Source organism: Amycolatopsis dongchuanensis (assembly GCF_039542405.1).
In the GTDB taxonomy this organism is placed as follows: Bacteria; Actinomycetota; Actinomycetes; order Mycobacteriales; family Pseudonocardiaceae; genus Amycolatopsis_E; species Amycolatopsis_E sacchari.
On record NZ_BAABIB010000117.1, the window covers coordinates 1 to 46,261 of the forward strand.

A 46,261-nucleotide genomic window follows, 5' to 3' on the forward strand; every position below is an offset into this window, starting at 1 on the left:
ACCAGCCGCCAGCCTCCCGGCTCCACACCGGCGTCACCAACGTCAACGCCTCATACACCTAGTGCGCGCTGACCGGGATTGGTCGGAGCGCGCGTTGGCCGGGGTCGGTCCTGGTGCGTGCTGATCGGGATTGGTCGGAGCGCGCGTTGGCCGGGGTCGGTCCTGGTGCGTGCTGACCGGGATAGATCCTGGTGTGCACTGACGGGCATCGGTCCTGGTGTGCGTTGGCCGGGACTGGTGCCTAGTGCGTGAGGCCCGGCTCGCGGGGTGTTGCCCCGCGAGCCGGGCTTTTGCGGTGTGGGGCGGCGTTGTCACGGTGCGGGCGGGGCATTCGCGATGCGGCCGGGCTCGGCGGCGTGGTCGGGCAGCCCTGCCCCGTGGGGCTTGATCGCGTCGGCAGGGCGTGGCGCCCGAGCCCGCCGCGAGGCGCCACCCGAGCCGCCGCACCCGACAGGCCCCGGCATGGCTGTGTTGGTCGCGGATGTTCCCGCTGCGCAGGGCCGAGTCGTGTTCAATGGCGGCTATGGGCGCACACACCCACGACCACATCGACTGGGCAGCAAGGATTCCCGACCTCCGCCGCGGGGACGAGCTGCACGCCGCAGCATTCGCCGAGATCGCCCGCAGGCTGACGGCGAACCTCCCGCAGGGAGCGACGGTCGTCGACGCGGGCTCCGGCACGGGCGGCATGAGCGCAGCACTGGCCGCCGAACTGGCGGTGCGCGGCGGCGGCACTCTCATCCTGGTGGACGCGGTCCCCGAATTGCTCGCGGTAGCAACCGAAACGGCTGCGGCCGCAGTCGAGGCCGTGGGTGGGCAGCCGTCCGTCATCGCCACGACGGCTACTCATCGCGTGTCCGCGCATCCGGCACACGTGCACTGGCCGTCACAGGCACAGGCTGTTCGCGCAGAAACTGCTTCCTCCGCCACCGGGCATACCGCACCCGCACATGCCGACACCGCGCACGGATCCGAGCGAGCCGCCGGTGCCCGCTCCGAGGCGGCCGACACCGCGCTCTCGGGCGGCGGGCCCGAGCGAGCCGCAGCCCGCGCCCAGTCTGAAACTGCCGCCACTGCGCCCCTGGGCGGACCCGAGCGACCTGCGGCCGGTGCCCAGCCTGGGACGGCCACCACCAACGCCGAGCCCTCGGGCGGATCCGAGCGAGCCGCCGGTGCCCAATCTGGGACCGCCGCCGCCACCGACACCGCGCCCCCGGGCGGACCCGAGCGGCCTGCGGCTGGTGCCCAGCCCGGGACGGCCACCACCGACGCCCCGCACACGGGCGAAGCCGGGTCGCCTGCGGGCGCTGCCCAGCCCGAAACGCTCACCGACCCGTCCCGGGGTGTGGGGCCGGTGCGGATCGAGGCCGTGCGTGCCGACGTCGCCGGGCGGGCGCTTGGCGAGATCGTGCCGCCAGCGGACCTGGTCTGGGCGGCGGCGATGGTGCACCACCTGCCAGACCAGCAGGCCGGTATCTCGGCGCTGGCCTCCGCCCTGGCACCCGGCGGCTTGCTGACGGTCGCCGAGGGCGGCTTGCAGACCCAGACCCTGCCGTGGGACGTGGGCGTCGGAGCACCAGGCCTCGAGCGCCGCCTGCTGGCCATCGGCGACGAGTGGTTCGGCGAGATGCGTTCCGGCATGGACGGCAGCGTCCGCATGCCCTACGGCTGGACGACCGCGCTCACCCGCGCGGGCCTGCGCTCCGTTGGGTCGTTCACCGCACTGGTCGACCACCCCGCTCCCACGACCGATCTGGTCCGCCGTTTCGTGCTGGGACACCTGACGAGGCTTGCCGAGACGGTCGACGACCGCATGAGCGAGGACGATCGAAACGCCGTGCGCCTGTTGCTGGATCCCGAAGGCCCGGACTACCTCGGCAACCGGGACGACCTGTACGTGCTCGGTACCCGAACAGTCCACATCGGACGCAAATGACGGCCGCGATCTGCTCACGCTGCGGCGCCGACCGCGGAGCGGAGGAGAACCCGGCGATGGTGCTCGCATGGGTGTCCGAACGGGAAGGCGGCATGTCACGGTGGTTGTGCCCACGCTGTGCCCGCGACCACGTGCGGGACATCGAGGGCAAGCTACCGCCGGAGTTCTGGGTACCGGACCGCGACTGAGCACAGCAGGCCGCCGGGCCTTGCCCCGGAGCCGAGCCGAGGTTCGGGAGGAGGTGCGTGCGCATACGCCCTACACCTCCGCCGGTACCGAGCCGAGGGCCCTCACCTTCGGCCGCCGTCTTCGTGCGGCGTTGGCGAACGCGCTCGTGAGTTCCTGGGCGATGCGCCGGATCTGGTCGCGGAGCTGCTCCGGCGCGGTGCGCACGAGCACCACCCCCGCGGCGACAAGCGCGAGGTGGTTCATCTTCGGCCCGCCGTCCTCCTGCGCCGCGCCGCCGAACTGCCAGCCGAGGGCGACCTCGTCCCACCAGGCGTCGACCACACCGATCGGCCTGCCCAGCGAGTCACAGACCGTCACGTTCCACACCGGTGGCGGCAGTGGAACCGCCTCGAGCAGTTCGCGTGCGGCGCCCTGCAGGTACGTCTCGCCCATCGAGCCGAGGTTGCGCAGCATCTCCCGCACCGACGCACTGCCGCGCTGGTTGCCCGCGTCCAGCTCGGCTCGCAGGTCGTCCGCGGTGCACAACCCGTAGTAGACCGGCAGTGACAGCAGCCGCCGCAGGCGCTCCGGGTCACGCACCCGGCGCGCCACGTCGAGCGTCGCGCGGGCCGGTGGGGCGAACGCGATGCCGTCGATCACGTCCGGCCGCGGCAGCCGGGAAGTCCGCTCCAGGCGCACGAACTCCTGCGAGTGCAGCCGGCGCTGCACCGGCACCAGCAGGTGCACCGGGTCCCGCGGCGTCACCCGGATGCCGTACGCCCGCAACGCGTCGATCCCGCTCACCACCGAGTCCGCACCCGCGTAGAACTGCGCGGCGCGCAGCTTCTGCCGCCGTGTCGGGTCGCCCGCCTCGAGCATCACGATTCCGGGCAGCAGACGCCGCCACGGGCCGCCGGGGCGGCAGCGCGAGGCGATGGCGTGCGGGGTCACGCCCATGGCACGTAGCCGGGCGGTGGTCGTGACCTCGTCAGTCTCGGCCGCGCTCAGAGCCATCAGCTCCGCGGATGTCATTCGGGACATGGCTCCAGAGTGGCGGGGGAAGGAGCGTCAGGGAACCCGAAACCAAAATTGTGGACAACTCAGCGGAGCGAATGGCGGCTTCCGCGCAAAAAGCCGCGTCCTGTGGACAACTTACTCGTCGGCGAACCCCGGTTGCCAGCGCTCGACAATCGCCCGTACCGGGATCTCGGCGTCCAGCTGGCACAGAATGCCGGTCGAACCCGCGGTCACCCGGTGGATCATGAGGTATTCCGGTGGCAGGTTCAGCGACCGGCCGACGCGGAAATCCTGACCTCGGGAATCGCCGACGCGCAGGGCCTGCTGCTGCATCCACTTCCGGGTGAAATGGAACCGCTCTTTCGCCAGCGGTTCCGTGAACGGGGCCAAATAGGCGAGCACGTCCTCGGGGTGCAAATCCGTCCCGGGGCGCACGAAACCCGCCTCGCGCAGGAGTTCCATCAGCTTTTCGGAACGACGTTCCAGCGCGAGCCGCGTCATTTCGCCGAGGTGGCGGGGAATACCGTGCGGTAAGCGCGCGACGGCACCGAAATCGATCACCCCGAGCCTGCCGTCCTCGAGCAGGAGGAAATTGCCGGGGTGTGGATCGGAGTGCAGCAGGCCGGCCTTGGCGGGCGAGGAGTAGTGGAACTCGGCGAGCATGGCGCCCACCGCGTTGCGGGTCGCGGTGTCGCCGCCCGAGATGATCTTCGCCAGGGGGGTGCCGGTCAGCCACTCGGTGACCAGGACCTTCGGCGCGCTCGCCACCACGCGCGGGATGCGCACGCGCTCGTCGTCCGCGAACGCCTTCGCGAAAGCGCGCTGGTTGTCGGCCTCGCCGCGGTAGTCGAGTTCCTCGTCCATCCGCGCGGCCAGTTCGGCCAGCAGTGGCTTGACGTCCGTGCCCGGCACGAACGCCTGGAAGAGCCTGCTGAGCCGCTGCAACTGCCTCAGGTCGCTGCGCAGCGCCTCGTCCGCGCCCGGGTACTGCACCTTGACCGCGACCTCGCGCCCGTCGTGCCAGACGGCCCGGTGCACCTGGCCGATGCTGGCCGAGGCCGTGGGCTCGTCGTCGAACTCGGCGAACCGGTTCCGCCATGACCGGCCCAGCTGCTCGGCGAGCACGCGGTGCGTCTGCCTGCTGGACATCGGCGGCGCGGCGGCCTGCAGCCTGGTCAGGGCGTCCCGGTACGGCGCGGCCATCTCGTCGGGCACGGCGGCTTCGAACACGCTCAGCGCCTGGCCGAACTTCATCGCGCCGCCCTTGAGCGCGCCCAGTACCTCGAACACCTGCTCGGCGGCCTTGGCGGACAGGGTCGCGTTGACCTCTTCCGCGCTCTGACCGGTCAGCCTGCGCCCCCAGCCGCCCACCGCGCGCCCGGCGACGCCGAGCGGCAGACTGGCCAGTTTCGCTGTCCTCGCGGCGGTACGGCGGGGGATGCCGGTGCCGTCCCGGTCGTCACGATCGCGGTAGTCCGTCACCGCACGATTGTGCCTTGTGCTTGATCCTCCTCGCAGCCGTCGGCGTCACCACTCCTGTTGGCGGGCACCGCACCCGCAGTCCGGATTCGGCGGCCACGGGCGGTGTTCGACGGTGCCTTCGTAGGTGTCGATCTCGACCGTCGTGTTCCACACCGGTGGCGGATCCTGGCCCTCGATCCGGCCGAGGACGCGGAGCACCTGGCTCACCGCCAGACCCGCCGTGGCCTGCACGCTGCACAGGTCCGCCACCTGGCTGCGGCCCGCCAGCTGGCCCGCGACCATCGGCCAGCGCGGGTCCATCGCCTTGCGGTGCAGGTCCGCGCAGCTCAGGCACGTACTTCGCCCCGGGTAGACCAGCGGGCCCACGATGCCGAGGCCTTCACGGACGCGGACCGGGAGGTGCGGCACGCCCTCGAGGACGAGCAGCTGCACGAGCTCCGGCGCCGGCACGATCGAGTCCGCGAGGACGACCAGCTCCGGCTGGCGGTCACCACGTAGCCGTGTGTGCTTGGCCGACGGGTTGGCGCGGTGGATGGCGTCCGCCGCCGCGGCACGGCGCTGCCGCCCGATGTCGGTGTCGAGGTAACCGGTGCCGGTGTCCTGCTCCGTCACCACGCCGTCGGCCTCGACCTGCACGTGCCCTACGCCGGACGCGGCGAGCAAGGTGGCCATCGCGATTGTCAGCCTGCCGGTGCCGTGCAGCACCACGGCGCTGTGCGCGCGCCGGGTGAAGGCGTCCTGACCGGCCTGGCGGGCGCGCAGTGACCACAGGCCCACCTCACCGGCCGTGCGGCTCTTGCCCGCCGGGTTCCAGGCCTCCTCCACGAGGCCGAGCTTGGTCAGCGAGGCCAGCAGGTCGCGAACGTCGTCCCCGTGCTCGCTGTCGGCGAGCGCGACCAGCTCGTCGATGCGGTGCCGTCCGTCGAGGCGGTGCATGATCCGCACCAGGTCGGGCGTGAGGCCGCTGGCGACCATGGCGTGGCGCGGGTCCAGGCCGATCTGGACCTCGCCGGGCTTGCGGTCGAAGACCTGCAGCCCAGGCCTGAGGCGGGGCCGCCGGGGGAGCCGCGTCGCCTGGCTGCGGGTTCGCTCTGTCATGCCACACACAGTGACAACACGGCTACCGCTTCGCCACCTGAACACAGGAGTTGTCCACAGGGAGAATTGGATGTGGATAACTCGGCCTGATCCCGCTTCGACCCTCCCGAGTTGTCGGTGCCTGCCTCTACCTTGGTGTCGTGGCGAACGCACGGGTGCCCTCGTTGAGGGGACGGGACAACACCGAGCAGGTGAGAAACCCGCAGCAGAAGGTCGAAGTCAGGCGCAGCGCGCGGCGGCGGAGCACGGTCTCGGCCTACCGCGACGGGGACACGTTGGTCGTGCTCATCCCGGCCAGGATGAGCCAGGCGGAGGAGAAGCACTGGGTCGCGGAGATGGAGCGCAAACTGCAGCGCGCGGAGTCGAGGCGGGCGTCACCGGCGCGCCAGTCCGACTCGGCGCTGATGGCCCGGTGCGCGCAGTTGTCGGCGCGGTACCTGGACAACGCGCTGCCGAAGAGCGTGCGGTGGGTGCCGCCGATGCGGACGCGCTGGGCGTCCTGCACACCGGCCGACGCGACGATCCGGGTGAGCGAGCGGCTGCGTGACGTGCCGTCGTGGGTGCTGGACTACGTGCTGGTGCACGAGCTGGCACACCTGCGGGTGCCCGGGCACGACGCGGAGTTCTGGTCGCTGGTCCGGCGGTACCCGAAGACGGAGCGGGCCATGGGGTACCTGGAGGGGCTGTCGGCCGCGGCGGGCTGGGGGATCAGCGAACTGGACGGGGAGGAGTGAGGGCTATCGGGGTTGAGTGAGGGGGTGCGGTCGGTGGGGGTGGGGGCGGCCTGGGTGCGGTGAGCGGAGCGTGGGGTGCGTCGGGTGATGGCCTGGGCGCAGGTGGGCGGCGTGCGTGAGGCGTGAGGCGGGCGCGGGCGGCTCGGGAGGCCGGAGATGCGCGGGGTGTGAGGACGCGGTGTGTCGGGTTGCCGCGCGGCGCCGGGTTTGTGGGGCACGGTCGCGGATGCGGAGCGCGGCCGCCGGTGCACGAGGGCGGTGGCTGCGGGGCGGCGGTCGCGGGTGCACGGAAGCGGCGAGCGTGCGGGCGCCAGCAGAGGGCTGCGGTGATGTGGTGGGTCGCTGAGGGGCGCGCTTCTGCGGTGGGGTGGGCCCGGTAAGGCGGAGCGCGCTCACCGGATCGCGCGCGGAGAGGGCCGCCCTGACCGTCCTCGGCGCTGCGCGCCGACGTGACGCGGCGAGTCAGTCGGCGCGGCCAACTACCAGGTGAGGCCCGGGCGCCCAGCGGTTTACCGCGGGACGACAGGCCTGGGGTACGCGGCGAGACGGTGGGGTCGTCCCGCCGCGTGGACACTCCGGTCAGCGGGAGGTCGGCTACGCCTTGTCCTCGTCGGTGCCGTCGGTGCCGTCGGCGTCGTCCTTGGGCGCGTCCTTCGCGGACTTCTCGTCCTGCTCGGTGCGCTCCAGCTCCGCGATCGGGTCGAGGTCGTCGATCTGGGACTGCTCGCCGAGGCGCTCGCTGAACTCCAGCGGGTCGTCCAGGTCCTCGGCCGTCGGCATGAGGTCCGGGTGCGACCACAGGCTGTCACGCTTCTCGGTGCCGTGCTGATCGCCCACGAGCTTCCACAGCGACGCTGCCGCACGCATCCGGCGGGGCCGCAGCTCCAGGCCGACCAGCGTCGCGAACGTCTGCTCCGCCGGGCCGCCCGTCGCGCGGCGGCGGCGCAGCGTCTCGCGCAGCGCGCCCGCACCCGGCAGCCGGTCGCCGATCGCGTCGGACACCACGACGTCCACCCAGCCCTCGACCAGGGCGAGCAGCGTCTCGAGCCGGTTCAGCGCGGCCTGCTGCTCCGGCGTCGTCTTCGGCTCGAGCAGACCGGAGGACATCGCCTCCTCGATGCTCGCCGGGTTGCTCGGGTCCACCTGCCCGGCCAGCTGCTCCAGCGCCGAGGTGTCCACCTTGATGCCGTGCGCGAACTCCTCGACGGTCGCGAGCAGCCGCTGCCGCAGCCACGGCACGTGCGTGAACAGGCGCTGGTGCGCGGCCTCCCTGGCGGCGAGGAACACGAGCACCTCGCTGTTCGGCAGCTCCAGCCCCTCGGTGAACTTCTCGATGTTCGCGGGGAGCAGAGCGGACGTCGCGTCCGGACCGAGCGGCAACCCCACCTCGGTCGACGTCAGCACCTCCGACGCCAGCTGCGCGAGCGCGTTGCCCAGCTGCGAGCCGAACGCCATCCCGCCCATCTGGCCGACCATGGACAGCAGCGGCCCCGCCGCCTGCTTGGCCTCCGCGGGCAGCGCCTCGACCCACGCGCCGGACACCTGCTGGGCTACCGGGTCGCACAGCCGCTGCCACGTCGGCAGCGTCTTCTGCACCCAGTCCCGCGGCGACCAGGCCACCGTGGTGTTCGCGCCGGCGGGCAGGATCGTCACCGCGTCGAGCCACAGCTCCGCCAGGCGCGCGGCGTCACGCACCGCGCTGTCGGAGTCCCCGCTCTTCGCGAACCCGATCTGGCCGCCCGCGGAGCTGCCCAGCTTCTGCAGCGCGATCTGCTTGGCCAGGTCGTAGTTCACGGGCCCGCTCGAACTCCCCGCCTGGCTGAGCATCTGGCCCAGCTGGCTGAGCATCTGGCCCAACTGGTTGAAAGCGTCGCCCCCGGACTGGCCGCCGCCTTCGTTTTCGCCACGCTTGTCGGGGTCGGGGAGCCCGAACCCGAACGGGAGGTTGCTCATAACACCACCGTACGCGGCCGAGGGCGGGTACACGTCGCCAGCCGGACGCCTCCCGCACACGCCCGGCGAGGCCTGGTGATCCGGAGCTCGTGCCGGTCACCGTACGCTGTCCCGCGTGAGCGAGCCCCGCGAGGAAACCCAAGGTCGAGGCGCGACCCCGGTGAGCGCGGCCGACCCGGCCGCAGGCGAGGTCAAAGCGGCGAAGCACGCCAGGAGCGCCCCTGCGGGCGACGGGCGGAAGAGCTTCACCAGGAGGGGCTGGACCGTCGTGCTCAGCGCCCTCCTCGTCGTCGTCTTCGGGCTCGTCGGAGCCCTCGTGCGTGTCCCGTACGTCGCGATCGGCCCCGGGCCCACCTACGACACGCTCGGTAACGTCAACGGCGCTCCCGTCATCCAGATCAGTGGCCAGCAGACGTACCCCACGGACGGCGAGCTGCGCATGACGACGGTCTCGCTCAACGACCAGATCACGCTGTTCGGTGCGCTCGGGCTGTGGGCCAGCGGCCGGTACGCGCTCGCGCCCCGCGAGGAGTACTTCAAGCCGGGGGAGAGCGACGAGCAGGTCCAGCAGGAGAACGTCAAGGAGTTCCAGGACTCGCAGAGCAACGCCGAGGTCGCCGCGCTGCGCCACCTCGGCTACCCGATCAAGGTGCTCGCCCAGGACATCGTCGCGGGCAGTCCCGCCGACAAGGTCCTGACCGCCGGTGACCGGCTGCTCAGCGTCAACGGCAAGCAGGTCACCCAGGAGGACGACGTCCGCGGCGCGCTCGCGAACACCGCTCCGGGGCAGACGGTGCCGATCACCTTCCAGCACGGCACCGACGCGCCCCGGAACACCACGATCACGCTCGCCGCGAACCCCGACCCGAAGGTGACCCAGGGCTTCCTGGGGCTGCTGCCGATCGACCGGGCGGACGTGCCCTTCGACGTGAAGGTTTCGCTGCAGGACGTGGGCGGCCCCTCGGCCGGGCTGATGTTCGCCCTCGCGATCGTCGACCGGCTCACGCCGGGGGACCTCGCGAACGGGCAGCACATCGCCGGTACCGGGGAGATCGACGAGAAGGGCAACGTCGGCCCGATCGGCGGGATCTCGTTCAAGGTCGTCGGCGCGCGCGAGGCCGGGGCGACCGTGTTCCTGACGCCCGAGCAGAACTGCGCGGAGGCGGCGGCAGCGGTGCCCGACGGGCTCAAGCTCGTGAAGGTGACCAACCTCGACTCGGCGCTCACCGCGCTGGAGGACATCAAGGCCGGGCGCCCGACGCCTTCCTGCTGACGGCGCCGACGACGTCAGCAGACCGAGGTGCGGCGTCTGCGAGCGGAAACCGGGCTCGCAGGCGGAAACCGCATGCGGACGCGAACCGGCCCGCGGACGCCGGGCGCAAGCCGCCGCCGTGTGCGGGGCGGAGCCGCCGCTACGGGACCAGCGTTGCGCGCAAGGCTTCCAGCAGGTTCGGCGCCAGGTCGGGGTGCTCGATGACCTCGTCGACCGCCTCGCCCTCCGCGTCCGGCGCTGGGGAGTAGCCGCGCAGGCGCATCACGCACGCACCCGGGCCGTCGCGGACCACGGCTGCCACCAGGCGTGCCTCGGTGCGGTCGGGGTGGTCCGCGGCGGCCTGGCGCAGGCGCGCGACGTCCGAATCCTCCGGCAGCTCGGCCTCGGCGCTCGGCGGCAGCACGATGATCTCCTGCGCCACGGCGCACCCGACGACGACCTCGGGCCACGCGATGCGCCCCAGTGCCTCCGCCAGATCCCCTTCGGGCAGTTCCTCCTGCGCGACCGGCGTCAACGGGCTCGCCGCCGCGTCCAGCTGGCCCGCCAGGTCCGGCTCCTGCCGCAGCAGCTCCTCGGTGCGCACCAGCGCGAACAGCTGCGTCGGCTGGTCCCAGCCCGCCGCGGCCACGAACTCCTCGACCTCACGGGCCACGGCCGCCACGCCCGACTGCTTCTCCGGTGTCGCCATTCCGCCATCGTGTCAGGCGCGGGGTGTCCGATTTGGGGCGGGTGGGGAACCGCGGGACCCGTCCGTAGAGTTAGGTGACCAGGGGCGGTGTCGCGAGAGCCGTCGTCCCCGGACCGACCTGCCGACAACAGGAGCGTGTGCAGTGGCCAACCGGCCCCCTGTGAGCTTGCCGAAGCTGTCCCGCCGCAGCCGGATCCTGCTCATCCTCGCCGCCGTCATCATCCTGGCGCTGCTCCTCGGGGCAAGACTCCTGGACACCTACGTCAACTGGCTGTGGTTCGGCGAGGTGGGCGCCCGCGAGGTGTTCACCACCCAGGTGCTGACCCGCATCGTGCTGTTCTTCGCGATCGGGCTGCTCGTCGGCGGCACCCTCGCGCTGACGCTGTGGGCCGCGTACCGCTCGCGCCCGGTGTTCGTGCCGGTCTCGGGCACCGACGACCCGCTCTCGCGCTACCGCTCGGCGGTCGTCGGCCGCATCCGGCTGTTCGGCATCGGCATCCCCGTCATCGCGGGCCTCATCGCCGGTGCCACGGGCGAGGGCGACTGGCAGCGCGTGCAGCTGTTCCTGCACGGCACCAGCTTCGGCCAGACCGACCCCGAGTTCGGCAACGACATCGGCTTCTACGCCTTCAGCCTGCCCTTCTACCAGTGGTTGCTCGGCTGGCTGTTCGTCGCGACCACGATCTCCTTCATCGCCGCGCTCATCGCGCACTACCTGTTCGGCGGCATCCGGCTCGCCGGGCGCGGCGGGCAGCTCGCGGGCCCCGCGCGCGTCCAGCTGGCCCTCACCGCGGGCATCTTCGTGCTGCTCAAGGCCGTCGAGTACTTCTTCGACCGGTACAACCTGCTGTTCTCCGACCGCAACCCGTTGTTCGACGGCGCCACCTACACCGACCTCAACGCGGTGCTGCCCGCCAAGCTGATCCTGCTGTGCATCTCGGCGATCTGCGCCATCGCGTTCTTCGCCGGCGCCTTCCTGCGCAACATCCAGCTGCCCGCGATCGCGCTCGTGCTGCTGATCCTGTCCGGTGTGCTGGTCGGCGCGGCGTGGCCCGCGATCCTCGAGCAGTTCTCCGTCAAGCCCAACGCCAACCAGAAGGAAGCGCTTTCCATCAGCCGCAACATGGCGGCCACGAAGGACGCGTTCGGGCTCAACAACGTCCAGTACATCGACTACACGGGCACCGGCCAGGCCACCGCGGCGCAGGTCAGCGCCGACACCACGACCGTGCCGAACATCCGCCTGCTCGACCCCAACGTGCTGGCCCCGACGTTCACCCAGCGCGTCGGCCGCGAGAACTTCTACGGCTTCCCCGCGAAGCTCGACATCGACCGGTACGACGTCAACGGCAAGACGCAGGACTACATCGTCGCCGCGCGCGAGATCAACACCGCGAACCTGACCGGGAACCAGACGAACTGGATCAACCGGCACATGGTCTACACCCACGGCAACGGGTTCGTCGCCGCGCCGGCCAACACGATCGACCGCGCCGTGTCCGGGGCCAACAGCGACGGCGGTTACCCGATCGCGGCCACCAGTGACACGCAGAACCCGACCGGCGCCGGGATCGACCCGTCGAACCCCACCGCGCCGGGGATCCAGGTGCAGCAGCCGCGCATCTACTACGGCGAGCTGACCAACGACTACGCCATCGTCGGTGGCCAGGAGGGCAAGGCACCCGGCGAGTACGACAGCGCCTCCAACAACGACTACCGCTACGACGGCACCGGCGGCGTCCCGATCGACAACTGGTTCAACCGCCTCGCCTTCGCCGCCAAGTACGGCGAGCGCAACATCCTCTTCTCCGACGCCATCAGCGACGGCTCGAAGATCATGTACAACCGGGAGCCGCGGGAACGCGTCGAGAAGATCGCCCCGTGGCTGACCGTCGACGGCGACCCGTACCCCGCCGTCGTGGGCGGCCGCATCGTGTGGATCCTCGACGGCTACACGACCTTGAACAACTACCCGTACGCGCAGCAGACCCAGCTCGGTGAGGCCACACAGGACACCCTGAACGGCGTCGCGCGGCTGGCCAACAACAACATCAACTACATCCGCAACTCGGTGAAGGCCACGGTGGACGCGTTCAGCGGCACCGTGACCCTGTACTCGGTGGACGACAAGGACCCGGTGCTCAAGGCCTGGGAAAGCGTGTTCCCCGGCATCGTCAAGTCCGGCTCCGAGATCTCGGCCGACCTGCGCGCGCACTTCCGCTACCCCGAGGACCTGTTCAAGGTGCAGCGGGAACTGCTGACGAAGTACCACGTGGGCGACCCGCAGGAGTTCTACACCACGAACACCTTCTGGAACGTGCCGCAGGACCCGACGCAGGAGGGCGGCACCAACCTCGACGCGGCAGGCCTTGCCAACCAGCCCGGCTACTACGTCCTCGCGGAAACCCCGGGGGAGAACACGCCGACGTTCCAGCTGACCAGCTCGCTCACGGCGCTGCAACGGCAGTACCTCGCGGCGTGGATGTCCGTGTCCTCCGATCCCAGCGACTACGGCCGGATCAGAGTGCTCCGGCTACCCACGACCGCGGCCGGCAACAGCCAGGTCGACGGTCCCGTGCAGGTGCAGAACAGGTTCCAGAGCGACTCCCGGTTCGTCCAGGAGCGGACCCTGTTCAGCAACCCCAACGTGACCCCGATCTTCGGCAACCTCATCACGCTGCCGCTCGAAGGCGGGTTCCTCTACGTGGAACCGGTCTACATCCAGCAACGCAACCAGAACAGCTACCCGCAGCTGGCCAGGGTGCTGGTGTCGTACGGGGCGAAGGTCGGCTTCGCCGCGACGCTCGGCGACGCGCTGAAACAGGTTTTCGGCGACGGGGCCAACCAGGCCGCCACGTCGCCGACCCAGCCGAACCAGCCGACTACCACCCCATCGACACCGAGCAGCAACCCGTCGTCGACGGCGCCGCCACCGGCGGGCGGCGGCGGCAACACGGCACTCGACAAGGCGGTCGCCGACATCCAGGCCGCGCTCACCCAGCTCCGCACGGCCCAGCAGAACGGCGACTTCACCGCGCAGGGCCAGGCGCTCGCCGCGCTCGACGCCGCCACCAAGGAGTACGAGGCCGCGCAGAGCAGCAGCGCCCCCACCAGCAGTTCCGCGCCCGCGCAACCCGGCGGGTGAGGCCGGAGGCACCCCGGGCACACCTAGCCGGAACCAGGGCGTAAACTAGGTGCCACGACGCGGGGTGGAGCAGCTCGGTAGCTCGCTGGGCTCATAACCCAGAGGTCGCAGGTTCAAATCCTGTCCCCGCTACGGAGCTTGGGAGCCCTGTGTCCGCGGAAAGCGCGGATGTAGGGCTCCTTCGCATTTGTCCTGGGGGTCGGACCCCCAGACCCCCGGCAGGAGGGCTCCGCCCCCTGCACCCCCTTGGGGGCTTCGCCCCCTTGCCCCCCATCGCGGTGCCGGTCGTGTGGGCGGGTGCCGGTGGGTGGGTGGTGGGTGGGGGCGGGTCTGGTGTGGACGGTGGGTGGGGGTGGTGGGTGTGGGGGTGGGGTGGGTGTGTATAGTGGTTTTTACAGCGCGGGGTGGAGCAGCTCGGTAGCTCGCTGGGCTCATAACCCAGAGGTCGCAGGTTCAAATCCTGTCCCCGCTACTGCACGGAGACCCGGTCCGGATGGGCCGGGTCTCCTTTTTCGTGCGGGTGGGGGAGCGCTGGTTGGGCCGGATGGCGGATTTCAGTGGCCATTGTGGACGGAGCGCGAGGCCACTGTGGACAGATCCGGCGAAAAGTGGGACTGTGGTGTCGTGTCTGAACTGAATGCGACAGCAGCGGCATTGCTTGGTCTGCTCCAGGACGGTCCGGCGACCGGTGGACAGCTGGTCGCGAGCGCGGAGGAGCGTTTCGGCGCCTTCTTCAGCGTGACGCGCAGTCAGGTGTACCGGGAACTGCCCGCGCTCGCCAAGGAAGGGCTCGTCCGGCTCGGCAAGCAGGGTCCCCGCTCCAGCCAGCAGTACGCCATCACCGCGGCGGGCAAGAAGGCCTTCAAGGCCTGGCTCAGCTCCGAGGCCGCCCCCGACCACCTGCGCAGCCCGCTCATCCTGCGGCTCGTGCACGCCGGTTCGCTGACCGCCAAGCAGCGCACCGCGCTCATCGAGAAGGCCAGGGCGACCTACAGCCAGGAACTTGACGAAGCCAAGGCCGCCGTCAAGGCCGCCGACGACCCCTACGTCAAGGCGGTCGCCGAGTTCGGCCAGGCGCACGCCAGGGCCGCGCTCAAGCTGGTCGACGCCATCCCGCAGGCCTGAGGTGAGGCTACGGCCGCCACGGCCGGTTCGGCGTAACCGGCCGTGGCGCTTGCCGTAACCTTGAGGGTTGTGAGTGGTGACTTCGAAACCGACCTGAAAGACCTCGCCGGCAAGCTGGGGCAGGTCGAGGCCGTAATGGACCTGGACGCCCTGCGTGCCCAGGTCGCCGACCTGGAGCAGCAGGCCTCCGCGCCCGACCTCTGGGACGACCCCGAGGCGGCCCAGAAGGTCACCAGCCAGCTCTCCCACCGCCAGGCCGAGCTGCGCCGCGTCACCGACCTGCGCCAGCGCCTCGACGACCTGAGCGTCCTGTGGGAGCTCGCCGAAGCCGAGGGCGACGCCGCGAGCCGCACCGAGGCCGAGTCCGAGCTGGGACAGCTCGCGAAGGACGTCGACGCGCTCGAAGTCCGCACGCTCCTGTCCGGTGAGTACGACGACCGCAACGCCGTCGTCACCATCCGCTCCGAGGCGGGCGGCGTCGACGCGGCCGACTGGGCCGAGATGCTCATGCGCATGTACCTGCGCTGGGCCGAGCGGCACGGCTACCCGACCGAGGTCTACGACATCTCCTACGCCGAAGAGGCGGGCATCAAGTCGGCGACGTTCAAGGTCAGCGCGCCCTACGTCTACGGCACCCTGTCCGTCGAGCAGGGCACCCACCGGCTCGTGCGCATCTCGCCGTTCGACAACCAGAGCCGCAGGCAGACGTCCTTCGCGCACGTCGAGGTCCTGCCGGAAGTGGAAGAGGTCGACCACGTCGACATCCCGGAGAAGGACATCCGCGTCGACGTGTTCCGTTCCTCCGGCCCCGGCGGGCAGAGCGTCAACACCACCGACTCGGCCGTGCGCATCACGCACCTGCCGACCGGCATCGTGGTCTCCTGCCAGAACGAGAAGTCGCAGCTGCAGAACAAGGCGGCCGCCCTCAAGGTGCTGCAGGCCAAGCTGCTGCAGCGCAAGAAGGAAGAGGAGCGGGCCGAGCTCGACGCGCTCAAGGACAGCGGGTCCAGCTGGGGCAACCAGATGCGCTCCTACGTCCTGCACCCGTACCAGATGGTCAAGGACCTGCGCACCGAGTACGAGGTCGGCAACCCGAGCGCGGTGCTCGACGGCGACATCGACGGCTTCCTCGAGGCGGGTATCCGCTGGCGCAAGCAAGCGGCGGTGGCGTAAGCGGCGCGAGGACGTCACTGCGCGTGATTTCCTCTGCTCCGAACCGGGGACAGATGCCTACCCGGGCTTAACGGTGCCTCCCAGTAGGATGGCCCACCGTGATCCGGCTCGACAGTGTCTCCAAGGTTTACAAGACGTCGACACGTCCCGCACTCGAGAACGTGTCCGTCGACGTGGACAAAGGCGAGTTCGTCTTCCTGATCGGGCCCTCCGGGTCCGGTAAGTCGACGTTCCTGCGGCTCCTGCTGCGGGAGGAGGTGCCCACCAAGGGCCGGGTCTTCGTGTCGAACTTCGACGTCGCCAAGATGGCCCGCCGCAGGATCCCCCGGCTGCGGCAGACCATCGGCTGCGTCTTCCAGGACTTCCGGCTGCTGGGCAACAAGACCGTCGCGGGCAACGTCGCGTTCGCGCTCGAGGTCATCGGCAAGCCGAAGCACACCATCCGCAAGGTGGTGCCCGAGGTGCTGGAGCTGGTCGGTCTCGACGGCAAGGCCGACCGGATGCCCAACGAGCTCTCCGGCGGTGAGCAGCAGCGCGTCGCGATCGCGCGGGCCTTCGTGAACCGGCCGCTCGTGCTGCTGGCCGACGAGCCGACCGGGAACCTCGACCCCGACACCAGCCAGGACATCATGCTGCTGCTCGAGCGCATCAACCGCACCGGAACCACCGTCCTCATGGCGACGCACGACCACTCCATCGTGGACTCGATGCGCCGGAGGGTGGTCGAGCTGCAGTACGGCCGGGTGATCCGCGACGACGCCCGCGGCGTGTACGGCGTCGGCAGGTAGTTCCCCCGCTACCGTCCCCGCTCCGCTCGGCCCGCCCGTCGCCCGACCACCACCCCCGATCGAGGCGCTTCGCGCCGCAGCCGCCCCCGACCCAAGGACCCAATCCCCGATGCGCGCAAGTTTCGTCTTCAGCGAGGTCTTCACCGGTCTGCGCCGGAACATCACGATGACCATCGCGATGATCATCACCACCGCGGTCTCGCTCGGCATGCTCGGCGGCGGTCTGCTGGTCGTGCGCACGATCGACAAGATGCAGGTCGACTACATGGCCGACGTCGAGGTGTCGATCTACCTGACGCAGGACGTCAGCGCGAACGACAAGGACTGCTCGGCCGACCCGTGCCGGAGCCTGCGGCAGGACGTCCAGAACAACCCGGCCGTCGAGTCGGTGGTGTTCGAGAACCGCGACCAGGCCTACGAGCGGTTCAAGAGGATCTTCCAGGACAACCCGATCCTGGTGCAGTCCGCGCGCCCTGAGGCGCTGCCCGCGTCGCTCCAGATCAAGCTGCACGACCCGAGCCGCAGCGAGATCATCGAGCAGCAGTACGGCAAGCAGCCCGGCGTGGACCGCGTCGAGGACCAGAAGCAGTTCCTGGACCGGTTCTTCGGCCTGCTCGGCGCGGTCCGGGACGTCACGTTCGTCGTCGCGCTCGTCCAGGCGCTCGCCGCGCTCCTGCTGATCTCCAACACCGTGCAGATCTCGGCGTTCACGCGCCGCACGGAGGTCGGCATCATGCGGCTGGTCGGCGCCACGCGGTGGTACACGCAGCTGCCGTTCCTGCTGGAGGCGGTGATGACCGGCATCGTCGGCTGGGTGCTGTCCGTCGGCGGGCTGATCGGGCTGAAGTACGCGTTCCTCGACCGGATCCTGGGCGTGACCTCGGGCATCATCCCGAAGATCGAGGTGCTGGACATCATCGTCACGGCGCCGTGGCTGCTGCTCGCGTCGATCATCATCTCGGCCACGACGGGTTATGTGACGCTGCGGCTCTACGTTCGCCATTAGACTGGTCGTTATGCCCAAAGAACGTGGCCAGAAGGTGATCGCGTCGAACCGCAGGGCGCGGCACGACTACGAGGTGCTGGACACCTACGAGGCCGGGATCGCGCTGATGGGCACCGAGGTGAAGAGCCTGCGCGCGGGCCGCGCGTCGCTCGTGGACTCGTTCGCCACCGTGGACGACGGCGAGGTCTGGCTGCGCAACCTGCACATCCCGGAGTACGAGCACGGCACGTGGACCAACCACGAGGCGCGCCGGCACCGGAAGCTGCTGCTGCACCGCGGCGAGATCGAGAAGCTGATCGGCAAGACGAAGGAGAGCGGGCTGAGCCTGGTCCCGCTGTCGCTGTACTTCAAGGACGGCAAGGTCAAGGTCGAACTCGCGCTCGCGAAGGGCAAGAAGTCCTACGACAAGCGGCAGGCGCTCGCGAAGCGGGACGCCCAGCGTGAGATGACGCGCGCGATGGGACGGGCGCTGAAGGGGCGCCGTTGACGGCACCGGGGCCCGAGCGCGACGAGGACATCGCGGGGTGGGTGCGCTCGCTCGGGCTCGACGGGCTGGTCGACCTGCACCTGCACTTCCTGCCCGAGCGGATGCTGACCAAGGTCTGGGCCTATTTCGACCGCGTCGAGGAGCGGGTCGGCGCGGCGTGGCCCATCTGGTACCGGCAGCCCGAGGACGACCGGATCGCGTTGCTCGAATCGTTCGGCGTGGTCCGGTACGCGCCGCTGGCGTACCCGCACAAGCCCGGGATGGCCGAGTGGCTGAACGGCTGGCTCGCCGAGTTCGCCGAACGCGTGCCCGCCGCGGTGCGGACCGCGACGTTCTTCCCCGAACCGTCGGCGGCGTCCTATGTGGACGAGGCACTGCGGGCGGGCGTCCGCTGCTTCAAGGCACACGTCCAGGTCGGCGCGTACGACCCGCGCGACGAGCTGCTGGACCCGGTGTGGGGTGCGATCTCCGACGCCGGGGTGCCCGTCGTCGTGCACGCCGGGCACGGGCCCGAGCGCGGACCGTACACCGGGCTCGACGTGTTCGGCGAGGTCCTGGCGCGGCACCCGCGGCTCGTCGCCGTGCTCGCCCACGCCGGGATGCCCGACTACGAAGCCGCGTTCGACCTCGTGGAGCGGTATCCGCGCGTGCACATCGACACGACGATGGTCGGCGTGCCGTTCACCGAGAAGCTCATGCCCCTGCCCGGGAACTGGCTCGACCGCCTCGCCGGGATCGCCGACCGCGTGGTGCTGGGCACCGACTTCCCGAACATCCCGTACTCCTACGCCACGCAGCTGAGGGCGATCGCCGGCTGGGCGGCCGACGATCGCCTCGGAGCGGACTTCCTGCGGGCCGTCCTGCACGACACCCCGGCCCGGTTGCTCAGCCTCTGACCAGCACCGGCGTGCGGCGGGTCGCCACCGCGGTCGCCGCCAGCACGAGCGCCACCCAGGGCAGTGCACTGGCCAGCACGCCGCCGCCGAGCGGGGTGGTGAACCCGCGTGCGGCGAGGCCGAGCAGTCCCGCCGAACCGAGCAGAGCGGCTGCGACGAGCTGGGGCGTCGGCGCGGGCGGGCCCGCCGGGAGGCGCCGGGTCTCGAAGCGGGCGAACACGCGCAGCAGCACGAGGAGCACGGCAGCGGCGGCGGCGAACCACACCGGGGCGGCGGCCAGCCAGCGCAGGCTGCCCGGTTCCGGGGTCGCGTAGCCGAAGCCCAGGACGCTGAGCCCCGCCACGACCACCAGCGCGGGCATGTGCCACAGGTAGACGCTCATGAACCGGCGGTTGATCCACCCCAGTGCGGCGGCGGCCGACGGACGGGCGGCGAACGCCCGCAGCTGCGGGCGGAACGCGAGGGCGAGCCCGAGCTGCCCGACGGTGACGCTCAGCAGGACCGCCGACGGCGGGCTCATGTTCGACACCGGCGCGCCCGGCATGCCGATCATGCTCATCGGGTACGGACCGAACACGACCGCCAGCGCGGTGACGCCGAACCCGGCGGCGGCCAGTGCGAGCGCGGGCTTCCGCTCCAGGCGGCCCAGCTTGCCGTCGACGTAGGCGAACCCGAGCTGGTGCACGGCCAGCCACACGAACACGGCGTTGGCGTAGCCGACGATGCCGAAGCCTTCGAAGCGCACGACGTCCACGAGCACGGCCGCGACCCCGAGCGCGGCGGGCACCGCGAGCCCCCACCGGCGGTGGGCGGCGGCCATCAGCGGCGTCGCGACCACGGTCAGCAGGTATACCGCGAGGAACCACAGCAGCTGCCCGGCGATCGCGCCGGCCACCTCGACCGGTTGCTCCGGCGCCCCGAGATCACGCAGCAGCGCCGGTGCGGCCAGCCACACGGCGGCGAGCGGCAGCACCGGCAGCAGCAGACGGCCGAGCCGCGCGGCGAGCCAGTCGCGGGACGAGGTGGCGCGCGCCAGTGACAGGTGGTTGGCCGCCCCGCCGGCGAAGAAGACGAGGGGCATCACGTTGGACAGCCAGGTGATGATCGCCCAGCCGGGAGTGGCGAGCGCGTTCCCCGTCGCGAGGCGTCCGTCGTGGTAGCTCAGCACGGGCATGAGCCAGTGCTGGGAGATCACCGCGAGGATCGCGCCGGCGCGGAGGACGTCGAGGAAGGTGTCCCGCTGGGATGTCTGCATGTCCAGCAGCCTGCTGGAAAGCGGCCTCGCGAACAGCCAGGTCAGCCGCCGTTTCCCGGTCGGGCGGGGGCCAGGGGGAGAGGTGGGGAAAGCCCTACCTCAGGTCTCGTCGACCTCGGTGGCCAGCCCGCACAGCCGGTACTCCCAGCCGGTCTCCGGCGTGTAGCCGAGCCGGTAGTGGGTTTCGATCTTCGGCCCGTCGTGCAGGTGGACGTGCCTCATCAGCGTGCCCGAGACGGGTTCGGTGTCGCCGAGCGGTTGCACCCGGCCGTCCAGGGGCCCGCCGAAGAAGCGGACGCTCACCTCGGTCATCGTGCCCCTTTCCGGTTGATCGAGCACAGCGACGTCCGCCCATGGTAGGGGAGCGAACGGGGGTTTGCCGCCGTCGGATCGGGTGAGTTCCTCAGGCGCGGCCCAGGTAGGTCAACACCGCGCGTACCCGACGGTGTTCCTCCGCGCTGGCTTCGAGGCCGAGCTTGGCGAAGATGTTGCCGATGTGCTTTTCGACCGCGCCCTGCGACACGACGAGCGTGCTGCCGATCGCGGTGTTCGACAGGCCTTGCGCCATCAGGCCCAGCACCTCGGACTCACGCGGGGTCAGGGCGTCGAGCGGGTTGCGGCGGCCGCGGGCCATCAGCTGGGCGATGACCTCCGGGTCGATCGCCGTGCCGCCCCTGGCCACCCGGCGGACCGCGTCCAGGAACTCGGCGACGTCCGCGACCCGCTCCTTGAGCAGGTATCCGACACCGCCCGCGCCGCCGGACAGCAGCTCGACCGCGTAGCTCTCCTCGACGTACTGCGACAGCACCAGCACCGGCAGCCCCGGCAGGGCCTCACGGGCCGCCAGCGCCGCGCGCAGGCCCTCGTCGGTGAACGTCGGCGGCATCCGCACGTCCACGATCGCCAGGTCCGGCTTGTGCTCGGTCGCCGCGCGGACCAGGTCGTCCCCGTTGTCCACCGCAGCGACCGTCTCGATGTCCTCGTCGGCGAGCAGCCGCTGTACCCCCGCACGCAGGAGGACGGCGTCCTCGGCGAGCACCACCCGCATGTGCAGCCCCCAAGAGGTCCGGAAATCTCTCCGGGGCTATTCACTCATGCGGCGCTCACCAGGCACAGGGCAGGTCGGCCCTGATCACCGTCGGACCACCTTCGGGGCTGACCACCGTCACCACGCCGTCGATCGTCGCGGCCCGGTCGGCGAGCCCGGCGAGGCCGCCACCGGGCCGGATTTCGGCACCGCCGTGCCCGTTGTCGGTGATCTCGACGACGACCTTCTCGTCGGCGCGCCACACTTTGACGCTCGCTTCCGTCGCGCCCGAGTGCTTCGCGATGTTGGTGAGCGTCTCGCCCACGATGAAGTACGCGGTGGTCTCGACCGCGGCCGGCGGGCGCGGATCGACGTCCACCTCCACGTCGACGGGGATCGGCGATTTCGCCGCCTGCGCCGACAACGCCGCGTCGAGGCCGCGGTCGCCCAGCACCGCCGGGTAGATGCCGCGTGCCAGGTCCCGCAGCTCCGCCACCGCGAGCTTCGCGTCGGTGTGGGCCTCGGCGATCAGCTCACGCACGGCTTCGGGGTCCTTGTCGAACTTGTTCTTCGCGCGCCCGAGGCTCATCGCGACCGACACGAGCCGTTGCTGCGCGCCGTCGTGCAGGTCGCGCTCGATCCGGCGCCGCTCCGCCTCCGCCGCGTCCACGCCACGGGCCCGGGACGCCTGCAGGCGCTGGGCCTTCGCTTCGAGCCGCTTCGCGCGGTTCGGGCCGAGCAACGCCAGCGCGAGCGAACCGTGGGCCCAGCCGATCCACGGCGCCACCCAGATCGCCATCGGCAGCAGGATGATCGACGCGAGCCCGACGGCGAACTCGACGGCGCTCAACGGGAGCGCCGCCAGGACGTACCCGAGGTCCCGCCAGGTGGTCGGGTCCACCAGGCGGTACCGCCAGCGCCGGAGCACGCCGCCCTCGGCCGGGGCGCGCTCCACCGGCGGCAGCGGCGAGTCCAGCATCCGGCGGACGTAGCGGCGTTCCAGGTCACCGAACCCGCGCACCATGCTGGTGGTGAACATCAGCAGCGGGATGCCCACCCAGATCACCACGGTCGCGAGGCCGACGCCCAGCAACACCACGGTCAGCGCGAACTGCACGAGGTGCAGCGGGAAACCGGTGATGAAGTAGGCGATCGTGCGGACGGCCTTGGGGCGGGGCTGCTCCAACGGCGCCCGTTCGTCGGACATGGCGGTCATCATGCCACCGCGCCGACGGGCTCTTCGGCGATGCGGCGGGCGCGCGGCCCCGGCCCGAGCAGCACCCGCACCAGCCTCGCGTGCGCCACCCCCAGCGCCCGGGTCATCGCGATCGCCAGCGCCAGCACCGCGAGCCCCAGCGCGGCCCACGGCAGCGCGTCGACGGTCGAGTCGACGACCACGTGGTGGGTGCCGTCGAACGTGATGAACGCGGCGTTCGGCAGGTAGCGGAAGTAGATGGGAAGCGCCGCCAGGCCCAGCCCGGCCGCCCACGTCACCACCAGCGGGACGAACTCGGCCATCCCGAGCGGCAACAGCAGCACGAAGTAACCCATGTCCCGCCACGTCGCACCGTCGAGCACCCGCGTCCGCCACCGGAGCCGCCAGTCCGTATTGGGCAGCGGCCGGTACGGCGACACGACGTAGGTGCCGAGCAGGGCGTGCGCCCGCGCCCGCTCGAACCGGGCGGCCGCGCGGCAGCCCAGCACCAGCAACGCCAGCACCGGAACCCCGATCCAGATGACCGCCGTCGTCAGGCCCACCGCGGCGAGGGTGGTCACGCCGACGAAGCCGGCGATGCCCAGTGGCAGGTTGAGCAGCAGGTAGAGCAGGGAGCCGGCGATGGACGGGTACGGCCTGCTCCCGTCCTCGACCGAGGATGCCGACGTCATGGTGTTCCCTCCGACTGGTGACACCGACCAGCATGCGGCGGCGCCGGGGGAGGTCACCAGGGGGAAGCCGGGCATCCTGCGGGTAGGGGAAGCCCTACCCCAGGGGAACAAACCGGGTTGCCGGGGGCGTTAGACTGAACAGGTTGTGAACCACCAGCTAGGGGGTGAACGGTTTCGACTCTGGACGTTGAGTCAGGGGAAGCGTGCCGGTGCAGGCGAGAGACCACCGTTAAGCGTCGCCGTAACCAAATAAGCGCCAAGACTAATAGTCAGCGCGACTACGCCCTCGCCGCCTGAGCGAGTGCGTGTCTGTCGGCCCGGGAGTGCCTCCGTCCCGGTTCGCCGGCATCAGCTAGGAGGCTCACCTTCCGGGTTCGGCCGCGGGGCCCGGAAGGGAAGCAAACAGCGGCTGGGCCCGTCACATCGGCTTGTTCGCGTGACCGATGGGGCTGAGTAGAGGCATAGCGGACTGCGCACGGAGAAGCCTTGGTGAGGCGCCAGAGGACCCGGGTTCAATTCCCGGCACCTCCACTCTCGGATGGGCGGACTCTGCCCGCAGGAAACCTGCGGGCAGAGTCCGCTCGTCGTGTTTTCTGGGGGCGCGGCCCCCAGGCCCCGCCCGGGGGCGAGCCCCCGGACCCCCTCCGGCTGGGCGCGTTGGGTGGGGTGGGTGGGGGGGGGTGCGGTTGGTCAGAAGGTGGTTGGGTCCGTTGGTCTGATGTGGAGGGCCAGTAGGGGGGCGTTTCGGGATGGGCGGGGGATTTCCAGCCATTCGGTTCCGCCCCGCTCGTTGAAGTACCACGGCATGTCGCGGATGTAGCGGCATTCCAGGCCGATCGAATGTGATGTTCCGTCGGGCCACGCGGAACCGTGGAGCCAGACTTGGTCGGGGGTCACGCCGCGTCGCACCAGGTGGGAGAGTGCTGCGCGTGCCGCGCGTCGCAGCGGGCTGCCCGGTGACCAGCGGCGCCAGCAGAGATCGTCGACGCACGCCTCGAGCGAAGGGTCGTCTTGGAGTGTGAGCCGGTCGATGCTGATCGCGCCGCGCTGCTGGAGTTCGATCAGGTTGAACCGGACATCTACCGGGATCCTGCGTTCCATCCCCGCGAAACAGGGAATTCTCCCGTGCTCGGGATCGTTCGACGCCGCTGCCACGGCTGACGGATTCGACCGCCGCTCACGGTAAGCGGCCTGTTTGCAGGCAGCCGAACAGTACTCGCGCGGTCGGCCCCTGGGATTGATCACCGAGATCTTGCGTTGCCGGCAGTGGGCGCAGGGCAGGAGCTGGTCGACCCGGAAACGCGCGCCGATGTTCCGGACCGCTGCTGAGCTTTGCCAGTCGAGGTCTTCCGGAGCGAGGTCGCCCTCACGGAGGTACTCCGCGAGCCCGTCTACAGCGCCGGCAAGCAGTCCGTGTACATGTCCGAGGTAGTCGTAGTCGGGTATGCCACCCGTCGGGCCCCTGTACATGCGAACGAGCACTGCCACGGGGACCGAGAAGCCGTAGCGAAGGACGACGAGTTCGGCTTCGGTCTTCTTCAGTTTCGCGAGCGCCAGCCCGAGTACGTCCTGATCCCCGTGCTGGATGGCGGCTCTCGCCGTGGGGTCCCACAGGTTCAATCCAGCTCCTTCGTGCGGAGACGACTGAGCGCGGTGAGGACGCTAGGCAGCGCGCCGAGTACGGCCGCGAGGTCACACGGCTTCGCCCGGTTGATCGCCTTGACTGCGATCGTCCTCATCGTGTGCGTCGCGTAAAGGGCCGTCATGCACCACGTGCTGGTCGTCGCGATCGCGACCAGTGTCACTGCGTCCGTGTTCATCGGACCTCCTCATGCAAAAGGGCCCTCGCGTCGCACGCGAAGGCCCTGGAATGAAAAATGCCCGCTGGCGGGCGCCAGGGGCATTGCGGGCAGGATCACACCCGTGAGGAGACGGTAGCAGAGGTCCCTGGGGCAGGAATCAGGGCTCAGAACCGGTGTTTCCGCTGGTCACGGGGTCTGAGCAAGAGAGCTTCCGTTTCGTAACACCCGCCGGCTCAGCTGGGGGTCAGGCCTGCCGTCAGGATCTGCAGGTACTGCCGCGCGTGCTTGGGGGTGTGCGGGGACGCCTGGAGGGCGTGGGCGACGCCGCAGAGCAGGCTGCGGATGTCCGCCGGGCGGACGTCCTTCCGGATGCGGTTCTCCCGTTTTCCCGCGCGCAGCAGTGCCGAGAGCGCTTTGTCGAAACGGTTCTTGAGTTTTTCCACCGCCGGGTCTTCGAGCTCCGCCGATTCCAGAACCGCCGCCAGGCACGAATCCCTCAGTATTCGGTTGAGCGCATAGCGTAACAATTCGTGCAGTGCGGCCTCGGAATCGGCGTCGGTGGCCGCGGTTTCGGCTCGTTCGGCCAGTTCGGACAGCGGCTCCGCCGCCAGGGCCTCCAGTAGTGCCTGCCGCGTCGGGAAATGGCGGTACACCGTGCCGACACCTACGCCGGCCAGTCGCGCGATCGTGTTCAGCTGGAGCGAGTCGTCCCCGGACGCCACCTGGGCACGCGCTATCCCGAGCACGTGTTCGCGGTTGCGTGCGGCGTCGGCGCGCCGTGGCATTTCGCCCCTGAGTGTCACGGCGGGCATCCTACGATATCCGGATCCGCTAACCGCTCGGATGTGCAATCCGAATGCACAATGTCCGGCGAGCGGTTTTCCGTCGTGTTGCCTTCGTGTGACGGAGCGGAGCGAAACTGGACGCCCCTGCCCCGCGCCTGCGATGCTTGCTCCGAACGTGGCGAATTCGCCACGGTCTGTGCTGAGCCGGAAGTAGGTGCCAGATGGCCCGGGTAAGCCGTGCGAGCAACGCCGAAGACGCCCTCGAACGGGGCTGGCTCGCGGGTGTACGCGCCGAGGAGAAGGTCCTCCGTGACGAGCAGGAGAGCCGCGCCGCCCGCACCGTCGCGGGACATTCGAACGACGCCGCGGAGTGCGCCGAGCTGCTCGAGATGCTCGGCCTGCACGCCGAGCAGGGCAAGCAACTGATCTGACGTCAGGGGCGACCGCCGATGCGGCTGGTCAGCTCCCCGGCCGCGAGGCGCACCTCGTCCGCGACCTCCGGCCAATCCCGCCCGCACACCACCGCCTCGTCCGGGCAGTGGTGCCGCAGCGTCACGCTGATCGCCGCCATCGGGCGGCCCCCGTGGTCGAACACCGGATACGCCACCGACGCGAAGCCGGGCGTCACGAACCCGTCCTCCACCGCCCAGCCCCGCCGCCGCTCCACCGCGAGCGACCGGCGCAGCTCGGCGAGGCTCCGCGGACCCCGGTCCGTGCGGCGGACGAACGCGTCCGCCCGCGGGAACAGCGCCCGCACGTGTGCGGCCGGGAGGTGCGCGAGCATGGCCCGGCCGGACGCGGGCAGGTGCGCGGGGATGCGCACGCCGACGTCCGTCACCAGCGTCTCCGGGCGCGCCGGCCGCTCCTTGAGCAGGTAGACCAGCTCGTTGCCGTGCAGCACGCCCAGCTGCGCGGTGTGCCCCACGCGGTCGACGAGCTTGCGCAACACCGGCCCCGCCAGCCGCTCCAGCGGATCGTGCCGCAGGTACGCCGAACCCAGCTCGAACGCCGCGATCCCCAGGCCGTAGCGGCGCTCGGCAGGCAGGTGCACGACGAAACCGGCGGCTTCCAGCTCGGCCAGCAGGTGGTAGGTCGTCGACCGGGGCAGGCCCAGCTCCCGCGCGATCGTGGCCGCCGACGCCGGACCCGCCCGCCGCGCCAGCGCGCCGAGCACCGCCAGCCCGCGTCGGAGCGCGGGAACGTCGCTGCTGCTGCCCATCTGTCTGGCATACCAGACACAACCGGGTGATCGCCTCCTGTCCCGGTGCTCCTTCGCGCTGTGCAATGGGCTGATGGAACGCACAGTGCGGTTGGACGCGGGCCCGGTGAGCCGGGAGCAGGTGGTGGCGGTCGCGCGCGGGAGCGCGCGCGTCGAGCTGGGCGAGACCGTGCTGAAGAACCTCGCGGAGACCCGGTGCCACATCGACGCGCTGGCCGAGGCGGAGCAGCCCACGTACGGCGTTTCGACGGGGTTCGGGGCGCTCGCCATCCGGCACATCCCACCGGACCGGCGGACCGCACTGCAGCGCTCGCTGATCCGCTCGCACGCCGCCGGCGCCGGGCCCGCCGTGGAGCCCGAGGTCGTGCGGGCGCTCATGTTGTTGCGGCTGAGCACGCTGGCCACCGGCTACACCGGCGTCCGCCCGGAGACCGCGGCCGCGCTGGCCGGGCTGCTCAACGCGGGCCTCGTGCCGGTGGTGCACGAGTACGGTTCGCTCGGCTGTTCCGGGGATCTCGCACCGCTCGCGGCCGTCGCGCTCGCGCTCATGGGCGAGGGTGAGGTGTTCGACCGCGACGGCAACCGCAGGCCCGCCGCCGACGCGTTGCGCGACGCGGGGCTCACGCCGGTGACGCTGGCGGAGAAGGAAGGGCTCGCGCTCACCAACGGCACCGACGGCATGCTCGGCATGCTGGTGCTCGCGCTCGCCGACCTGAACCGGCTGCTCGACACCGCCGACCTCACCGGCGCGATGAGCGTGGAAGCCTTGCTGGGCACCGATCGCGCGTTCGCCGCCGACCTGCAGGCCTTGCGGCCGCACCCGGGACAGGCCCGGTCGGCACGTCGGATGTCCGCCGCGCTGCGGGGTTCCGAGATCGTCGCGAGCCACCGCGGGCCGGACTGCACCCGCGTGCAGGACGCGTACTCGCTGCGTTGCGCCCCGCAGGTGCACGGCGCCGCGCGCGATACCGTGAGCCACGGCGAGCTGGTCGCCGACCGGGAACTCGCGGCGGCGATCGACAACCCCGTCGTGCTCGCCGACGGTCGCGTGGAGTCCAACGGCAACTTCCACGGCGCACCCATCGCCTACGTGCTGGACTTCCTCGCGATCCCGGCCGCGGACGTCGCGAGCATCGCCGAGCGCCGGACCGACCGGATGCTCGACATCACGCGTTCCCAGGGGCTGCCCGCGTTCCTCGCGCACGACCCCGGTGTCGACTCCGGCTACATGATCGCCCAGTACACGCAGGCGGCGGTGGTGAGCGAGCTGAAACGGCTCGCCGTACCCGCGTCCGTGGATTCGATCCCCAGCAGCGCGATGCAGGAGGACCACGTCTCGATGGGCTGGTCGGCCGCGCGCAAACTCCGCCGCGCCGTGGACGGGCTGACCACGGTTCTCGCCGTCGAACTGCTGACCGCCGCGCGGGCGCTGGACCTGCGGGCGCCCCTGCGCCCCGCGCCCGTGACCGCGGCGGTGCGGGACCTCGTGCGGGCGCGGGCCGGCGGGCCGGGGCCGGACCGGCACCTGGCCCCGGAAATCGCCGCGGTGGAGGAACTCGTCAGGTCGGGAGCCGTTCTCGAGGCACTGGAGGAAGCATGACCGTCCGAGCCGCACGCGGGTCGAAGCTGACCGCGAAGAGCTGGCAGACCGAGGCAGCGCTGCGGATGCTGCACAACAACCTCGACCCCGAGGTCGCCGAACGGCCGCGGGACCTGGTCGTCTACGGCGGCACCGGCAAGGCCGCCCGCGACTGGCCGAGCTTCGAGGCCATCACCCGGTGTCTGACCACTTTGGACGATGATGAGACCCTGCTGGTGCAGTCCGGCAAGCCCGTCGGGGTGCTGCGGACGCACGAGTGGGCGCCGCGGGTGCTGCTCGCGAACTCGAACCTGGTGGGGGACTGGGCGAACTGGCCGGAGTTCCGGCGGCTGGAACAGCTCGGCCTGACGATGTACGGGCAGATGACCGCCGGTTCGTGGATCTACATCGGCACGCAGGGCATCCTGCAGGGCACGTACGAGACCTTCGCGGCCGTGGCGGAAAAGCGGTTCGGCGGCTCGCTGAAGGGGACGCTGACGGTGACCGCCGGGCTCGGCGGGATGGGCGGGGCGCAGCCGCTCGCGGTGACGATGAACGGCGGCGCGGTGCTGGTCGTCGAATGCGATCCCGAGCGTGCGCGCCGGAGGCTCGAGACGCGGTACCTCGACGAGCTGGCGTCCGATGTGGACGATGCGGTGCGCCGGGTGACGCAGGCGAAGCAGGAGGGGAAAGCGCTTTCGGTCGCGGTCATCGGCAACGCGGCCGAGGTGCTGCCGGAGCTGCTGCGGCGGGGTGTCGAGGTGGACGTCGTCACCGACCAGACGTCCGCGCACGACCCGCTGGCGTACCTGCCGGTCGGTGTCAGCGTCGAGGACTGGCACGACTACGCGGCGAGCAAGCCGGAGGAGTTCACCGAACGGGCAAGGGCGTCGATGGCGCAGCACGTGTCCGCGATGCTGGGCTTCCTCGACGCGGGCGCGGAGGTGTTCGACTACGGCAACTCCCTGCGCGGTGAGGCGAAACTGGGCGGTTGCGAGCGGGCTTTCGACTTCCCCGGCTTCGTGCCCGCCTACATCCGCCCGCTGTTCTGCGAGGGCAAGGGCCCGTTCCGATGGGCCGCGCTGTCGGGCGATCCCGCCGACATCGCCGCGACCGACCGCGCGATCCTCGACCTGTTCCCCGAGAACGAGTCGCTGGCCCGCTGGATCCGGCTCGCCGGGGAGCGTGTCGCCTTCCAGGGACTGCCGGCGCGGATCTGCTGGCTGGGCTACGGCGAACGGCACCTGGCGGGCCTGCGGTTCAACGAGATGGTGGCGAGCGGTGAGCTGTCCGCACCGGTCGTGATCGGCCGCGACCACCTCGACTCCGGCAGCGTCGCCTCGCCGTACCGCGAGACCGAGGGCATGGCGGACGGTTCGGACGCCATCGCCGACTGGCCGCTGCTCAACGCGCTGGTGAACACCGCGTCGGGGGCGAGCTGGGTGTCGATCCACCACGGCGGCGGCGTCGGCATGGGCCGGTCGATCCACGCGGGGCAGGTGTGCGTGGCAGACGGGAGCGAGCTGGCCGGGCAAAAGATCGAGCGCGTGCTGACCAACGACCCTGGGATGGGCGTGCTGCGGCATGTGGACGCCGGGTACGACCGGGCGGCGGAAGTGGCCAGGGAACGCGGATTGCGGGTGCCGATGCTGGAGCGTCCGTGAGCGCCGTCGGGCTGCTCGGCGAGATCGCGGACGTTGGGCGGGACCGGTCGCGTGGCGGCTACTCGCGACACGTCTTCGACTCGGCCGAAGGGGAACTGCGGACGTGGTTCACCGAGCAGGCGGGGCGCCGCGGGCTCGACGTGGAGACCGACCGGAACGGCAATCTCTGGGCGTGGTGGGGAACTCCGGGGCCCGGCGCGGTCGTGACCGGCAGCCACCTCGATTCCGTGCCGGGCGGCGGTGCCTTCGACGGCCCGCTCGGTGTGGTGAGCGCGCTCGACGCCGTGGCGCGGCTGAAGGAATCCGGTGTGCGGCCACGCCGGCCGCTCGCGGTGCTCGTGTTCGCGGAGGAGGAGGGCGGCCGGTTCGGCGTGCCCTGCCTGGGATCGCGGCTGCTCACCGGGGCGATCGACGCCGACAGGGCGCGGGCGTTGCGGGATCCGGATGGCGTGACCCTCGCGGAGGCGGCGCGGCGGATGGGGTTCGCGCCGGAGCGGTTCGGCCGGGACGAGGAAGCGCTTTCCCGGATCGGCACCTTTCTGGAGCTGCACGTCGAGCAGGGGCGGGGGCTGGTCGACCTCGGTTCGCCGGTCGCCGTCGGCAGCACGGTGCTCGCCCACGGACGGTGGCGGTTCACGTTCACCGGCCAGGGGAACCACGCCGGCGCCACGCTGATGGCCGACCGGCACGACCCGATGCTGCCCGCCGCGGCGGTCGTGTCGGCGGCCCGCCGGATCGCGTCGAAGGTGGCGGGCGCGAGGGCGACCGTGGGCAGGATCGTGCCGAAACCGGGTGGCACCAACGTGATCGCGTCCACTGTGGACCTGTGGCTGGATGCGCGGGGGCCGGCACGTCCTGTGGTGGACGAGATCGCCGAGGTCGCGCGCCAGGCCGCCGCGGACGAAGGGTGCGAGGTGCGCCTCACCGAGGAGTCCTTCAGCGACACCGTCGCGTTCGACTCCGGCCTGAGAAAGCGCTTGCGCGACCGGCTGGGCGGGGTGCCGGAACTGCCGACCGGCGCAGGGCACGACGCCGCCGTGCTCGCCGCCCACGTCCCGGCGGGGATGCTCTACGTGCGCAATCCCACCGGGATCAGCCACGCGCCGGAGGAGTTCGCGGAGGACGACGACGTGGAGCACGGCGTGCGGGCGCTCACCGAGGCGCTCAGGGACTTGTCGACATGACGACCTACTGGGCGGAGCGGGCCTGGCTGCCGGACGGACCCTCCACGGCAGTCCGGCTGGAGGTCGAGGACGGCGTCTTCACCGAGGTCACGCCAGGGGCACCGCGTGCGGGAACGGTGCTCACCGGGCTCGTCCTGCCCGGCTTCGCCAACGGGCATTCGCACGCCTTCCACCGGGCCTTGCGGGGACGGACGCACGGGGAGCGCGGCACGTTCTGGACGTGGCGCGAACGGATGTACCAGCTGGCCGCGCGGCTCGATCCCGATTCGTACTACCGGCTGGCCCGCGGTGTGTACGCCGAGATGGCGCTTTCCGGCTACACCAGCGTCGGCGAGTTCCACTACCTCCACCACGCCCCGGGCGGTCGTCCCTACGACGATCTCAACGCGATGGGGCACGCGCTGGCGCGGGCCGCGGCCGACGCGGGAATCCGGCTGACGCTGCTCGACACCTGTTACCTCGCCGGAGGATTCGGCCGCGAGCTCGACGAGCGGCAGCAGCGGTTCGGCGACGGGGACGCCGAGTCCTGGGCGGCCCGCGTCGCGGACTTGCGGCCGGAGGGCCTGACCCGCGTGGGTGCAGCCGTGCACTCGGTGCGTGCGGTGCCGGTGGAGCAGCTGCCCGTGCTGGCGAACTGGTCCGGACCACTGCACGTCCACCTGTCCGAGCAGCGCGCGGAGAACACCCAGTGCCTCGCCTACCACGGTCGGACACCCACGCAACTGCTCGCCGAAGCGGAGCTGCTCGGGCCGCGCACGGTCGCGGTGCACGGCACGCACCCGACGCGCCACGACATCCGCGCGCTGGCCGAGACCGGCACCCGCGTGTGCTTCTGCCCGACCACGGAACGGGACCTCGGCGACGGCATCGGGCCGGCGCGGGCGCTCGCCGACGCCGGGGTGGGACTGTGCCTCGGCAGCGACAGCCAGGCCGTCGTCGACCCGTTCGAGGAGGCGCGGGCACTGGAGATGGACGAGCGGTTGGCGTCGGAGCGGCGCGGCCGCTTCAGCATGGCCGAGTTGCTGGCGGCGTCGACCGATCACGAGGCTCTCGGGTGGGATCGTGCGGGGCTGCTCCCCGGTGCTCCGGCGGATCTCGTTGCGGTGGACCTGAAATCCCGGAGGACAGCCGGTACGGATCCGGAGGCGGTGTTGCTGACGGCGAGTGCGGCGGACGTGACGGACGTGCTCGTCGCGGGCCGGGAGGTCGTCCGGGACGGGGTGCACCAGTTGGTTGAACGACCGGAAAAGGTGCTGGCGGAGGAAATCGAGGCGCTGTGGCGATCCTGATCGACAACATCGGCGAGCTGACGACCAACGACCCCGAGCTGGGCACACGGCACGACGCGGCTGTCGTGCTCGACGGTGAGCGCGTCGCGTGGGTCGGGGCGTCCGGCGCGGCACCGGACGCCGACGAGCGGTTCGACGTGGGCGGCAGGGCGGTGCTGCCGGGGTGGGTGGACAGCCACACGCACCTGGTGTTCGCGGGGGACCGGACCGCCGAGTTCGCCGCGCGCATGGCCGGAAAGCCTTACACGGCAGGCGGGATCGCGACGACCGTCGAGGCGACGAGGGCGGCATCCGACGAGGCGCTGGCGGCGAACCTGCGCAGGCACGTCGCGGAGGCGGAGCGGCAGGGCACGACGTGCCTGGAGACCAAGACCGGGTACGGACTGTCCGTTGTGGACGAACTGCGGTCGGCGAGGATCGCCGCGGAGGTCGTCGACGAGGTCACGTTCCTCGGTGCGCACCTCGTCCCACGCGGTGCTGATGCGGAGTCCTATGTGGACCTCGTGTGCGGTGAGATGCTCGACGCCGTCGCGGAACACGTGCGGTGGGTCGACGTCTTCTGCGAGGAGGGCGCGTTCGACGAAGCGCAGTCGGAGCGGGTGCTGCGGGCGGCGGTGAAGCGTGGGCTCGGTGTGCGGGTGCACGGCAACCAGCTCGGCCCCGGTCCCGGTGTGCGGCTCGCGGTCCGCGTGGGCGCGGCGAGCGTCGACCACTGCACGTACCTCACCGACGACGACGTGGCGGCGCTCGCCGGTTCCGCCACGGTCGCGACGCTGCTGCCGGCGTGCGACCTGTCCACTCGCCAGCCGCTCGCCCCGGCACGGCGGCTGCTCGACGCGGGGGCGGTCGTCGCGCTCGCCACGAACGCCAACCCGGGCAGCTCGTACACGACGTCGATGGCGTTCTGCGTCGCGACGGCCGTGCTGCAGATGCGGATGACCGTCGAGGAGGCCGTGTGGGCGGCCACCGCGGGAGGTGCGGCGGCGTTGCGCCGGGACGACGTGGGGTTCATCCGCCCAGGTGGCCGGGCTGATCTCCAGGTCCTCGACGCACCGTCGGCGACGCACCTCGCCTACCGGCCGGGAGTCCCCTTGACCTGGGCGGTTTTCCGGCGGGGAGTTCACCGGATGTTCAATCCGAGCCCGCTCGATTGATTCACTCACTCGGTATCGTCCGAGTACGTGGACCCCTCACTCATCGTCATCGTGGTGGTGGTCGCGGCACTCGCCTTCGACTTCACCAACGGCTTCCACGACACCGCGAACGCCATGGCGACGTCCATCGCCACGGGCGCGCTCAAGCCCAAGGTCGCGGTCTCGATCTCCGCGGTCCTCAACCTCGTCGGTGCGTTCCTGTCCATCGAGGTCGCCAAGACGATCTCCGGCGGCATCGTCGACGACACGAAGGTCACCCCGACGGTCGTGTTCGCCGGGCTCGTCGGCGCGATCATCTGGAACCTGCTGACCTGGCTGTTCGGCCTGCCGTCCAGCTCCTCGCACGCGTTGTTCGGCGGCCTGATCGGCGCGACGTGGATCGCGTCGGGCGCGGACGCCGTGCACTTCGCCGCGGTCGTCGAGAAGATCCTGATCCCCGCCGTGGCCTCGCCGCTCGTCGCGGGTCTGGTCGCGGTGGTCGGCACGTTCCTCGTGTACCGCATCACCGCGTCCGCCCGGCAGGACGTCGTGTCGAAGACGTTCAAGACCGCGCAGGCGCTGTCCGCCTCACTCGTCTCGCTCGCGCACGGCACCAACGACGCGCAGAAGACGATGGGTGTGATCACGCTGACGCTGATCGCGTCCGGTTCGCTCGCCGCCGGGTCGGGGCCGCCGCTGTGGGTCGTGCTCAGCGCGGGCACCGCGATCGCGCTCGGCACCTACCTCGGCGGCTGGCGCATCATCCAGACGATGGGCAAGAAGATCACCGAAATCCAGACCCCGCAGGGGTTCGCGGCCGAGACCAGTGCCGCGGTGACGATCCTCGCGTCGTCGCACCTCGGTTTCGCGCTGTCCACGACGCACGTCTGCTCGGGCGGGATCATCGGTTCCGGTGTCGGGCGCAGGCTCGCCGAGGTGCGCTGGGGCGTGGCCGGCCGGATGGCGCTGGCGTGGCTGTTCACCCTGCCCGCGGCGGCGGTCGTCGGTGCCATCGCGGCGGAGGTCGCGGGCAGCGGCAGCGTCGGCACGGTGCTGGTGGGCGTGGCCGGGGTCGCCATCGCCGTGGTCATCTACCTGTGGTCGCGCCGCAACCCGGTGACCGCGCAGAACGTCAACGAGTCGCCGGCCGAGCCGGTCGCCGCGGCCGCCTGAGGAGCGCCATGAAGATCGACTGGGCTGCCCTCGGCAGCGTGTTCCTGATCGCGCTGGTCGCCGTGAGCGTGCTCACGAGCCTGTTCGCGGTGGGGGTGCGTGGCCTCGCGGCGCGCACCACGGCGCGGGAGACCGGGGCGAGTGGCGGGAGCGGGCTCACGACGGCGGTGGTGTGCTTCGCCGTGTGTGTGGCCGTTGTGGGGTACGGGATCTACCTCATCGTCGCGGCTTAGGTAGGCGGTGTTCCGCCTTCGCGAACACCGGAGCGAACCCAGCTCGGTGTCACGGGGCCCGTTGCGGTGAATTGGTGGTACCGGGAGCACAGGGTAGTAGATAGAACGTTCTTTCTTGACGTTGGTGCGGTCCGCTGTCATCCTCGGTGAGGAGGCTCGTCGACACAGCGGCGACACATCAGGTCAAGAGGGGACCAACGTGCCTTTTGTCCAGTCGAACGGTATCGAAATCCATTACGAGAGGTTCGGAGATCCCGGTGATCCGCCGATGTTGCTGATCATGGGAGTTGGCGAGCAGCTTCTCGCGTGGCCTGACGGGTTTTGTGAGCTTCTCGCCGGCCACGGCTTCTCCGTGATCCGCTTCGACAACCGCGACGTCGGTCTGTCCACCTGGCTCGATGAGCTCGGCGACGTCGACCTCACCGGACTGCTCCACGGTGATTTCTCAACCGTGCGCTATCACCTGTCCGACATGGTCGCCGATGCCGCCGGCCTGCTCGCCGCGCTGGGCATCTCCCATGCCCACCTGGTCGGGGCCTCCATGGGCGGCGGCATCGCTCAACAGCTCGCCATCGACAGCCCCGAGCTCGTCGACAGCCTCGCCTCGATCATGTCGAGCACGAGCGACCGCTCTGTCGGAAAGTCCACCCTGGACGACCCCACTGCCCTGGTGCCTTCGTCCGGTGACGACCGCGAGACGGCGATCGCCGCGGATGTCAGACTCCACCGCCTCATCGGGGGGCCGGGTATCGAGGCCGATGACGAGGAGCTGGTCCGCCGGGCCACCGCCGCATACGACCGCGCCTACCACCCGGCCGGCACGCTTCGTCACATCGCCGCCAACGCGACGGCTGCCGATCGTACCGATGCCCTGCGCGGCCTGAAGCTCCCGACGGTGGTCATCCACGGCGATAGCGATCCTCTGGTCGACGTGAGCGGCGGACGCGCCACAGCGGCCGCGGTGCCCGGTGCCGAGTTGCTGGTGATCCCGGGCATGGGGCACTCCTTGCCCGGAAGTGCGTGGAACCGGATTGCCGACGCCATCGCGGCGAACGCCGCCAAGGCATGACCCACGCGGTGCCGCGCGAACATCACGGATCAGGAGCTGTTGCGGCCTCTGCCGTCGTGGGTGGCTTTCAGGTCGGTGAGGTAGTGCACCCGCGCCGGGTCGTCGAGTAGCTCGGCGACCCGGGGCAGTGCGTGTTCCGGGATCGCGCCCAGGCTGGCCACGATCGCCGTCTCCGGGAGGGTGTCCACGAAGCGCGCGATGGTGATCCAGTCCTCCCGCCGCGCCAGTTCCCGTGCGACCGCCACCACCAGCGGCGGCGGGAAACCCGCGATGATCCCGGCCGCGCGTCGCGGGTCCAGCTCGGCCGCCACGTCCGCGAGGAAACCGGGTGACAGCCGCTTCGCGATGTCCACCCCGCGGCTGACCTCGACGAGACCGGCGATGCGCGCCGACAGCACCGGCCCGAAAACGCTTTCCGCCATACGCGCCAGCAGGGGGGTGGGCAGCAGCCTGCTCGCCCCCGCCATCCGCTCCAGCGCCCCGCGGTGCGCGTCGAACAACACGCTGGTCACCTGATCCCGCAGCAGCCGCAGGTCGGCGGCGGGCACGTCCCGCAGGTAGGAAAACCGCTCCGGCGCCACGCCGAGCACGCGCGCCAGCTTCCGGATCTCCGCGTCGGAGCTCATCTACAGCCCCATGGCCTTGCGCACCGCGGGCCGCAGCAGCGCCGGGACGAACCGCAGCGCCTCGTCCCCGGCCTTCGCCAGTGCTCTCGCCTGCCGCCGCCGCGCCGCCCGCAACGCCTCCGCGAGGTCCTCCTGGTGCGCCTCCGGCAGCGCCGCGACGCCCTCCGGCAGGCTGCCGAGCTGCGCGGCGAGAGTGCGGTCGTCCATCTCCCGATCATCTCATCTCGCTACGGTTTCCCGCATGACAGTGCACATCGAGACCGAGTACGTCACCGTCGACGGCCTGCGCACCTACCTCGCCCGGCCCGCGGGCGGCTCCCCGCACGGCATGCTCCTGCTGCCCATGATCACCGGCATCGGGCAGCAGATCCGGGACTGGGCCGACGAGTTCGCGCGCCGCGGTCTCACCGCGCTGACCTGGGACCCGTGGCACGGCGTGAGCAGCGACGACACCCCCGCCGAGGAACTGCACGAGCGCATGACGCGGCTCGACGACGAGACCTGCCTCGACGAGCAGCGCCGCCTGCTCGACCACCTGCTCGGCGAGCTCGGCTGCACCAGGGCCGGGGTGATCGGCTGGTGCCTCGGCGGCCGGTTCGCCCTGATCCTCGGCGGCCGCGACGACCGGCTCGCCAACGTCGTCGCCTACCACCCCACCGTGCCCGGCACCCCCGCCCCGAACCACACAGTCGACGCCGTCGAGCACACCGCGCGCATCAAGGCACCCGTGATGATGCTGTACCCCGGCCAGGACGAACTGGTCCCCCACGAGAGCTTCCAGCGCCTGCAGTCCGCGCTGCAGTCCCGCGAAACCGGGCCCAGCATCGTGCACGTCTACCCGCAGGCCGGGCACGGGTTCAGCAACCGGCAGTGGCACGGCGACCCGGCGAACGCCGAGGCCTTCGCGCTGTCGTGGCCGCAGGTGCTGGAACTGATCACGGTCACGACGCGCTGAAGTGGGCCTTCGGCCAGAATGCGGACATGACTTCTCGGAGGGTGAGCCCGCTCGACCTGGCCATGCTCGCGCTGGCGATCGTTTCCGTCGGGCTGCTCGCCTACGTCACGTTCTTCCCCCACCCGGCCGAGGTCGCGCACTGGGTCTTCGTCGCCGACACGGCGATCTGCGGGATCTTCCTCGTCGAGTTCCTCCTGCGCTGGCGCCGCTCCCGCTGGGACCGCCGGTTCCCGCTGCGCAACTGGTACGAGGTGCTCGGCATGATCCCGATCGCCCACCCGGCGCTGCGCGGGTTCCGGCTGCTGCGGGTGGTCGTGGTGCTGGTGCGGCTCGCGCGCACGGCGGACAGGGCGTTCGGCGAGCTGTTCACCCAGCGGCTTGTGGAACGGCTGTCGCGGCCGATCGTGCTGGCGATCAAGAAACCGATCACCGTCGCGGTCATGGACGAGGTGGTCAAGGTGGTCGAGACCGGCAGCTACCCGGAGAACCTCGCGCGGTCGCTGGGGGAGCACCAGGAGATGCTGCGGGCGATCATCACCGAGAAGCTCAAGGCCGACCGGCAGGCCGGGCGCCTGTCGCGGCTGCCGTTCCACGACGAGATCGTCGGCACCGTGCTCGACACGACGATGCGCGTGATCCTGGAGGTGCTCGTGGACCCGCGCATCGACGTCTTCTTCGCCGAGGTGGTGCGGGAGAACCGCGAGCAGATCCGCCAGGCCGTGCTGCTGGGCCTGCACGAACGCGAGGACGACGAGCTGGAGCAGCGGCTGGCCCGCGGTGCCGCAGCGCACGCTGCTGCGGGACGTCAGCGGCGGGTCGGTGCCGCGCTGAGCGGGTCCTGCGGCCAGGAGTGCTTGGGGTAGCGGCCGCGCAGCTCCGCCCGCACCGACGGATAACCGTTGCGCCAGAACGATTCCAGGTCGCTCGTGACCGCGGCGGGACGGCCGGCGGGGGAGAGCAGGTGCAGCACCACCGGCACCCCGGAGACGCGTGGCGTGGCGAGCCAGCCGAAGGTCTCCTGCAGTTTCACCGCGAGTACCGGCTCTCCGGTCGAGTAGTCGACCCGGATCCGGGACCCCGTGGGCACTTCGAGCCGGTCGGGGGCGAGTTCGTCGAGTCGTCCGGCCTCCGGCCACGGAAGCAGGTTCCGCAGCGTCTGCACGGTGTCGATCCGCGCGAGGTCGGCGCGGCGGCGGGCGGTGCCGAGCCAGTTCTCCGCTGCGGCGAGCAGGTCTTCGTCGGACATGCCCGGCCACGGTTCCCCGTGCACGCGATGCAGGAACGCGAGCCTTTCCCGTAGCCGCACGGCTTCCGGCGTCCACCGTAGGAGCCCGAGCCCTTCCTTGCGCAGCCCGTCGGCGAGCGCCTGCCGGACCAGCTCGGGGTCCGGGTCGCGCAGCGGCTTCTCGCTCAGCACGATCGCGCCGAGGCGGCGCACCCGGCGGGCGACGACGTCACCGTCCCAGCGCACTTCGTCCACTTCGGACACCAGGTTCGGCGCGGCCCTGACCGCCAGCTCGGCGTCCGCGCGCGCCGCGAGCCGGATGACGCCCTGCGCGCGGCCCGGATCCCGCGTCGCTTCGGCGACGGCGAGCCATTCCCCGTCGCCCAGGCCGCTGCCGCGCGGCAGTTCGGCCGCCGTGCCGCCCGCCATCAGGTACACGGGAGAACCCGGTTCGCGGCGGCGCGCCAGCCGCTCGGGGTGGGCGAGGGCGACGACCAGCGCGGGGTCGGGCGCTTCCGGCGCCGCGGACACGAGCCGCGACAGGCGGCGGACCTCGGCGCGCCACCGCTCGTCACGCGTGTCCCGCAGCCTCCGCAACTCGGCCTCGACGTCGGTGAGCGTGCCCCCGGCGTCCAGCAGCGCGACGACCTCCGCGGCCGAGCGCGGTCCGACCTGCTCCGCGCCGTCGAGCAGGGCCCGCGCGAGGCGGGGGTGCAGGCCCAGCGCGGCCATCCGCCTGCCGCGCTCGGTGACCTTGCCCTCCGCCAGCGCCCCCAGCGTGCGCAGGAGCTCTTGGCCGGCGTCGAGTGGTCCTTCCGGCGGCGGGTCCCACCACGCCAGGCCCGCCCCGTCCGGGGTGGACCAGCAGGCGAGTTCGAGCGCGAGCCGGCTGAGGTCGGCCGTGCGGATCTCGGGCTCGGGGTACGCGGGGAGGCTCGCCTGCTCGTACTGCGCCCAGCACCGGTACGCCCGCCCCGGTGCTTCGCGGCCCGCGCGTCCGGCGCGCTGCTCGGCGACGGCCGCCGAAACGCGCACTGTGGCCAGTCCCGGCAGGCCGCGGCGGTGGTCCACGCGCGGCACGCGGGCGAGCCCCGAGTCCACGACCGCGCGCACGCCGGGCACGGTCAGGCTCGACTCCGCGACGGCCGTCGCGAGCACGACACGCCGTTCCGGACCGGGGCGCAGGGCCGCGTCCTGACGGGCGGGGGAGAGCCTGCCGTGCAGCGGCAGGACGTTCAGGTCGCCCAGCAGTGCCGTGGTTCTCGCGATTTCTCCCGCACCGGGCAGGAACGCGAGCACATCACTGTCCCCTTCGGACAGTGCGGTGCGGACGGCCCTGGCGACGGTGGCTTCGACGCGCTCGTTGCGCGCGGGCGGGACGTAGCGGACTTCGACGGGGAACGTCCGCGCGTGCGCGGTGATCACGGGCGCGTCTCCGAGCAGCTCCGCGAGGCGGCCGGACGCGACGGTCGCGGAGGTCGCGAGCAGGCGAAGGTCCTCCCGCAGCCCGCCGCGGACGTCGAGCAGCAGCGCCAGCAGGAGGTCGGCGTCGAGGTGGCGTTCGTGGCATTCGTCCAGCAGCACCGTGTCGACGCCGGGGAGTTCGGGATCGCCCTGCAGCCGCCGCACGAGCAGCCCGGACGTGACGACCTCGATCCGCGTGCGGGCCGAGACCTTGCGGTCGCCGCGCACGGAGTAGCCGACGGTCTCGCCCACTTCCTCGCCGAGCAGGGACGCCATGCGACTCGCGGCCGCCCGCGCGGCGAGACGGCGCGGCTCGGCGACCACGATGCGGCCCGCCGTGCGTTCGGCGAGCGCGAGCGGGACCACGGTCGTCTTGCCGGTGCCGGGCGGGGCGACGAGCACGGCCGTGCCGTGCGCGGACAGTGCGTCGTGCAGCTCGCCCAGCACCTCGCGGACGGGCAGGTCGGGCAGTTTCATCGTTCGGTCACCGCGGGCGGGGCGGGCAGCGGGTAGCCGGAGGGGCCGATGTTGGCGCGCAGCGAGTCCGCCCAGCGGCCGGTGTCGATCATCTTCTTGATCGCGTCGTCGAGCGCGGCCTGGCCCTGCGGGTCGCCCTTGCGCAGGCCGATGCCGTAACGCTCGGTCGAGAACGGTTTGCCGACGACCTTGAGCAGCTCGGGGTTCTGCGTCACGTACCCGGCGAGGATCACGCCGTCCGTGGTCACCGCGTCGACCTGCCCGGCGAGCAGCGCCGTCACGCAGTCGGGGTAGCGCGGGTACTCGACCAGCTGCACGGCCTGCGCGAAACGGGCCTTCACCTCCTGCGCGGGGGTGGAGCCGGTGACCGAGCACAGGCGGCGGCCGTTGAGCGTCTCCGGGCCGGTGATCGCGGTGTCCGAGCGGCGCACCAGCAGGTCCTGGCCGGTCTCGAAGTAGGGGCCGGCGAACGCGATGAGCTGCTTGCGCTTGTCGGTGATGGAGTACGTGGCGACGACGAGGTCCACCGTGCCGGACGTGAGGTCGGTCTCCCTGGTCGCGGACGTCGTCTCCCGCCAGGTGATGCCGGAGGGCTTGACCCCGAGCTGCCCGGCGACGAACTCGGCGACGTCCACGTCGAAGCCCACGAACCGGCCGTCGAGGGTGTGCTCGGCGAGTCCTGGCTGGTCGAAGCGGATGCCGATGGTCAGGTGCCCGCTGTCGGCCTTGCCGAGCAGCGTGTTCGGATCCGGCGACGAACACGAGGCCAGTCCGGTCAGGAGCAGGAGGACCGCGATCACCCGAACGAGCGGCACCGGCTGCTCCTTCCCGCCCGCGCGGCGTGACCTCACAAATTTCTCAGGACGTGTCGATAGCCTAAGCGCGTGTTCCGGCCTTCCCAACCCGTACTCGACACCGTCGGGACCGTGGTGCGGCTCGGCCTGGCCGCGGTGTGGCTCGTCTCGGGGACCATCAAGTTCGCCGACCCCGGGCAGACGTACCTCGCGGTGAAGGCCTACGAGCTGCTGCCCGACGGGCTGCTGCACCCGGTGGCGACCGGGTTGCCGCTGCTCGAGCTGGCGCTGGGCGTGCTGCTGCTCGCCGGGCTGCTGACCAGGGCCGCCGCGGTCGGCTCGGCCGTGCTGCTGGTGCTGTTCATCGGCGGGGTGGCGCAGTCGTGGGCCCGCGGGCTGACGATCGACTGCGGCTGCTTCGGCGGCGGTGGCCAGGTGGCGCAGGGGCAGACCCAGTACCCCCAGGAAATCGCGCGTGACGTGGGCTTCCTCGTGCTCGCGGGGTGGTTGATCGTGCGGTCGCGGACGAGGCTCGCGGTCGACGGCTGGCTGCGTTCCGGTCGTGAGCGGCCGGTGGCCGTGCAAGAAGCAGAAAGGATCTGAAACAAGTGGGTGGAGCGGAGCGGTCCGCACGCAAACGCCGCCAGGCCCAGTCGGCCGGCGCGCGGGCGGTGGCGCAGGCGCGCGGATCGTCGGGCGGCAACCGGAAGACGATCGTCGCGGTCGTCGCCGTGGTGGTGCTCGCGGCGCTGGTCGTCGGTGGCGTGATCTGGACGAACTCGTCGAAGAACCAGACCGAGGGCCAGTCGATCGCGCCGGTGACGGCGAACGCGGCGCTGGACACGGCGAACGAGCGCCACGACGCCACGGTCGTCTCGGGCCTCGACAACGCCCCCGCGAAGATCGACATCTACGCTGATTTCCTGTGCCCGTACTGCGGGCAGCTGCAGAAGGCCTACGGGCAGCAGATCGAGCAGCAGATCGAGGCCGGGAAACTGCAGGTCACGTACCACATGATCCCGCTGCTCAACAACCGCTCCGACCCGCCGGGCTACTCGCTGGCGTCCGCGAACGCCGCCCTGTGCGCCGCGGACCAGGGCAAGTTCACCGCCTACCACGACAGCCTGTTCGCCAGCCAGCCCGAGGAGGGCCAGCGCGGGTACGACAACGCGCAGCTGGTCAAACTGGGGCAGGACCTGGGCATCACCGCGCCGGAGTTCGCCACGTGCGTCGACAACGGCACGTACAACCAGCCCCTGAACGCCGCGCTGACGAAGATCTCGGCCGACCCGACGTTCCAGGGCACCCCGACGATCCTACACAACGGCACGCAGATCGACTGGTCCAAGCCCAGCTGGGTCACCGACCTCGTGTCCCAGTCCTGACGCTTCCCGCGCCGGGGGGTCTGTAACGGGACCCCCCGTGCGGGGCGCCGGCGGCGGTCGGGTACTGTAGGCACACACCACGCGGGGTTCACCTCCGCACGGGGCTATGGCGCAGCTGGTAGCGCACCTCACTGGCAGTGAGGGGGTCAGGGGTTCGAGTCCCCTTAGCTCCACTCGTTTCTTGATCGCCCGGCACTGCGGTTTCTGCAGGTCGGGCGTTGTTTTTAGGTGTGCCGTAAATTCGTCCATTGTGGATTCGGTTTCAGTTACTGTTCAGTAGGTGGAGCAAAACTGGAGCAGGGCCGTGACCCCGTTTCAAACGGGGTCACGAAAACTGCTCCAGAGGGGTCGTCCGACTGGGTGTTCTTTGACAGGGGCTCCGGCCGGTGGTTCTGCTTGTGCGCGGCGGTGTCGCTTGGTGCGGTTCGCGGTTCTGGGACATGCTGCTGTGGTCGGTCGGTGACAAGCTGATTGGCGGCTGGGTGACGTTGTAGTCGACCGGTGGGTTTCGTGTAGGGCCGCGGACCCGGCGGCGACACCTGTGTGCCGGACGTTGGCTGCGGAAGTCACGGCGTCACGTGGGGCCGGGCTGGCATCATCGGCGTCATGTCGCCGATCAGGGGGCCCGAGGGGCTCGGGTGGACGCCGGAGCGCCGGGAACTCCATGCACTTATCGATCGCCACAATGAGACCTGATTACCGCGACCACGCTGTTCGAGCTGGATCGCCGCAGCCCCGGCGACGGCAAGTCAGCGGTCATCTACGCGCGCGTCAAGCGTCGTCGGCCTGATGAGTAAGGCCAGCCGCTCCCTCTGGTTATGCCCATACCTTCCACTCGTCGCTGAACGACTGCCAGGGATGCCGTCCGGAGTCGTGGCGGTCGATCAGCTGGGCGACGCCTTTCGCCCACATCGGGAGGTCTGCCATCTCGAGCAGTAGTCGGCGCTGCATCTCGGCCCAGCGCAGCTCGATGGTTCGAGCGCCGCGGTGCGCGCGGAGCACGACCTCGTCCGGCTGGACGGTTTCCTGACCGCGAGGGAGTACCCACTCCGCGGCGAGACCGACGTCGTCCAGCGCGGCAAGCAGCGGCTCGCTGGACATCGTGACGAAGTACATGGCGTAGTCGGTGATCAGCCGAGTGCACAACGCGGGTGACAGCGGATAGATCGACCACGGCGGCATCGTTGGCGAGCGCGCCACGAGGTCATCGCTGCGCGCGTAGACCAGGTGCCCGACATCAAGGATGCGAGCCCGTTTGACGGCCTGGAGGTGTTCGGCAGCCGTCCGGTCGATGAGTTCGCGTTCTGACCACAGGTCGTAGCCGCGCACGATGTCGGTCGCCACCAGTGCCCGGCCGCCGGGAACCTTTATCCCTTGGACGCCACGCTCGTGGGCGAGGTCGAAGGCTGTGCCCAGCAGGTTGAGGTGCGTCTTGTACGGGATGTCGAGCGGCACCAGTCTGCCGGGCAGATCGCCGGGCAACGGCCCACCGGAGCGGATCGCTTCCTCGGCCATCCGCTGACGGCGCGCTTGCCGTGACACGGTGCGGTTGGGGTCGGATTTGATCTCGTGCAGATACGCCTCGTAGTCGTTGCCGATCTCCTTGAACAAGGTGGCGTCGCCGATGGTCAAGCACGAGGTGAGGTCGTGCAGCAGGACGAATCGACCCTCGTCGCGCCACCACTTGGTCACGAACGCGCGTTCGGCGGCCAAGCCCTTCTTGCCGGCCATCGGGCCAGGATGCTGATTCCGGGAGAGCGCGATGATGACGCGTCGGTCGTAGCTGAATACCCGCCAGGCCAGACCATCAGCGACCGACCGCAGCTGACGGTCGACCCGTTCACAGACGTCTGCCTCAAGGTCCCAAGTCTCTTCGCTGGTCGCCGGGTCGGCGGACCTGAGCTCGGGGGCGTCGGCCGGCACGGCCTTGCCCTGCCGGAGCAGCGTCGCAACGCGCCGGCACCCTGCCCGATGTTCCTGAACCTCCAGCACTCGCGCGAGCAGGTCCTGCTGGAAGTCGTAGAAGTCCCGGGCACTCCGACATTGCCGCAACGCGGTGATCAGCCGCGTCAGGGTGCCGACCCCGTCCTGGTGAATCGGGTGGCGGAAGATCTGGTTCGTTCGCTCGAGCGGCATGTCGTTAAGCAGCGGCATCAACGTAGCCTCCCATGACATCACCGAGCCTCAGATCAGTCAGCCCAGGGCCGCTCGCCAGGTCGACCGGGACGCCTCGAACAGGGAGAATGGGTGCGCCACACGCTGTCATCCCCGGTCGGTGATCCCGCGGTTCGGTAGTGCCGCACCGGTCGGCAGCGATGGAGTTGACGGGGCGGGCCAGCCTTTTCCCCTCGATGCTGGCCCACCTATGAGTGTGACTCTCCTGATCGGCCTGACCAGCGAGTTCAGCGCGAAAGTCGATCTTCGTCCGCGTGGAGGTGAATGGGTCTCACCTCCTGGCAAGTCACGTGCTTTGAGATCTTCAGCAGTGACGCACCGTTGGTTGGGCATCTCCAGTCGACGCTCGCAACTGCCGCGAAGCCGCACGCGGTTTCGGCAGAAACTCCACTCCCGTTGAGGCAACCCGAGCACCGTTTGCCGGTACGGCGCTACTCGGCGGGCCGCGCCTCGTGGGCGAGCTTGGGAGTGGCGTGCTCAGTTTGCACGGCGGACCGGTCGGGGATGGTCGGTGCGGCCCGGCTGAAGTCCAGGTCGTCGAATTCCCCCATTGAGTCGGCGAGCTGGTCGCCGACGATGTCGCGCAGCACCTTGATGGCCGTTACCAAGAGGTATCGGTGTTCGGGGGTGAACAGATAGTCGAAGGCCGCCTCGGCGTAGGCGTGGTCGCCGCAGCGTGCGTCGAAGCAGGGTGCTCTCGGACGCGGCCGGCGAGGTGGAGATCGCGGTTCCGCGGGATCGGGAATCCACGTTCGAGCTGCAGATTGTGAAGAAGCGGCAACGTCGGCTCACCGATGTGGACGAGATCGTGCTGTCACTGTATGCGAAGGGAATGACCACCGGGGAAATCTCGGCGCATTTCGCCGAGATCTACAGCGCCTCGGTGAGCAAG

Annotated in this window: 44 protein-coding genes, 3 tRNA genes, 1 other RNA gene and 1 pseudogene; 29 read left to right on the forward strand and 20 right to left on the reverse strand. The window is 70.8% G+C overall.

What is annotated here, in order from left to right; translation table 11 throughout:
* The first annotated feature begins 523 nt into the window (after positions 1–523).
* Together ABFX51_RS29905 and ABFX51_RS29910 are read left to right on the forward strand one after the other, a co-directional pair.
* Positions 524–1,936, forward strand: coding sequence for a class I SAM-dependent methyltransferase (locus tag ABFX51_RS29905; RefSeq protein WP_346055658.1), 1,413 nt, complete (start codon positions 524–526; stop codon positions 1,934–1,936).
* The gene (locus ABFX51_RS29910) at positions 1,933–2,124 is read left to right on the forward strand and encodes a hypothetical protein (RefSeq protein ID WP_091508851.1); all 192 of its coding nucleotides are present in this window, start codon (positions 1,933–1,935) and stop codon (positions 2,122–2,124) included. Before ABFX51_RS29905 ends, ABFX51_RS29910 begins: the two co-directional genes overlap by 4 nt.
* A 70-nt stretch (positions 2,125–2,194) precedes the next feature.
* Here ABFX51_RS29910 and ABFX51_RS29915 read toward each other — a convergent pair whose 3' ends face one another.
* The 3 genes from ABFX51_RS29915 to ABFX51_RS29925 form a co-directional block, all read right to left on the reverse strand.
* Positions 2,195–3,145, reverse strand: a complete 951-nt coding sequence (locus tag ABFX51_RS29915; protein WP_346055659.1) for a hypothetical protein — start codon at positions 3,143–3,145, stop codon at positions 2,195–2,197.
* A 111-nt stretch (positions 3,146–3,256) separates the two neighbouring features.
* Positions 3,257–4,603 (reverse strand): ABC1 kinase family protein, encoded by a 1,347-nt coding sequence (locus ABFX51_RS29920; RefSeq protein WP_346055660.1) that lies wholly within the window; start codon positions 4,601–4,603, stop codon positions 3,257–3,259.
* Positions 4,604–4,648: 45 nt separating this feature from the next.
* Positions 4,649–5,701 carry a TOMM precursor leader peptide-binding protein gene (locus tag ABFX51_RS29925; protein WP_143249877.1) on the reverse strand — a complete coding sequence of 351 codons (1,053 nt, stop codon included), beginning with the start codon at positions 5,699–5,701 and terminating at the stop codon, positions 4,649–4,651.
* A 164-nt stretch (positions 5,702–5,865) separates the two neighbouring features.
* Between ABFX51_RS29925 and ABFX51_RS29930 the strand changes: the two genes are divergently transcribed.
* Positions 5,866–6,435 carry a M48 metallopeptidase family protein gene (locus ABFX51_RS29930; protein WP_091508919.1) on the forward strand — a complete coding sequence of 190 codons (570 nt, stop codon included), beginning with the start codon at positions 5,866–5,868 and terminating at the stop codon, positions 6,433–6,435.
* A 594-nt stretch (positions 6,436–7,029) separates the two neighbouring features.
* On the opposite strand, the gene ABFX51_RS29935 is transcribed toward ABFX51_RS29930, so the two are convergent.
* Positions 7,030–8,388, reverse strand: coding sequence for a zinc-dependent metalloprotease (locus ABFX51_RS29935; protein WP_346055662.1), 1,359 nt, complete (start codon positions 8,386–8,388; stop codon positions 7,030–7,032).
* 115 nt (positions 8,389–8,503) lie between these two features.
* On the opposite strand from ABFX51_RS29935, the gene ABFX51_RS29940 reads away from it, so the two are divergent.
* Positions 8,504–9,661 (forward strand): YlbL family protein, encoded by a 1,158-nt coding sequence (locus ABFX51_RS29940; RefSeq protein ID WP_091508844.1) that lies wholly within the window; start codon positions 8,504–8,506, stop codon positions 9,659–9,661.
* A 139-nt stretch (positions 9,662–9,800) separates the two neighbouring features.
* Here ABFX51_RS29940 and ABFX51_RS29945 read toward each other — a convergent pair whose 3' ends face one another.
* Positions 9,801–10,349 (reverse strand): PPA1309 family protein, encoded by a 549-nt coding sequence (locus ABFX51_RS29945; RefSeq protein ID WP_091508842.1) that lies wholly within the window; start codon positions 10,347–10,349, stop codon positions 9,801–9,803.
* 160 nt (positions 10,350–10,509) lie between these two features.
* Between ABFX51_RS29945 and ABFX51_RS29950 the strand changes: the two genes are divergently transcribed.
* From ABFX51_RS29950 to ABFX51_RS29990, 9 genes are all read left to right on the forward strand, one after another.
* Positions 10,510–13,494, forward strand: a complete 2,985-nt coding sequence (locus ABFX51_RS29950) for a UPF0182 family protein (protein WP_177228748.1) — start codon at positions 10,510–10,512, stop codon at positions 13,492–13,494.
* A 58-nt stretch (positions 13,495–13,552) separates the two neighbouring features.
* Positions 13,553–13,626: transfer RNA gene (locus ABFX51_RS29955), tRNA-Met, on the forward strand.
* Positions 13,627–13,892: 266 nt separating this feature from the next.
* A tRNA-Met gene (locus tag ABFX51_RS29960) sits at positions 13,893–13,966 on the forward strand.
* 152 nt (positions 13,967–14,118) lie between these two features.
* Positions 14,119–14,619, forward strand: coding sequence for a PadR family transcriptional regulator (locus ABFX51_RS29965; protein ID WP_177228747.1), 501 nt, complete (start codon positions 14,119–14,121; stop codon positions 14,617–14,619).
* Positions 14,620–14,688: 69 nt separating this feature from the next.
* Entirely contained in the window at positions 14,689–15,792 is a 1,104-nt protein-coding gene (prfB, locus tag ABFX51_RS29970; RefSeq protein ID WP_091508836.1) for a peptide chain release factor 2, read from the forward strand.
* 98 nt (positions 15,793–15,890) lie between these two features.
* Positions 15,891–16,580, forward strand: coding sequence for a cell division ATP-binding protein FtsE (gene ftsE, locus ABFX51_RS29975; protein WP_091508834.1), 690 nt, complete (start codon positions 15,891–15,893; stop codon positions 16,578–16,580).
* A gap of 109 nt (positions 16,581–16,689) precedes the next feature.
* Positions 16,690–17,586: a permease-like cell division protein FtsX gene (gene ftsX, locus ABFX51_RS29980; RefSeq protein ID WP_346055663.1), complete on the forward strand. Its 897-nt coding sequence runs from the start codon at positions 16,690–16,692 to the stop codon at positions 17,584–17,586.
* A 10-nt stretch (positions 17,587–17,596) separates the two neighbouring features.
* A complete protein-coding gene (gene smpB / locus ABFX51_RS29985; RefSeq protein WP_091508831.1) occupies positions 17,597–18,073 on the forward strand; it encodes an SsrA-binding protein SmpB in 477 nt (158 codons plus the stop codon).
* Positions 18,070–18,969 (forward strand): amidohydrolase family protein, encoded by a 900-nt coding sequence (locus ABFX51_RS29990; protein ID WP_346055664.1) that lies wholly within the window; start codon positions 18,070–18,072, stop codon positions 18,967–18,969. Before smpB ends, ABFX51_RS29990 begins: the two co-directional genes overlap by 4 nt.
* Here ABFX51_RS29990 and ABFX51_RS29995 read toward each other — a convergent pair.
* The 5 genes from ABFX51_RS29995 to ABFX51_RS30015 form a co-directional block, all read right to left on the reverse strand.
* On the reverse strand, positions 18,959–20,224 hold the full coding sequence (locus ABFX51_RS29995; protein ID WP_346055665.1) for an acyltransferase family protein: 1,266 nt from the start codon (positions 20,222–20,224) through the stop codon (positions 18,959–18,961). The genes ABFX51_RS29990 and ABFX51_RS29995 overlap by 11 nt on opposite strands.
* A 99-nt stretch (positions 20,225–20,323) precedes the next feature.
* Positions 20,324–20,536 carry a hypothetical protein gene (locus ABFX51_RS30000; RefSeq protein WP_091508823.1) on the reverse strand — a complete coding sequence of 71 codons (213 nt, stop codon included), beginning with the start codon at positions 20,534–20,536 and terminating at the stop codon, positions 20,324–20,326.
* A 91-nt stretch (positions 20,537–20,627) separates the two neighbouring features.
* Entirely contained in the window at positions 20,628–21,272 is a 645-nt protein-coding gene (locus ABFX51_RS30005) for a response regulator transcription factor (protein WP_091508821.1), read from the reverse strand.
* 55 nt (positions 21,273–21,327) lie between these two features.
* The gene (locus ABFX51_RS30010; protein WP_346055666.1) at positions 21,328–22,467 is read right to left on the reverse strand and encodes a sensor histidine kinase; all 1,140 of its coding nucleotides are present in this window, start codon (positions 22,465–22,467) and stop codon (positions 21,328–21,330) included.
* On the reverse strand, positions 22,467–23,138 hold the full coding sequence (locus ABFX51_RS30015; RefSeq protein ID WP_346055667.1) for a sensor domain-containing protein: 672 nt from the start codon (positions 23,136–23,138) through the stop codon (positions 22,467–22,469). Before ABFX51_RS30015 ends, ABFX51_RS30010 begins: the two co-directional genes overlap by 1 nt.
* Positions 23,139–23,298: 160 nt before the next feature.
* Between ABFX51_RS30015 and ssrA the strand changes: the two genes are divergently transcribed.
* Positions 23,299–23,672, forward strand: a transfer-messenger RNA (tmRNA) gene (gene ssrA / locus ABFX51_RS30020).
* Between the two features lie 156 nt (positions 23,673–23,828).
* Here ssrA and ABFX51_RS30025 read toward each other — a convergent pair.
* The 3 genes from ABFX51_RS30025 to ABFX51_RS30035 form a co-directional block, all read right to left on the reverse strand.
* Positions 23,829–24,758, reverse strand: a complete 930-nt coding sequence (locus ABFX51_RS30025; RefSeq protein ID WP_346055668.1) for a hypothetical protein — start codon at positions 24,756–24,758, stop codon at positions 23,829–23,831.
* Positions 24,755–24,958: a hypothetical protein gene (locus ABFX51_RS30030; RefSeq protein WP_346055669.1), complete on the reverse strand. Its 204-nt coding sequence runs from the start codon at positions 24,956–24,958 to the stop codon at positions 24,755–24,757. The genes ABFX51_RS30025 and ABFX51_RS30030 overlap by 4 nt, the downstream gene beginning before the upstream one ends.
* Positions 24,959–25,173: 215 nt before the next feature.
* The gene (locus tag ABFX51_RS30035; RefSeq protein WP_346055670.1) at positions 25,174–25,725 is read right to left on the reverse strand and encodes a TetR/AcrR family transcriptional regulator; all 552 of its coding nucleotides are present in this window, start codon (positions 25,723–25,725) and stop codon (positions 25,174–25,176) included.
* Between the two features lie 221 nt (positions 25,726–25,946).
* Between ABFX51_RS30035 and ABFX51_RS30040 the strand changes: the two genes are divergently transcribed.
* Positions 25,947–26,156 (forward strand): hypothetical protein, encoded by a 210-nt coding sequence (locus ABFX51_RS30040; protein WP_091508816.1) that lies wholly within the window; start codon positions 25,947–25,949, stop codon positions 26,154–26,156.
* A gap of 2 nt (positions 26,157–26,158) precedes the next feature.
* On the opposite strand, the gene ABFX51_RS30045 is transcribed toward ABFX51_RS30040, so the two are convergent.
* Positions 26,159–26,944 carry an IclR family transcriptional regulator gene (locus ABFX51_RS30045; RefSeq protein ID WP_346055671.1) on the reverse strand — a complete coding sequence of 262 codons (786 nt, stop codon included), beginning with the start codon at positions 26,942–26,944 and terminating at the stop codon, positions 26,159–26,161.
* 73 nt (positions 26,945–27,017) lie between these two features.
* Between ABFX51_RS30045 and hutH the strand changes: the two genes are divergently transcribed.
* The 8 genes from hutH (at position 27,018) to ABFX51_RS30085 (ending at position 36,268) form a co-directional block, all read left to right on the forward strand.
* Positions 27,018–28,544 carry a histidine ammonia-lyase gene (hutH, locus tag ABFX51_RS30050; protein ID WP_346055672.1) on the forward strand — a complete coding sequence of 509 codons (1,527 nt, stop codon included), beginning with the start codon at positions 27,018–27,020 and terminating at the stop codon, positions 28,542–28,544.
* Positions 28,541–30,187 (forward strand): urocanate hydratase, encoded by a 1,647-nt coding sequence (gene hutU / locus ABFX51_RS30055; protein ID WP_346055673.1) that lies wholly within the window; start codon positions 28,541–28,543, stop codon positions 30,185–30,187. The genes hutH and hutU overlap by 4 nt, the downstream gene beginning before the upstream one ends.
* Positions 30,184–31,371 carry an allantoate amidohydrolase gene (locus ABFX51_RS30060; RefSeq protein ID WP_346055674.1) on the forward strand — a complete coding sequence of 396 codons (1,188 nt, stop codon included), beginning with the start codon at positions 30,184–30,186 and terminating at the stop codon, positions 31,369–31,371. Before hutU ends, ABFX51_RS30060 begins: the two co-directional genes overlap by 4 nt.
* Positions 31,368–32,660 (forward strand): formimidoylglutamate deiminase, encoded by a 1,293-nt coding sequence (locus tag ABFX51_RS30065; RefSeq protein ID WP_346055675.1) that lies wholly within the window; start codon positions 31,368–31,370, stop codon positions 32,658–32,660. The genes ABFX51_RS30060 and ABFX51_RS30065 overlap by 4 nt, the downstream gene beginning before the upstream one ends.
* Positions 32,648–33,814 carry an imidazolonepropionase gene (gene hutI, locus ABFX51_RS30070; RefSeq protein WP_346055676.1) on the forward strand — a complete coding sequence of 389 codons (1,167 nt, stop codon included), beginning with the start codon at positions 32,648–32,650 and terminating at the stop codon, positions 33,812–33,814. The genes ABFX51_RS30065 and hutI overlap by 13 nt, the downstream gene beginning before the upstream one ends.
* Positions 33,815–33,841: 27 nt before the next feature.
* Positions 33,842–34,966 (forward strand): inorganic phosphate transporter, encoded by a 1,125-nt coding sequence (locus tag ABFX51_RS30075; RefSeq protein WP_346055677.1) that lies wholly within the window; start codon positions 33,842–33,844, stop codon positions 34,964–34,966.
* 8 nt (positions 34,967–34,974) lie between these two features.
* On the forward strand, positions 34,975–35,199 hold the full coding sequence (locus ABFX51_RS30080; protein WP_091508799.1) for a hypothetical protein: 225 nt from the start codon (positions 34,975–34,977) through the stop codon (positions 35,197–35,199).
* Between the two features lie 124 nt (positions 35,200–35,323).
* Entirely contained in the window at positions 35,324–36,268 is a 945-nt protein-coding gene (locus tag ABFX51_RS30085; RefSeq protein WP_346055688.1) for an alpha/beta fold hydrolase, read from the forward strand.
* A 29-nt stretch (positions 36,269–36,297) separates the two neighbouring features.
* Here ABFX51_RS30085 and ABFX51_RS30090 read toward each other — a convergent pair whose 3' ends face one another.
* On the reverse strand, positions 36,298–36,894 hold the full coding sequence (locus ABFX51_RS30090) for a hypothetical protein (protein ID WP_346055678.1): 597 nt from the start codon (positions 36,892–36,894) through the stop codon (positions 36,298–36,300).
* A complete protein-coding gene (locus tag ABFX51_RS30095) occupies positions 36,895–37,101 on the reverse strand; it encodes a hypothetical protein (RefSeq protein ID WP_346055680.1) in 207 nt (68 codons plus the stop codon). It abuts the gene before it with no gap.
* 34 nt (positions 37,102–37,135) lie between these two features.
* Here ABFX51_RS30095 and ABFX51_RS30100 point away from each other — a divergent pair, with 34 nt between their 5' ends.
* Positions 37,136–37,849 carry a dienelactone hydrolase family protein gene (locus tag ABFX51_RS30100; RefSeq protein WP_346055681.1) on the forward strand — a complete coding sequence of 238 codons (714 nt, stop codon included), beginning with the start codon at positions 37,136–37,138 and terminating at the stop codon, positions 37,847–37,849.
* 26 nt (positions 37,850–37,875) lie between these two features.
* Positions 37,876–38,712: an ion transporter gene (locus ABFX51_RS30105; RefSeq protein ID WP_346055682.1), complete on the forward strand. Its 837-nt coding sequence runs from the start codon at positions 37,876–37,878 to the stop codon at positions 38,710–38,712.
* Here ABFX51_RS30105 and hrpB read toward each other — a convergent pair.
* Entirely contained in the window at positions 38,655–41,015 is a 2,361-nt protein-coding gene (gene hrpB / locus ABFX51_RS30110) for an ATP-dependent helicase HrpB (protein WP_346055683.1), read from the reverse strand. The genes ABFX51_RS30105 and hrpB overlap by 58 nt on opposite strands.
* The gene (locus tag ABFX51_RS30115) at positions 41,012–41,830 is read right to left on the reverse strand and encodes a glutamate ABC transporter substrate-binding protein (protein WP_428832512.1); all 819 of its coding nucleotides are present in this window, start codon (positions 41,828–41,830) and stop codon (positions 41,012–41,014) included. The genes hrpB and ABFX51_RS30115 overlap by 4 nt, the downstream gene beginning before the upstream one ends.
* 69 nt (positions 41,831–41,899) lie before the next feature.
* On the opposite strand from ABFX51_RS30115, the gene ABFX51_RS30120 reads away from it, so the two are divergent.
* The 3 genes from ABFX51_RS30120 (at position 41,900) to ABFX51_RS30130 (ending at position 43,367) form a co-directional block, all read left to right on the forward strand.
* The gene (locus tag ABFX51_RS30120; RefSeq protein ID WP_091508782.1) at positions 41,900–42,412 is read left to right on the forward strand and encodes a MauE/DoxX family redox-associated membrane protein; all 513 of its coding nucleotides are present in this window, start codon (positions 41,900–41,902) and stop codon (positions 42,410–42,412) included.
* A 5-nt stretch (positions 42,413–42,417) separates the two neighbouring features.
* Positions 42,418–43,194 (forward strand): DsbA family protein, encoded by a 777-nt coding sequence (locus tag ABFX51_RS30125; protein ID WP_346055684.1) that lies wholly within the window; start codon positions 42,418–42,420, stop codon positions 43,192–43,194.
* Positions 43,195–43,294: 100 nt separating this feature from the next.
* A tRNA-Ala gene (locus ABFX51_RS30130) sits at positions 43,295–43,367 on the forward strand.
* Between the two features lie 643 nt (positions 43,368–44,010).
* Here the strand turns inward: ABFX51_RS30130 and ABFX51_RS30135 are convergent.
* Positions 44,011–45,348: a hypothetical protein gene (locus ABFX51_RS30135; protein ID WP_346055685.1), complete on the reverse strand. Its 1,338-nt coding sequence runs from the start codon at positions 45,346–45,348 to the stop codon at positions 44,011–44,013.
* A 452-nt stretch (positions 45,349–45,800) separates the two neighbouring features.
* Positions 45,801–45,977, reverse strand: a complete 177-nt coding sequence (locus ABFX51_RS30140; protein ID WP_346055686.1) for a hypothetical protein — start codon at positions 45,975–45,977, stop codon at positions 45,801–45,803.
* 59 nt (positions 45,978–46,036) lie between these two features.
* On the opposite strand from ABFX51_RS30140, the pseudogene ABFX51_RS30145 reads away from it, so the two are divergent.
* A pseudogene (locus ABFX51_RS30145) lies at positions 46,037–46,261 on the forward strand (transposase); the annotation flags it as partial.

What these genes read in the sequence shown, in the direction of transcription:
- ABFX51_RS29905 (WP_346055658.1), top strand. Translation starts at nt 524, where the DNA reads ATGGGCGCACACACCCACGACCACATCGACTGGGCAGCAAGGATTCCC.
- ABFX51_RS29910 (WP_091508851.1), top strand. Translation starts at nt 1,933, where the DNA reads ATGACGGCCGCGATCTGCTCACGCTGCGGCGCCGACCGCGGAGCGGAG.
- ABFX51_RS29915 (WP_346055659.1), bottom strand. Translation starts at nt 3,145, where the DNA reads ATGTCCCGAATGACATCCGCGGAGCTGATGGCTCTGAGCGCGGCCGAG.
- ABFX51_RS29925 (WP_143249877.1), bottom strand. Translation starts at nt 5,701, where the DNA reads ATGACAGAGCGAACCCGCAGCCAGGCGACGCGGCTCCCCCGGCGGCCC.
- ABFX51_RS29935 (WP_346055662.1), bottom strand. Translation starts at nt 8,388, where the DNA reads ATGAGCAACCTCCCGTTCGGGTTCGGGCTCCCCGACCCCGACAAGCGT.
- ABFX51_RS29945 (WP_091508842.1), bottom strand. Translation starts at nt 10,349, where the DNA reads ATGGCGACACCGGAGAAGCAGTCGGGCGTGGCGGCCGTGGCCCGTGAG.
- ftsX (WP_346055663.1), top strand. Translation starts at nt 16,690, where the DNA reads ATGCGCGCAAGTTTCGTCTTCAGCGAGGTCTTCACCGGTCTGCGCCGG.
- smpB (WP_091508831.1), top strand. Translation starts at nt 17,597, where the DNA reads ATGCCCAAAGAACGTGGCCAGAAGGTGATCGCGTCGAACCGCAGGGCG.
- ABFX51_RS29995 (WP_346055665.1), bottom strand. Translation starts at nt 20,224, where the DNA reads ATGCAGACATCCCAGCGGGACACCTTCCTCGACGTCCTCCGCGCCGGC.
- ABFX51_RS30000 (WP_091508823.1), bottom strand. Translation starts at nt 20,536, where the DNA reads ATGACCGAGGTGAGCGTCCGCTTCTTCGGCGGGCCCCTGGACGGCCGG.
- ABFX51_RS30005 (WP_091508821.1), bottom strand. Translation starts at nt 21,272, where the DNA reads ATGCGGGTGGTGCTCGCCGAGGACGCCGTCCTCCTGCGTGCGGGGGTA.
- ABFX51_RS30010 (WP_346055666.1), bottom strand. Translation starts at nt 22,467, where the DNA reads ATGACCGCCATGTCCGACGAACGGGCGCCGTTGGAGCAGCCCCGCCCC.
- ABFX51_RS30015 (WP_346055667.1), bottom strand. Translation starts at nt 23,138, where the DNA reads ATGACGTCGGCATCCTCGGTCGAGGACGGGAGCAGGCCGTACCCGTCC.
- ABFX51_RS30030 (WP_346055669.1), bottom strand. Translation starts at nt 24,958, where the DNA reads ATGAACACGGACGCAGTGACACTGGTCGCGATCGCGACGACCAGCACG.
- ABFX51_RS30035 (WP_346055670.1), bottom strand. Translation starts at nt 25,725, where the DNA reads ATGCCACGGCGCGCCGACGCCGCACGCAACCGCGAACACGTGCTCGGG.
- ABFX51_RS30040 (WP_091508816.1), top strand. Translation starts at nt 25,947, where the DNA reads ATGGCCCGGGTAAGCCGTGCGAGCAACGCCGAAGACGCCCTCGAACGG.
- ABFX51_RS30045 (WP_346055671.1), bottom strand. Translation starts at nt 26,944, where the DNA reads ATGGGCAGCAGCAGCGACGTTCCCGCGCTCCGACGCGGGCTGGCGGTG.
- hutH (WP_346055672.1), top strand. Translation starts at nt 27,018, where the DNA reads ATGGAACGCACAGTGCGGTTGGACGCGGGCCCGGTGAGCCGGGAGCAG.
- hutU (WP_346055673.1), top strand. Translation starts at nt 28,541, where the DNA reads ATGACCGTCCGAGCCGCACGCGGGTCGAAGCTGACCGCGAAGAGCTGG.
- ABFX51_RS30065 (WP_346055675.1), top strand. Translation starts at nt 31,368, where the DNA reads ATGACGACCTACTGGGCGGAGCGGGCCTGGCTGCCGGACGGACCCTCC.
- ABFX51_RS30080 (WP_091508799.1), top strand. Translation starts at nt 34,975, where the DNA reads ATGAAGATCGACTGGGCTGCCCTCGGCAGCGTGTTCCTGATCGCGCTG.
- ABFX51_RS30090 (WP_346055678.1), bottom strand. Translation starts at nt 36,894, where the DNA reads ATGAGCTCCGACGCGGAGATCCGGAAGCTGGCGCGCGTGCTCGGCGTG.
- ABFX51_RS30095 (WP_346055680.1), bottom strand. Translation starts at nt 37,101, where the DNA reads ATGGACGACCGCACTCTCGCCGCGCAGCTCGGCAGCCTGCCGGAGGGC.
- ABFX51_RS30100 (WP_346055681.1), top strand. Translation starts at nt 37,136, where the DNA reads ATGACAGTGCACATCGAGACCGAGTACGTCACCGTCGACGGCCTGCGC.
- ABFX51_RS30105 (WP_346055682.1), top strand. Translation starts at nt 37,876, where the DNA reads ATGACTTCTCGGAGGGTGAGCCCGCTCGACCTGGCCATGCTCGCGCTG.
- hrpB (WP_346055683.1), bottom strand. Translation starts at nt 41,015, where the DNA reads ATGAAACTGCCCGACCTGCCCGTCCGCGAGGTGCTGGGCGAGCTGCAC.
- ABFX51_RS30135 (WP_346055685.1), bottom strand. Translation starts at nt 45,348, where the DNA reads ATGCCGCTGCTTAACGACATGCCGCTCGAGCGAACGAACCAGATCTTC.